At 69.8% G+C, this 57671-nt stretch carries 42 protein-coding genes and 1 pseudogene (1 of these 43 running past the window's edge); 19 read left to right on the forward strand and 24 right to left on the reverse strand.

Features of this window, described 5'->3' with window-relative positions; translation table 11 throughout:
- Positions 1–90: 90 nt before the first annotated feature.
- From ACSNOC_RS03710 to ACSNOC_RS03730, 5 genes are read right to left on the reverse strand one after another with little or no spacing between them, the layout of a single operon-like run.
- Positions 91–534: a VOC family protein gene (locus tag ACSNOC_RS03710; RefSeq protein WP_436745757.1), complete on the reverse strand. Its 444-nt coding sequence runs from the start codon at positions 532–534 to the stop codon at positions 91–93.
- Positions 531–1307, reverse strand: a complete 777-nt coding sequence (locus tag ACSNOC_RS03715; RefSeq protein WP_436745758.1) for a triose-phosphate isomerase — start codon at positions 1305–1307, stop codon at positions 531–533. Before ACSNOC_RS03715 ends, ACSNOC_RS03710 begins: the two co-directional genes overlap by 4 nt.
- Entirely contained in the window at positions 1301–1768 is a 468-nt protein-coding gene (locus tag ACSNOC_RS03720) for a ribose-5-phosphate isomerase (RefSeq protein WP_436745759.1), read from the reverse strand. Before ACSNOC_RS03720 ends, ACSNOC_RS03715 begins: the two co-directional genes overlap by 7 nt.
- Positions 1765–3504 carry a dihydroxyacetone kinase family protein gene (locus tag ACSNOC_RS03725; RefSeq protein ID WP_436745760.1) on the reverse strand — a complete coding sequence of 580 codons (1740 nt, stop codon included), beginning with the start codon at positions 3502–3504 and terminating at the stop codon, positions 1765–1767. The genes ACSNOC_RS03720 and ACSNOC_RS03725 overlap by 4 nt, the downstream gene beginning before the upstream one ends.
- Complete coding sequence (locus ACSNOC_RS03730) at positions 3501–4427, reverse strand: sugar phosphate isomerase/epimerase family protein (RefSeq protein WP_436745761.1); 927 nt, start codon at positions 4425–4427, stop codon at positions 3501–3503. Before ACSNOC_RS03730 ends, ACSNOC_RS03725 begins: the two co-directional genes overlap by 4 nt.
- 123 nt (positions 4428–4550) lie before the next feature.
- On the opposite strand from ACSNOC_RS03730, the gene ACSNOC_RS03735 reads away from it, so the two are divergent.
- The 5 genes from ACSNOC_RS03735 (at position 4551) to ACSNOC_RS03755 (ending at position 9531) form a co-directional block, all read left to right on the forward strand.
- The gene (locus ACSNOC_RS03735; RefSeq protein WP_436745762.1) at positions 4551–5288 is read left to right on the forward strand and encodes a GntR family transcriptional regulator; all 738 of its coding nucleotides are present in this window, start codon (positions 4551–4553) and stop codon (positions 5286–5288) included.
- Between the two features lie 178 nt (positions 5289–5466).
- A complete protein-coding gene (locus ACSNOC_RS03740) occupies positions 5467–6438 on the forward strand; it encodes a tripartite tricarboxylate transporter substrate binding protein (protein WP_436745763.1) in 972 nt (323 codons plus the stop codon).
- A complete protein-coding gene (locus ACSNOC_RS03745; protein WP_436745764.1) occupies positions 6435–6992 on the forward strand; it encodes a tripartite tricarboxylate transporter TctB family protein in 558 nt (185 codons plus the stop codon). The genes ACSNOC_RS03740 and ACSNOC_RS03745 overlap by 4 nt, the downstream gene beginning before the upstream one ends.
- Entirely contained in the window at positions 6989–8539 is a 1551-nt protein-coding gene (locus ACSNOC_RS03750; RefSeq protein ID WP_436745765.1) for a tripartite tricarboxylate transporter permease, read from the forward strand. The genes ACSNOC_RS03745 and ACSNOC_RS03750 overlap by 4 nt, the downstream gene beginning before the upstream one ends.
- Positions 8536–9531 carry a 4-hydroxythreonine-4-phosphate dehydrogenase PdxA gene (locus tag ACSNOC_RS03755; protein WP_436745766.1) on the forward strand — a complete coding sequence of 332 codons (996 nt, stop codon included), beginning with the start codon at positions 8536–8538 and terminating at the stop codon, positions 9529–9531. Before ACSNOC_RS03750 ends, ACSNOC_RS03755 begins: the two co-directional genes overlap by 4 nt.
- Positions 9532–9597: 66 nt before the next feature.
- Here ACSNOC_RS03755 and ACSNOC_RS03760 read toward each other — a convergent pair whose 3' ends face one another.
- From ACSNOC_RS03760 to ACSNOC_RS03800, 9 genes are all read right to left on the reverse strand, one after another.
- Positions 9598–10251 (reverse strand): TetR/AcrR family transcriptional regulator, encoded by a 654-nt coding sequence (locus tag ACSNOC_RS03760; protein ID WP_436745767.1) that lies wholly within the window; start codon positions 10249–10251, stop codon positions 9598–9600.
- Between the two features lie 51 nt (positions 10252–10302).
- On the reverse strand, positions 10303–11097 hold the full coding sequence (locus ACSNOC_RS03765) for an enoyl-CoA hydratase family protein (RefSeq protein ID WP_436745768.1): 795 nt from the start codon (positions 11095–11097) through the stop codon (positions 10303–10305).
- A gap of 14 nt (positions 11098–11111) precedes the next feature.
- Positions 11112–12272, reverse strand: a complete 1161-nt coding sequence (locus ACSNOC_RS03770) for an acyl-CoA dehydrogenase family protein (protein WP_436745769.1) — start codon at positions 12270–12272, stop codon at positions 11112–11114.
- The gene (locus tag ACSNOC_RS03775; RefSeq protein WP_436745770.1) at positions 12269–14263 is read right to left on the reverse strand and encodes an acetyl/propionyl/methylcrotonyl-CoA carboxylase subunit alpha; all 1995 of its coding nucleotides are present in this window, start codon (positions 14261–14263) and stop codon (positions 12269–12271) included. Before ACSNOC_RS03775 ends, ACSNOC_RS03770 begins: the two co-directional genes overlap by 4 nt.
- A complete protein-coding gene (locus ACSNOC_RS03780; RefSeq protein ID WP_436745771.1) occupies positions 14260–15858 on the reverse strand; it encodes an acyl-CoA carboxylase subunit beta in 1599 nt (532 codons plus the stop codon). Before ACSNOC_RS03780 ends, ACSNOC_RS03775 begins: the two co-directional genes overlap by 4 nt.
- On the reverse strand, positions 15855–17006 hold the full coding sequence (locus ACSNOC_RS03785) for an acyl-CoA dehydrogenase family protein (RefSeq protein ID WP_436745772.1): 1152 nt from the start codon (positions 17004–17006) through the stop codon (positions 15855–15857). The genes ACSNOC_RS03780 and ACSNOC_RS03785 overlap by 4 nt, the downstream gene beginning before the upstream one ends.
- Positions 17003–18697 carry an acyclic terpene utilization AtuA family protein gene (locus ACSNOC_RS03790; RefSeq protein WP_436745773.1) on the reverse strand — a complete coding sequence of 565 codons (1695 nt, stop codon included), beginning with the start codon at positions 18695–18697 and terminating at the stop codon, positions 17003–17005. Before ACSNOC_RS03790 ends, ACSNOC_RS03785 begins: the two co-directional genes overlap by 4 nt.
- Positions 18694–19476, reverse strand: a complete 783-nt coding sequence (locus ACSNOC_RS03795; protein ID WP_436745774.1) for a TIGR03084 family metal-binding protein — start codon at positions 19474–19476, stop codon at positions 18694–18696. The genes ACSNOC_RS03790 and ACSNOC_RS03795 overlap by 4 nt, the downstream gene beginning before the upstream one ends.
- A gap of 158 nt (positions 19477–19634) precedes the next feature.
- Complete coding sequence (locus ACSNOC_RS03800; RefSeq protein ID WP_436745775.1) at positions 19635–20171, reverse strand: peptidoglycan-binding domain-containing protein; 537 nt, start codon at positions 20169–20171, stop codon at positions 19635–19637.
- Between the two features lie 158 nt (positions 20172–20329).
- On the opposite strand from ACSNOC_RS03800, the gene ACSNOC_RS03805 reads away from it, so the two are divergent.
- Positions 20330–20770, forward strand: coding sequence for a protein-tyrosine phosphatase family protein (locus ACSNOC_RS03805; RefSeq protein ID WP_436745776.1), 441 nt, complete (start codon positions 20330–20332; stop codon positions 20768–20770).
- A 113-nt stretch (positions 20771–20883) separates the two neighbouring features.
- Here ACSNOC_RS03805 and ACSNOC_RS03810 read toward each other — a convergent pair whose 3' ends face one another.
- The gene (locus ACSNOC_RS03810; RefSeq protein WP_436745777.1) at positions 20884–21333 is read right to left on the reverse strand and encodes a hypothetical protein; all 450 of its coding nucleotides are present in this window, start codon (positions 21331–21333) and stop codon (positions 20884–20886) included.
- 199 nt (positions 21334–21532) lie between these two features.
- On the opposite strand from ACSNOC_RS03810, the pseudogene ACSNOC_RS03815 reads away from it, so the two are divergent.
- Positions 21533–21796 (forward strand): annotated as a pseudogene (locus ACSNOC_RS03815) (LysR family transcriptional regulator); the annotation flags it as partial.
- A 756-nt stretch (positions 21797–22552) separates the two neighbouring features.
- On the opposite strand, the gene ACSNOC_RS03820 reads toward ACSNOC_RS03815, so the two are convergent.
- Both ACSNOC_RS03820 and ACSNOC_RS03825 read right to left on the reverse strand, forming a co-directional pair.
- Positions 22553–22687, reverse strand: a complete 135-nt coding sequence (locus tag ACSNOC_RS03820) for a hypothetical protein (protein ID WP_436745778.1) — start codon at positions 22685–22687, stop codon at positions 22553–22555.
- 43 nt (positions 22688–22730) lie between these two features.
- Positions 22731–22994 carry a hypothetical protein gene (locus tag ACSNOC_RS03825; RefSeq protein WP_436745779.1) on the reverse strand — a complete coding sequence of 88 codons (264 nt, stop codon included), beginning with the start codon at positions 22992–22994 and terminating at the stop codon, positions 22731–22733.
- 421 nt (positions 22995–23415) lie between these two features.
- Between ACSNOC_RS03825 and sbnA the strand changes: the two genes are divergently transcribed.
- The 10 genes from sbnA (at position 23416) to ACSNOC_RS03875 (ending at position 46903) form a co-directional block, all read left to right on the forward strand.
- Positions 23416–24420 carry a 2,3-diaminopropionate biosynthesis protein SbnA gene (sbnA, locus tag ACSNOC_RS03830; RefSeq protein WP_436745780.1) on the forward strand — a complete coding sequence of 335 codons (1005 nt, stop codon included), beginning with the start codon at positions 23416–23418 and terminating at the stop codon, positions 24418–24420.
- A 1-nt stretch (position 24421) separates the two neighbouring features.
- Positions 24422–25432, forward strand: a complete 1011-nt coding sequence (sbnB, locus tag ACSNOC_RS03835) for a 2,3-diaminopropionate biosynthesis protein SbnB (protein WP_436745781.1) — start codon at positions 24422–24424, stop codon at positions 25430–25432.
- A gap of 29 nt (positions 25433–25461) precedes the next feature.
- A complete protein-coding gene (locus ACSNOC_RS03840; RefSeq protein WP_436745782.1) occupies positions 25462–33690 on the forward strand; it encodes an amino acid adenylation domain-containing protein in 8229 nt (2742 codons plus the stop codon).
- On the forward strand, positions 33687–40904 hold the full coding sequence (locus ACSNOC_RS03845) for an amino acid adenylation domain-containing protein (protein ID WP_436745783.1): 7218 nt from the start codon (positions 33687–33689) through the stop codon (positions 40902–40904). Before ACSNOC_RS03840 ends, ACSNOC_RS03845 begins: the two co-directional genes overlap by 4 nt.
- Complete coding sequence (locus ACSNOC_RS03850) at positions 40901–41626, forward strand: aspartate/glutamate racemase family protein (RefSeq protein ID WP_436745784.1); 726 nt, start codon at positions 40901–40903, stop codon at positions 41624–41626. The genes ACSNOC_RS03845 and ACSNOC_RS03850 overlap by 4 nt, the downstream gene beginning before the upstream one ends.
- 100 nt (positions 41627–41726) lie before the next feature.
- On the forward strand, positions 41727–42458 hold the full coding sequence (locus tag ACSNOC_RS03855; RefSeq protein ID WP_436745785.1) for an aspartyl/asparaginyl beta-hydroxylase domain-containing protein: 732 nt from the start codon (positions 41727–41729) through the stop codon (positions 42456–42458).
- A gap of 25 nt (positions 42459–42483) precedes the next feature.
- A complete protein-coding gene (locus tag ACSNOC_RS03860) occupies positions 42484–43647 on the forward strand; it encodes an Ldh family oxidoreductase (RefSeq protein WP_436745786.1) in 1164 nt (387 codons plus the stop codon).
- Positions 43631–44404, forward strand: a complete 774-nt coding sequence (locus ACSNOC_RS03865; protein ID WP_436745787.1) for an aspartyl/asparaginyl beta-hydroxylase domain-containing protein — start codon at positions 43631–43633, stop codon at positions 44402–44404. The genes ACSNOC_RS03860 and ACSNOC_RS03865 overlap by 17 nt, the downstream gene beginning before the upstream one ends.
- Positions 44401–46656 carry a lantibiotic dehydratase gene (locus ACSNOC_RS03870; protein ID WP_436745788.1) on the forward strand — a complete coding sequence of 752 codons (2256 nt, stop codon included), beginning with the start codon at positions 44401–44403 and terminating at the stop codon, positions 46654–46656. The genes ACSNOC_RS03865 and ACSNOC_RS03870 overlap by 4 nt, the downstream gene beginning before the upstream one ends.
- Before the next feature lie 16 nt (positions 46657–46672).
- Positions 46673–46903 (forward strand): MbtH family protein, encoded by a 231-nt coding sequence (locus ACSNOC_RS03875; protein WP_436745802.1) that lies wholly within the window; start codon positions 46673–46675, stop codon positions 46901–46903.
- On the opposite strand, the gene ACSNOC_RS03880 is transcribed toward ACSNOC_RS03875, so the two are convergent.
- Positions 46889–48343, reverse strand: coding sequence for a hypothetical protein (locus tag ACSNOC_RS03880; RefSeq protein WP_436745789.1), 1455 nt, complete (start codon positions 48341–48343; stop codon positions 46889–46891). The genes ACSNOC_RS03875 and ACSNOC_RS03880 overlap by 15 nt on opposite strands.
- 275 nt (positions 48344–48618) lie before the next feature.
- Here ACSNOC_RS03880 and ACSNOC_RS03885 point away from each other — a divergent pair, with 275 nt between their 5' ends.
- Positions 48619–50271, forward strand: coding sequence for a gamma-glutamyltransferase family protein (locus tag ACSNOC_RS03885; protein WP_436745803.1), 1653 nt, complete (start codon positions 48619–48621; stop codon positions 50269–50271).
- 118 nt (positions 50272–50389) lie between these two features.
- Positions 50390–51166, forward strand: a complete 777-nt coding sequence (locus ACSNOC_RS03890) for an AfsR/SARP family transcriptional regulator (RefSeq protein ID WP_436745790.1) — start codon at positions 50390–50392, stop codon at positions 51164–51166.
- Between the two features lie 77 nt (positions 51167–51243).
- Here ACSNOC_RS03890 and ACSNOC_RS03895 read toward each other — a convergent pair whose 3' ends face one another.
- The 6 genes from ACSNOC_RS03895 to ACSNOC_RS03920 form a co-directional block, all read right to left on the reverse strand.
- On the reverse strand, positions 51244–52677 hold the full coding sequence (locus ACSNOC_RS03895) for a serine hydrolase domain-containing protein (RefSeq protein WP_436745791.1): 1434 nt from the start codon (positions 52675–52677) through the stop codon (positions 51244–51246).
- A gap of 59 nt (positions 52678–52736) precedes the next feature.
- On the reverse strand, positions 52737–52997 hold the full coding sequence (locus ACSNOC_RS03900) for an ACP domain-containing protein (RefSeq protein WP_436745792.1): 261 nt from the start codon (positions 52995–52997) through the stop codon (positions 52737–52739).
- On the reverse strand, positions 52994–54481 hold the full coding sequence (locus ACSNOC_RS03905; protein ID WP_436745793.1) for an amino acid adenylation domain-containing protein: 1488 nt from the start codon (positions 54479–54481) through the stop codon (positions 52994–52996). Before ACSNOC_RS03905 ends, ACSNOC_RS03900 begins: the two co-directional genes overlap by 4 nt.
- A complete protein-coding gene (locus ACSNOC_RS03910) occupies positions 54478–55620 on the reverse strand; it encodes an acyl-CoA dehydrogenase family protein (protein ID WP_436745794.1) in 1143 nt (380 codons plus the stop codon). Before ACSNOC_RS03910 ends, ACSNOC_RS03905 begins: the two co-directional genes overlap by 4 nt.
- 157 nt (positions 55621–55777) lie before the next feature.
- Positions 55778–57121, reverse strand: coding sequence for an NAD(P)/FAD-dependent oxidoreductase (locus ACSNOC_RS03915; RefSeq protein ID WP_436745795.1), 1344 nt, complete (start codon positions 57119–57121; stop codon positions 55778–55780).
- Positions 57122–57334: 213 nt separating this feature from the next.
- Positions 57335–57671, reverse strand: partial view of an MFS transporter gene (locus ACSNOC_RS03920; RefSeq protein WP_436745796.1) — the 3' portion only. Its footprint extends 950 nt past the window's final position; 337 of the gene's 1287 nt are visible here — the last part of the coding sequence; its start codon lies beyond the right edge, outside the window — the gene reads right to left on this strand; its stop codon occupies positions 57335–57337.

Raw genomic sequence — 57671 nt, forward strand, 5'->3', positions numbered from 1 at the left:
CGGCCAGGTCACCGGACGTGATCAACGTGCGCGACAGGTCGTCCAGCCAGATCGCGACACCCTCTTGTGAGAGGCGCCCCAGTGCGTCGGTCATGTTCGGCTCCTCGCCGTCGTCGGTTCTTCGATCAGTTCGACGCGCAGGGGCGTCGGCGCGGTGGTGAGGAAGCAGGCCCGGCAGCCGCGCCCGCCGGTGAAGACGTCGGCCGGGTCCCCGAGCCGGTCCAGCACGCCGCGCAGGGACGCGACGCGGAACGCCACGTGGTGCAGGCCCTCGCCGTGGGTGTCGAGAAAGTCCTGGACCGGATTGGCCCGGACGGGCTGGACGAGCTGGACGTACGGGCCGCCGCCGGTGGCGGCGGCCAGGTAGGCCAGGCGCGACCCGGGGGCCTCGGCCACCTCGTCGTGCACCAGGCGCAGCCCCAGCACGTCCGTCCACCACGGCAGCGCCGCGTCCACGTCGCGGACGGCGAACGCCACATGGTCCAGACCGTCCCCGGCCGCCAGCGCGGGAAGGGGCCCGTGGCCGGCGGTCATGACGCGGTCACCCGGGCGGACGCGGCCGTGGCGAGGAGCGCGAGGAAGCCCTCGATCCGCCAGGCCGCCCGGCCGACGAACAGGCCGTCCACGCCGTCCACGCCGAGCAGCGCGGCGGCGTTCCGCTCGGTGACCGAGCCGCCGTAGAGGATGCCGCCGACCCGGCTGCCGTGGGCGTCCCGCAGGGCGGCGACCACGTCCGCGATCTCCCCGGGGTGCGGCTCGCGCCCCCGCTCCCCGATCGCCCAGACGGGCTCGTAGGCGATCAGCACCCGCGTGGCGTCCTCGACGCCGTCCAGCGCCGCCGCGACCTGGGCGAGCACATGGGCGGCCGAATCCCCCCGGGCGTGGACGCCCGCCTCCTCGCCGCAGCACACCAGCGGGATCAGCCCGTGCCGCAGCGCCGACGCCACCTTCAGACGCACGGTGGCGTCCGTCTCACCGAAGTGCGCCCGGCGTTCGGAGTGGCCGATCTCCACGATCCGGGCGCCCGCGTCGGCGGCCTGCGGCACGGAGATCTCTCCCGTCCAGGGGCCCGCGTCCTCCCAGTGCGCGTTCTGGGCGCCGGCCAGTACCGGCGAGCCGGGCCCGAGCGCGGCGGCGACCTCGGCAAGCGCGGTGGCGGGCGGCAGCACGAACGGCCGCACGCCCGGCACCCCGTCCGGCCCCAGCGCCTCGCGCAGCGTCCGGGCGAAGGCGACCGCCTCGGCGCGCGTCTTGGTCATCTTGAAGCTGGTGCCGATCCACCGCGCGGGCGCCCGGCCGCTCAGCATCCGCCGGGCCCCGACTCGTAGGACGCGATGGCGTCCACCTTGGCGGCGGACGCGGACCGGGGGTCGAACGTGTAGGTCAGCCACTCGGCGGCCAGGCGCCTGGCCAGTTCCAGGCCGATGACCCGCTGGCCGAGGCAGAGCACCTGCGCGTTGTTGGACAGCACGGCCCGCTCCACGGAGAACGAGTCGTGCGCGGTGACGGCCCGGATCCCGGGCACCTTGTTGGCGGCGATCGCGACGCCCAGGCCGGTGCCGCACACCAGCAGGGCACGGTCGGCCGTGCCGTCCGCGACGAGGCGGGCGGCGTCCACGGCCACGTGCGGGTAGTCGACGTCCTGGCCGGAGGTGACGCCGACGTCGATGACCTCGCCCACGAGGGCGCTGCGTTCGAGATCGGCCCGGAGGGCTTCCTTGTAGCCGAATCCGACGAGGTCGGAGCCGACGGCGATACGGAGGGTCACGATTCCTGCCTTTCGGTGGCGGTACGGGCCGCCGCGCCGAGCGCGGTGACGATGAGGGCGAAGGAGACAGCGCCCGCGTCGGGGGTGCCGACGCTGCTGTCGCCGTGCACGCGGGCGCGGCCCAGGCGGGCGGGGATGAGGGCGGTCGCCTCGGCCGCCCGGGTGGCCGCCTCGGCGGCGGCCTCCCAGGCGTGGACGAGGCCGCTGCCGGCGGCCAGGGCCTCCTGGAGGCGCTCGGCGAACGGGGTGGCGGCGTCCACCAGCGTCTTGTCGCCGGGCTTGGCACCACCCAGGCGGATCACGGCGTCGACGGCTGACCGGACGCCGCGCAGGACGTGGTCCGGGGTGGGTGCCCGCTCGTCCCCGAGTGCGGTGCCGAACGCGGTGAGCATCGTTCCCCACAGGGCGCCCGACGTGCCGCCGGCGCGTTCGGACCACGCCTCGCCGGCGTGGGTGAGGAGGGACCTGGCGCCCGCTCCCCGCTCGTGGGCGCGGGCGGCGGCGCGGGCCGCGGCCTCGGCACCCCGGCGCATGCCGATGCCGTGGTCGCCGTCGCCGGCGACGGCGTCCATGGCGCCGAGCGCGTCCTCGTGCCGGATCACCGTCTCGCCGATCGTGTCCAGCGCGGTGACGAGGCGGGCCGCGACGGCCCGCGAGGCGGCGGAGCCGGGGACGACGGCCGGGGTCCGGTGCGCGGCGACATCGTCGGTCCGGGGCGGGCGGGGGGCGACGGCTCCCCGGCGGAAGGCGGGGGTGTCGGCGGGGGCGGTCCACAGCTCCGCGAGGTCGTCGTCCAGGAAGGTGAGGGTCAGCGAGAGGCCGGCCATGTCGAGGCTCGTCACCAGCTCCCCGACCTCGGGTTCGACGACCCGGAGCCCGAGGGCGTCCAGCCGCTCCGCGACCCGCCGGTAGACGACGAACAGCTCGTCGTGCTGGGTGCCGCCGAGTCCGTTGAGCAGCACGGCCACCCGGTCGTGGCCGCCGTCCGCGTGCCAGGCGGGGCGCTCGGTGAGGAGCCGGTCGAGGAGGAGATCGGCCACGGCGTCCGCCGGGACGAGGTCGCTCTCCTCGATGCCGGGCTCTCCGTGGATGCCGAGGCCGAGCGCCATCCGGCCGGCCGGCACCGTGAACAGCGGGCCGGCGGCGCCGGGCAGGGTGCAGCCGCGGAAGGCGAGGCCGAGCGAGCGGGTCGCGGCCACGGCCCGGCGGCCGAGGTGCTCCACCTCGTTCAGGTGCAGGCCCTGCTCGGCGGCGGCGCCGAGGATCTTGATCACGGGCAGGTCGCCGGCGATGCCCCGGCGCAGCCAGTGCTGCCCGGCCGGGGCGGAGGCGATGTCGTCGGTGACGGTCAGCACCCGGGCGTCGATGCCCTCGGCCTGGAGCTGGACGGCGGCCTGGCCGAAGTGGAGGACGTCGCCCGCGTAATTGCCGAACGCGAGGATCACCCCGCCACCGGCCTCGCAGGCCCGGGCGACGGCGGCCACCCGGGCGGCGGAGGGGGAGGCGAAGAGATCGCCGCAGGCCGCGCCATGGGCCATCCCGGGGCCGACCCAGCCGGCGAAGGCGGGATAGTGCCCGGTGCCACCGCCGGTGACCACGGCGGCGTGGCCGGGCGGGGTGGCGCTGGCCCGGACGACGCCGCCGCGCAGGGACCGCACCCGGGCGGCGTGGGCGTGGACGAATCCGGCGAGCGCCTCGTCGGCGAAGGCGGCGGGATCGTTGTGGAGCAGGGTCATCGGGGGTCTCCCAGCGTGGTGGCGAGGATCCGCCGGAGGTAGTCCCGGTTGCGGGCGGAGACGCTCAGCCCGTCGCCGCCGTAGTGCTCGACGCAGACCGGTCCGGAGAAGCCGGCGGCCAGGGCGAGGGTCAGGGCCCGTCGGTAGTCGATGAAGCCGGACTCGGCGGGGGCCGGCACCGTGAAGTAGGCGCCGGTGGCGGGGTCGTGGTCGCGGTAGTAGTTCTTGATGTGCCAGTAGTTGGCCAGGGGCGCGGTGATCTCCAGCATCCGCTCCCAGTCCTCGACCGGGCGGTGGAGGCGGACCAGGTTGCCCAGGTCCGGGTTGAGGCCGACGTTGGGCAGGCCGATGTCACGGCAGAGCCGGGCGGCGCTCTCGGCGGTGCCGAGGTAGGTGTCCTCGTACATCTCCAGGGAGACCTGCACCCCGTGCCGGGCGGCGTGGGCCCCGATGGCGCCCAGCCGCTCCACCGCCAGCGCCCAGGTCTTCTCGTCGCCCACCGGGTCGGTGGCGCCGGGCTCGGTCCAGAACCAGACCGCGGTGTGCTGGGCGGCGGTGAGCGGGCGGTGGAGACCGACGCCGACGACCGGCACGGCCAGGTCCGCCGCCGCCTCCACGGTCCGCAGCAGATAGGCCAGGTTGTCCGCGGCCGTCTCCTCGTCGGGGTCGATGACACTGCGCCGCACCGTGGAGACGGCCGTGACGCCGAGCCCGGCCTCCTTCAGGGCCAGCGCGAGGTCGCGGCGCCGCCCGGCGGTGAGGTCGCCCGGGCGCACCCACGTGTCGGTCAGGTCGACGTGGGTGAAGCCCTCGGCGGCGACCTCGCGGAAGACGCGGGCCCACTGGCCCGGGGACGCCTCCTGGGCCGGGCGGAATTGCAGGAGGGCGGCCCCGATGGGCCAGTCCTCGGCTGTGCATGGCATGGGCCGCTCCCTGTTGTCGGGGCCGAAACAGATCCAGCGCCGTGGATCGTATAGGATATTTGAGAACCCGAACAGTCCCGCGCCGGTTCCCGCCGGGCGGGCCGCCGATACCATCGATCCGACATGAGCGCCGCACAGTCCTCAGACGAGAAGAGCCAGCCCGCCGGGAAGTACGCCCTGGTCCCCCGCCGCGCCCTTCGCGACGGCGTGTACGACGCGATCCTCCAGAAGCTGCTCGACGGCTCGACCCCGCCCGGCAGCTCGCTCAACATCGACCTGCTCTCCCGGGAGCTGGGCGTTTCCCAGACACCCGTGCGCGAGGCGCTGGTCCAGATGGAGCACACCGGGCTGGTGACCCGGGCGGCGCTCAAGGGCTACCGGGTGGCCCAGCCGCTGTCCCCCGAGCAGATGGCCGAGCTGATGGCGGCCCGGGGCGTGGTGGAGATCGCCGCCGTCCAGTGGGCCGCCGGCCGCACCGCCGACCTGCTCCCCGACCTGCGGGCGGCCCACGCGCGGCACGAGCTGGCCGCGCGCGAGGCCGCCCGGCTCCGCGACGGCGGCCCGCCGACCGGCTACGCGGACCTGCGCGCGTATTTCGCGGCGGACTGGGACTTCCACATGGTGATCATCCGCACCGCGGGAAACCGCTTCCTCGTCCAGATGGCCGAGTCGGTCAACGCCCACGCCCACCGGCTGCGGCAGTCCGTCGACCACGGCACGTTCGACTTCGAGCAGGCCGTCGCCGAACACGCCGCGATCCTCGCCGCGTTCGAGTCCGGGGACCCGGAGGCACCGGTCGCGGCCATGCGCGCGCACCTCGCGGCCATCGCCACCCGGGCCCGGACGGGCGCCGGCGGCTGAGCCGCCCGCGGTCCCGCCTCCGCCCTTTTTCCCGTTTCGGCCGGGGTTGCGCCCGAACCGATGTGTGCATGAGTCTTGCTCGCTGACGGGATGCACCCTAGCGTCTCCCCATATCCCATAGGATCTCGGATTAGCGGGATACGCCACTCACCCCCGCACGGGGGAGGAAGGGCTGACGATGACGTCACCCAGACGCAGACGACCGGTCGCCTTGGGCGTCCCCCTCGTCTTCTTGCTCTCGTCGTGCTCCCTGCTCGACACCACACCGCCGGTCCCGGACGACTGGACGCCCCGGGGCTCGGTGCCGATGGTGGTGGCCTTCGCCCCCGGCGGCGGCAGCGACCGCTCGGCCCGCGTCCTGGCCCAGGGCCTCAACGAACTCGACGCCGGCTTCGACGTGAACGTGCAGAACAAGGAGGGCGGCTCCGGCGCGGTCGGCTGGGCCACCTTCCTGGCCGAGGAGGGCAACGGGAGCACCCTCCTCGTCGCCGAGACGGCGCTCAACACCCTGCCCCTGGTCTACGACGTGCCGTTCACCTATGAGGACTTCACGCCGCTGGTGATGTTCGCCCAGGACTCCCGCATCGTGGTGGCGCCACCCGACTCGCCCTACCGGGACTGCACCGACGTGGTCGAGGCCGGACGCGACGGCCGCGTCGTCGTCGGGTCCAGCGGCAGGACCGGCGCCGACTCCCTGGTGATCGCCGAGTTCGAGGAGGAGGGCGGAGCGTTCGACACCGTGCCCTACGGCTCCACCGGCGAGGTGCTCACCGGGCTGCTCGGCGGCCAGGTCGACTTCGCCCCGGCGAGTGCCGCCTCGGCCAAGCCGTATCTGGAGAGCGGCGACCTGGTCGCGCTGTGCACGCTGACCGCCGAACGCTACGACGACCCGGTCCTCGGCTCGGTGCCCACCGCCCTGGAGCAGGGCCTCGACGCCCAGGTGACCGTCTGGCGCGGGGTCTTCGGGGCCGGCGACATCGCGGAGGTGCAGCGCGACTACTGGATAGAGGAGATCAGGAAGGCCATGGATTCCGAGACGTACCGCGACTACATCGCGACCGACCTGCTCATCCCGGCGGACATCGGCGGCGACGAGTTCGCCGCCTACCTGGACGAGTACGACACACGGATGAAGGAGATCTTCAGATGACCGCCGCCGCCCCCGTCACCGACGGGACCGACGCGCGGCGGACGGTCCGGCGCCCCGTCCTGGCCGCGTACGGCGTGCTGTCCGCCGTGGGCACCGCCTTCTTCCTCCTCTCCTTCCCCTACCACTGGTCCAGCCCGGAGGACGGCGCCATCGGCCCCGGCGCGGTGCCCCGGGTGGCGGGACTGGCGCTGGCCCTGCTCGGCCTGGTCCTGATCCGGCAGGAGATACGGGTCGGTTCGACGCTGGAGGGTGACGGCCTCGTCGCCGAGGACTCCGGCCACACCCCCGAGGAGACCCGCCGCATCCGCCGCAAGCTGGTCGTGGTCGTCGCCACCATGGTGATCACCACCCTCCTCATCCCCGTCCTGGGGCTGCTGCCCGCCCTGTCGCTGATGGCGCTGTTCCTGGCGGCCGTGGTGGAGCGGCAGCCGTGGCCGCGCTCGGCGGCGATGGCCGCGGCGACCCTGGCCGGCACCTATCTGCTCTTCGAAGTGCTCCTGCGGATCCCCCTGCCGCTCGGGATCTTCGACCCCGCCCTGTGGAGCGCCTCGTGATCACCAACCTCGTCACCGGCTTCGAAGCCGCCCTGACCCCGGAAAACCTGCTGTGGTGCTTCGTCGGTGTGCTGCTCGGCACGATCATCGGCATCCTGCCCGGCCTCGGCTCGGCCACCGGCGTGGCGATCCTCATCCCGGTCACCCTCACCTTCCCGCCGCTGACCGCGCTGATCATGCTGGCCGGCATCTACCACGGCGCCCAGTTCGGCGCCACGATCACCGCCATCCTCATCGCGACACCGGGCGAGGCGTCCTCGGTGATCAGCACCCTCGACGGCTATCAGATGGCGCGCAAGGGCCGCGCCGGGCCCGCGCTGGCGATGTCCGCCATCGGCGCGTTCGTCGCCGCGATGGTGTCCCTGTTCGCGCTGATGGCGCTGGCTCCGTTCTTCGCGGAGCTGGCGCTGGACTTCGGGCCGCCCGAGATGCTCGCCATCATGATCCTGGGCCTGGCCACGATCGTCGTGTTCTCCAGCAGGAACCTGGCGCTCGGTCTGGCGATGGGCCTGGTCGGCGTCCTCATCGGCTGCGTCGGCGTGGATGTCGGCAGCGGCACGGCCCGCTACACGCTCGGCGTGATCGACCTGTACGGCGGCCTGCCCTTCGTGGAGGTGATGATCGGCCTGTTCGCCATCGGCGAGCTGCTGAACCAGCTCCACATCGGCATGGCCCCGCCGATCCGGGCACGCTTCCGGGAACTGCTGCTCACCCGCGAGGACATCAAGCGCTCCTCGGCCCCCGTCGCGCGCGGCACCGTCGTCGGCTTCCTGCTGGGCTGCCTGCCCGGCGCCGGCACGACCCTGGCGTCCTTCATGGCCTACGGTGCGGAGAAACGGTTCTCCCGGCATCGCAAGCAGCTCGGCAAGGGCGCCATCGAAGGGGTCGTCGCGCCGGACGCCGCCACCAACGCCGCGTCGAACGCCAACTTCATCCCCACGCTCGTCCTGGGCGTGCCGGGCGGTGCGACCACCGCGGTGCTGCTGGGCGCCTTCCTGGTGTACGGGATCCAGCCCGGTCCGCAGCTCTTCGAGACCCAGCACGAGCTGGTCTGGGGCCTGCTGGTGTCGTTCTTCCTCGGCAACCTGATGCTGCTCCTGCTCAACCTGCCGCTCGCCCCGGTCTTCGCCCAGCTCCTGCGGCTGCGGTACGCGTTCCTCTACCCGCTGATCATCGTGACCAGCATCCTCGGCGCGTACTCGGTGAAGCACAGCATGTTCAGCGTCTGGATCGTGCTGTTCTTCGGGCTCGTCGGCTACGCGATGAAGCGCCTGAACTTCCCGGTGGCGCCGCTCGTCCTCGGGCTGGTCATCGGCCCGCTGTTCGAGAAGGCGCTGGTGCAGACCTCGGCGCTGGCCGGCGGCGACAGCCTGTTCGTGCTGCGCAGCCCGGTCGCCGTCACCGTCCTGGCCCTGGCCCTCGCCCTGGTGGCGGGCCCGGCCCTCCGCCGCGCGCTGCGCCGCGACGGCGGCGCCGGGACGCCGGCCGCGGCCCCCTCCCCCGCTCCCGCTCCCACTTCCGCTCCCACGAAGGAAACGCAGTCATGAACCACCCCACCCCGCCGCGTATCGCCGTCACCATGGGCGACCCGGGCGGCATCGGTCCCGAGCTGGTCGCCCGGCTGCTCGCCGATCCGGCCGTCACCGCCGCGGCCGACGTGCTGCTCCTGTCCGACCCGGCCGAGGTGGAGCTGGCCGGAGCCGACGCCGGTGTGGCGCTCGACTGCGCGACCACGCCCACGGCGGGCAAGCCGCTGCTGATCGACGCCGGCGCCCGGCGCCCGGGCTCGTTCGCCCGCCGGGAGGCCACCGAGGCCGGTGGCCGGTGGGCGCTGGACAATCTGCGCGCGGCCCTGGAGCTGGCGAAGGCCGGCGAGGTCGACGCGATCCTCTTCGCGCCGCTGAACAAGTCCTCGCTCCACCTCGCGGGGATGCACGAGAACGACGAGCTGCGCTGGTTCGAACTCGTCCTGGGCGTCGAGGACTTCACCTGCGAGCTGAACGTGCTGCCCGGCCTGTGGACCTCCCGCGTCACCTCGCACGTCTCGATCGCGGAGGTGCACGCGGGCATCACGCGGGACCGGGTGGCCGACTCCGGCCGCCTGCTGGACCGGGTGCTGCGGGAGGCGGGCGTGGACGCGCCGCGCATCGGGGTGTGTGCCCTCAATCCGCACGCCGGGGAGAGCGGCCGGTTCGGCCGGCACGAGATCGACGTCATCGCACCCGCCGTGGCGGATCTGCGGGGCGAAGGCGTGGACGCGACGGGCCCGTTCCCGTCGGACACGATCTTCCTCCGGGCCCGGGCCGGTGAGTTCGACGGGGTGCTGACGATGTATCACGATCAGGGCCAGATCGCGATGAAGCTGATGGGCTTCAGCGGCGGCGTCACCGTCGCCGGTGGCCTGCCGATCCCCATCTGCACCCCGGCCCACGGCACCGCGTTCGACCTCGTCGGCCGGGGCAAGGCCGATCCGGCGTCGATGCGGAACGCGTTCGATCTCGCCGCCCGCATCGGTGCCCGCCGCCGGGACGCGGCCTGACGCGGCGACGCACCCACCGCCCGGCCCCGGGAGGGGCCGGGCGGGGCCGTGCGGTGACGGTGCCCGTCAGGTGCTGGACACCACCCGGGCCGGGGCCAGGGCCGTGTCCAGCACCCGGGCCCACTGCCGGACGATCCGGCGACGGCGGCGGCTGTCGTCGGTCAGCAGGTTCGCCAGGCCGAGGCCGCGGGCCATGTCGAGCGTGGCCTGGATCATCTCCCGGACGCCGGGCACCGATTCGTCGACGCCCAGCAGCTCGACGGCGGCCCGGTGCACCATCCGGCCGGTGCGGGCCTCCAACGGCACGACCAGCTCGCGGAGTTGCGGGTCGGCCGAGGCGGCGACCCACAGTTCGAGGGCGGCGCGGAACGGCACGCCGATGAACCAGCTCACGATCAGCTCGACCACGGCCTCGGTGGGCAGCGTGCCGATCTCCAGCCGCTCCAGCTCGCGTTCGATCTCCGCCGCCCGCACCCGCGTGACGTGCTCGACGGCGGCGGTGATCAGCGACTCGCGGGTGGGGAAGTGGTGCTGCGCGGCGCCCCGGGAGACCCCGGCGCGCTCGGCGACGACCGTGACCGTGCTGCCCGTCCAGCCCATCTCCACCAGGCACTCGACCGCCGCGTCCAGCAGCTTGCGGCGGGTGGCTCGGCTGCGGTCCTGCTGCGGCGCGCGACGGGACGCCGCCGGTCTCAGGCCGGTGGGTGGGGTGTTCGGCATGATCCCATTGTGACCTTTCCGCCGCGCCGTAACGGAACGGCCTTTCCCCGCTCAGTCCCCGCCGGTGCCGCGGCCCGCGCCGGCGGCCCACCGCGGCGGGCGCTTCTCCAGCCACGCGAGGACGCCCTCGCGGGCCTCCTCGGAGTCGAACAGGCGGGCCGAGACCTCCTGCACGGCCTCGCCGTGCTCGTCGAAGGCGCGCAGCACCCCCCGGGTGGTGAGCTTCTTGGTCTCCGCCAGGCCCTGCGGGGAGCAGGCCCGCAGCTGGTCGAGCAGGGCGGCCAGCGCGGCGTCCACGTCCCCGGCCGCCTCGGTGATCAGCCCGATCCGCTCGGCGGTGGCCGCGTCGAACGTCGCGCCGGTCAAGTACCAGCGGGCGGCGGCCCGTTCCGGCATCCGGGGCAGCGTGGTGAGCGAGATGATGGCCGGCGCGAGCCCGAGGCGCGCCTCGGTGAACGCGAACGTGGCCGCCGGGCCGGCCACGGCCAGGTCGCACGCCCCGAGCAGGCCGAGGCCCCCGGCGCGGACGTGGCCGTCGACGCGGGCGACGACGGGCTTGGGCAGCTCCAGGATCTGCCGCAGCAGCGCCAGCAGCCGCGCGGTGCCGCGCGCCGGGCCCTCCTCCCTGGCCGCCTCCGACAGGTCGGCGCCGGCGCAGAACGTCGTGCCGGTGTGGGCCAGGACGACGGCCCGCACGCCGGGGTCGGCGGCGGCCGTGGTGAGGTGGCCGGCCAGCTCCCCGACGAGCCGGGCGGACAGGGCGTTGCGGTTGGCGGGCGAGTCGAGGGTGAGCGTGGCGACGCCCCGGTCGAGGGCGTGGGTCACGACGGCGGTGTCAGGAGTCATGTCGGTGCGGCTTCTCAGTACGACTTCGGCAGGTTGAGGCTGAACTGGGCGACGAAGTTCAGGATCATCTCACGGCTGACGGGCGCGACGCGCGCTATCCGGGCGGCGGCCAGCAGCGATGCGAGGCCGTACTCGGCGGCCAGCCCGTTCCCGCCGTGCGTCTGGACGGCCTGGTCGACGGCGCGGATGCTGGCCTCGGCGGCGGCGTACTTGGCCATGTTGGCGGCCTCGGCGGCGCCCATCTCGTCGCCCGCGTCGTAGAGCGCGCCGGCCTTCTGCATCATCAGGCGGGCGAGTTCGAGCTCGATCTTGATCTGGGCGAGCGGGTGGGAGATGCCCTGGTGGGAGCCGATGGGCGCGCCCTTGAAGACGGTGCGCTCGTTGGCGTAGGCGGTGGCCTTGTCCAGGGCGTAGCGGCCGATGCCGGTGGCGAGGGCGGAGGCGAGGACCCGTTCGGGGTTGAGACCGGCGAAGAGCTGGGCGAGCGCCGCGTCCTCCTCGCCGATCAAGGCGTCGGCGGGCAGCCGCACATCGTCCAGGAAGAGCGTGAACTGCCGCTCGGGCATGACGATGTCCATGTCGATCGGCCGGTACTCGAAGCCGGGGGCGTCGGTGGGGACGGCGAACAGGACGGGCTTGAGCTTGCCGGTCGCGGCGTCCTCGGTGCGGCTGACGACGAGCACGTGACCGGCCTGGTCGACGCCGGAGATGAAGACCTTGCGCCCGCTGAGCAGCCAGTCGCCGCCGTCGCGGCGCGCGGTGGTGGTGATCTTGTGGGAGTTGGAGCCGGCGTCGGGCTCGGTGATGCCGAACGCCATGATGCCGGAGCCGTCCGCGATGCCGGGCAGCCAGCGCCGCTTCTGCTCCTCGGTGCCGAAGCGGGAGATGACGGTGCCGCAGATGGCCGGGGAGACCACCAGCATCAGCAGGCCGCAGCCCGCCGCGCTCAGTTCCTCCTGCACGATGGCGAGTTCGTAGATACCGGCGCCGCCTCCGCCGTACTCCTCGGGCAGGTTGACCCCGAGGTAGCCCAGCTTGCCCGCCTCCTGCCACAGTTCGCGCAGCGGCTCGTGCGCGCGGGCGCGGGCGGTGGCGTAGGGGAAGCCGTAGCGGCGGCCGAGCTGGGCGACCGCCTCGCGCAGGGCGCGCTGCTCGTCGGTCTCGGTGAAGTTCACGCGGACTCCTCGGAGTTCTTCTCGGCGACGATGCCGAGCACCGTGCCCACGTCGACCTGCCGGCCGACGGTGACGGCGAGTTCGGTCAGCACGCCGTCGGCGGGGGCGTCGATCCGGTGCTGCATCTTCATGGCCTCCAGCCACAACAGCGGCTGTCCGGCCGTGACATGGTCGCCGGGCGCGGCGTCCACGCGGACCACCGTGCCGGGCATGGGGGCCAGCAGGGAGCCGGGCCGGACCTGGGCGACGGGGTCGGGGAAGCGGTCGACGGCGGTCAGGGCGACCGGCCCGAGCGGCGAGTCGACGTACGTCTCGCGGCCGTGCCGGGCCACGGTGAACGTGCGCCGCACGCCCGCCGATTCCAGGACGACGCGGCCGGGCGCGGCGTCGACGAGCGTCACGTCGTCGAAGCCCTCGGCGACGAGTCCGGCGCGGGTGAGGCGGTAGGCGACGGTGATCTCGCCGTCGCGGGTGGCGTAGGTGGTGCGCTGCGGCTGGGAGGGCACGTTGCGCCAGCCGGAGGGCAGGGTGGCCAGCGCGCGGGCGGTGGCGCGCCGGTGGGCGGCGTCCGCGAGGGCGGCGGCCAGGGCGGACAGCCGCCGGGCCGGGGCGTCGGCCAGGGGCGCGGCGAGGGTCGCCAGGTCGTGGCGGTCCAGGAACGCGGTGTCGGTGTCGCCCGCGAGGAACGCGGGGTGCCGCAGCACGTTCACCAGCAGGTCGCGGTTGGTGGTCAGGCCGTGCACCTCGGCGCGGGCCAGCGCGGCGGCCAGCGCGCGGGCGGCCTCGGCGCGGGTCGGGGCCCAGCTGATGACCTTGGCGAGCATGGGGTCGTAGTGGACGGAGACGGCGGAGCCGTCCACGAGGCCGGAGTCCAGGCGCAGCCCGGGTCCGGCGGGGTTGGCGAACTCCGCGACCACGCCCGGGACATGGAGGCGGTGCACGGTCCCGCTCTGCGGCTGCCAGCCGGCCGCCGGGTCTTCGGCGTACAGGCGGACCTCGATGGCGTGGCCGTCGCGGGCGGGCGGGTCCGGCGGCAGCGGCGCGCCCTCCGCGACGCGCACCTGCCAGCGCACGAGGTCGAGTCCGGTGACGCACTCGGTGACCGGGTGCTCGACCTGGAGGCGGGTGTTCATCTCCAGGAAGAAGAAGCGGTCGGAGCCGTCGGTGAGGAACTCGACGGTGCCCGCGCCCACGTAGTCGATGGCGCCCGCGGCCTTGCGGGCCGCCTCGTAGAGCCGTTCCCGCATGCCGGGTGCCCACTCGACCAGCGGCGAGGGGGCCTCCTCGACGACCTTCTGGTGGCGGCGCTGGATGGAGCACTCCCGCTCGCCCACCGCCCAGACCGTGCCGTGGGCGTCGGCGAGGATCTGCACCTCGATGTGGCGGCCGGTGGCGAGGTACGGCTCGCAGAAGACGGTCGGGTCGCCGAACGCGGACGCCGCCTCGGCGCGGGCGGCCTCCAGTTCGCCGGGCAGGTCGGCCAGGTCGTGGACGATCCGCATGCCGCGCCCGCCGCCACCGGCGGACGCCTTGACGATGACGGGCAGGTCGGCCTCGGTGAGGGCGGCCGGGTCGGTCTCGGTGAGGACGGGGACACCGGCCGCCGCCATCAGCCGCTTGGCCTCGGTCTTGCTGCCCATGGCGGCGATGGCGCGCGGCGACGGGCCGATCCAGACGAGCCCGGCGTCGATGACGGCCTGGGCGAACCCGGCGTTCTCGGAGAGGAATCCGTAGCCGGGGTGGACGGCGTCGGCGCCGGCCCGCAGCGCGGCGGCGACGATCAGGTCGGACCGCAGGTAGGTGTCGGCGGGCGCGCTGCCGGGGAGGCGGACGGCGGCGTCGGCCTCGGCCACGTGCGGCGCGCCGGCGTCGGGGTCGGAGTGGACGGCGACGGTCGCCAGGCCCATGGCGCGGGCGGTGCGGAAGATCCGGCGGGCGATCTCGCCCCGGTTGGCCACCAGGACGGACGTGAGGGTCGTGTGGTCGGTCATGTGCGGAACACCCCGTATCCGGTGGCGCCCTTGACGGGCGCGGAGTGGACGGCGGACAGGGCCAGCCCGAGCACCGTGCGGGTGTCGCGCGGGTCGATGACGCCGTCGTCGTAGAGGCGCCCGGACATGAACGCGGCCAGGGACTCGCTCTCGATCTGGTTCTCGACGTAGGCGCGCATCTGCCCGTCCGCGACCTCGTCGTAGACCTCGCCGCGCGCCTCGGCGGCCTGGCGGGCGACGATGGAGATGACGCCGGCCAGCTGGGCGGGGCCCATCACGGCGGACTTGGCGCCGGGCCAGGTGAAGAGGAAGCGCGGCCCGAACGCCCGCCCGCACATGCCGTAGTTGCCCGCGCCGTAGGAGGCGCCCATGACCACGGTGAGGTGCGGGACGGTGGAGTTGGACACCGCGTTGATCATCATCGCGCCGTGCTTGATGATGCCGCCCTGCTCGAACTCCTTGCCCACCATGTAGCCGGTGGTGTTCTGCAGGAAGATCAGCGGGGTGTTCGCCTGGTTGGCCAACTGGATGAACTGGGTGGCCTTCTGGGCCTCCTGGCTGAACAGCACGCCGCGCGCGTTGGCGAGGATGCCGACGGGATAGCCGTGCAGGCGGGCCCAGCCGGTGACCAGGCTGCTGCCGTACAGCGGCTTGAACTCGTCGAAGTCGGAGTCGTCCACGATGCGGGCGATCACCTCCCGCGGGTCGAACGGCACCTTGAGGTCGGTCGGGACGATCCCGGCCAGCTCCTCCTCGTCGTACCGCGGCGGCAGCACCTCGGGATACGGCGCCGGGCCGGCCTTGTGCCAGTTGAGGCGGGAGACGATGTCGCGGCCGACGCGCAGCGCGTCCAGCTCGTCGGCGGCCATGTAGTCGGCCAGGCCGGAGGTGCGGGCGTGCATCTCGGCGCCGCCGAGGGATTCGTCGTCGGCCTCCTCGCCGGTGGCCATCTTCACCAGCGGCGGGCCGGCGAGGAAGACCTTGGCGCGCTCCTTCACCATCACGACGTGGTCGGACATGCCCGGGATGTAGGCGCCGCCCGCCGTCGAGTTGCCGAAGACCAGGGCGATGGTGGGGAGTCCGGCGGCGGAGGCGCGGGTCAGGTCGCGGAAGGTGCGCCCCCCGGGAATGAAGATCTCCTTCTGGCTGGGCAGGTCGGCGCCGCCGGACTCGACCAGATTGATCGACGGCATGCGGTTCTCGGCGGCGATCTCGGCGGCGCGGAACGCCTTGCGCAGCGTCCACGGGTTGCTTGCGCCGCCGCGCACCGACGGGTCGTTGGCGGTGATGACGCACTCGACGCCCTCGATGACGCCGATCCCGGTGACCAGGCTGGCGCCGACGGGGAAGTCGGTGCCCCAGGCGGCGAGGGGGGACAGTTCGAGGAACGGCGAGTCGGGGTCGAGCAGCAGCTCGATGCGCTCGCGGGGCAGCAGCTTGCCCCGCTTGTGGTGCCGTTCGGTGTACTTGGGGCCGCCGCCGGCGATGGCCTTGGCGTGTTCGGCGTCGAGGTCGGCCAGTTGGGCCAGGGTCGCGGCCCGGTTCTCCTGGTAGTCCGCCCCTCCGGTGTCGAGGGCGGAGCGCAGCACGGTCATGCGGTGAGCCCCAGTCGTTTGCCGGCCAGGCCGGTGAGGATTTCGGTGGTGCCGCCGCCGATGCCGAGGATCCGCATGTCGCGGTACTGCCGTTCGACCTCGGTGCCGCGCATGTAGCCGAGGCCGCCGTGGAGTTGGACGGCCTGGTCGGCCACCCAGGCACCGGCCTCGACGGCGGTGTTCTTCGCGAAGCAGACCTCCGCGATCTGGTCGCCGTCGCCGGCCGCGACGCGGCGGGCGACCTCGCGGGTGTAGACGCGGGCGACATCGACGCGCATGGCCATCTCGGTGAGGGTGTGGCGCACGCTCTGCCGGCTGATCAGGGGGCGGCCGAACGTCTCGCGGGCGCGGCACCACGCGACGGTGAGGTCGAGGCAGCGCTGCGCCGAGGCGTGGGCCTGGACGGCGAGGAGGAGGCGTTCGCTGACGAAGTTCAGCGCGATCTGGGCAAATCCGCTGCCCTCGGTGCCGACGAGGTTGGCCGCCGGGACGCGGACGTCGGTGAAGGACAGCTCGGCGGTGTCGGAGCAGTGCCAGCCCATCTTCTCCAGCGGGCGGGAGACCGTGAAGCCGGGCGTGCCCTTCTCGACGACCAGCAGCGACACACCGCCCGCGCCCGGCCCGCCGGTGCGCACGGCGGTGGTCACGAAGTCGGCGCGGACCCCGGACGTGATGTACGTCTTGGCGCCGTTGACGATGTAGTGGTCGCCGTCGCGCCGGGCGGTGGTGCGCAGGCCCGCGACGTCGGAGCCGCCGTCCGGCTCGGTCACGGCGAGGGAGCCGATCAGCTCGCCGGCCAGGGTGGGGCGCACCCACCGGTCGATCTGGCCGGGGTCACCGGCCGCGACGAGGTGCGGCAGGGCGATGCCGGCGGTGAACAGGGCGGGGAAGACCCCGCCGGCGGCGCCCGCCTGGTGCAGTTCCTCGCACAGCGTCACCGCGTCCAGCACGTCGCCGCCCCCGCCGCCGACGCCCTCGGGGAACGCCAGGCCGATGAGGCCGAGTCCGGCGGCGCGGCGGTGCAGGGCGCGCGGCAGCTCCCCGGCCCGCTCCCACGCGTCCTGGTGGGGCAGGATCTCGTCGGTGACGAAGCGCCGCACGGTCGCGCGCAGTGCCCGCCGTTCCGGTGTGGCGAAGGGATCACTCATAGCAGGGTCTCCGGAATGTCGACATGGCGGGAGCGCAGCCACTCCCCGACGGCCTTGGCCTGCGGGTCGAAGCGGGCCTGCGAGGCGACGCCCTGGCCGAGCAGGCCGTCCACCACGAAGTTGAGCGCCCGCAGGTTGGGCAGGACGTGCCGGGTGACGGGCAGATCGGCGGTCTCGGGCAGCAGCCGGCGGAACTCCTCGACGGTGAGGGTGTGCGCGAGCCAGCGCCACGCGTCGTCGGTGCGGACCCAGACGCCGACGTTGGCCGAGCCGCCCTTGTCGCCGCTGCGGGCACCGGCGACGGTGCCGAGCGGCGCCCGGCGGCGGGGGCCGGGCGGCAGCGGCGGCGGCAGCGGCGGCTGTCCGGTCTCGGTCACCTCCCGCGTGGCGAGGGGCGGTTCGATGACGCGGCGGCGCCCATCGGGCAGCACGGCGATGTGCTCCACCTCGCGCGCGTCCACGGAGGCGGCCTCGAACACGCCGTAGGGCGACGCCTCGCCGGGCGGCGCGGTCACGTGGAAGCCGGGGTATCCGGCCAGCGCCAGCTCGATGGCGGCGCCGCTGAACGCGCGGCCGATCGCCTTGGGGTCGGCGGAGCGGACCACGCACCGCAGCACGGCGCTCGCCTCCTCCTGCACGGCGGCGTCGGCGCGGTCGGTGCGGGCGAGCGTCCACTCGGCGTCGAAGCCGCCGAGCTGGGCCCGGACCAGCTCGGCCTTGGCCTCGATGTCCAGTCCGGTGAGGACGAACTCGACCTGGTTGCGGAAGCCGCCGAGGCTGTTGCAGCCGACCTTCAGGGTGGGCGGCGGCGCCTCGCCGCGCACGCCGCCGATCCGCACCCGGTCCGGCCCGTCGCCGGTGAGCCGGACGGTGTCGAAGCGGGCGGTGACGTCGGGCCCGGCGTAGCGGGCGCCGGCGATCTCGTACAGGAGCTGGGCGGTGACGGTGCCGGTGGTGACGGCGCCGCCGGTGCCCGGGTGCTTGGTGATGACGCTGCCGCCGTCCGCCTCGACCACGGCGATGGGGAAGCCGGGGCGGCGCAGGTCGGGGATCTCGGTGAAGAACGCGTAGTTGCCGCCGGTCGCCTGCGGGCCGCACTCGATGACGTGCCCGGCGACGACGGCGCCGGCCAGCGCGTCGTAGTCCTCGCGGCCCCAGCCGAAGTGGGCGGCGGCCGGGCCGACGACGAGCGAGGCGTCGGTGACGCGGCCGGTGACCACGATGTCGGCGCCCGCGTCCAGACAGGCGGCGATGCCCCAGGCGCCGAGGTAGGCGTTGGCGGTCAGGACGCCGTCCAGGCCGAGCCCGGCCGCGCGGGCGGTGAGGTCGTCGCCCTCGACGTGGGCGACGCGCGCGGCCAGGCCGAGGCGTCCGGCCAGGTCGCGGATGGCGGCGGCCAGCCCGGCCGGGTTGAGGCCGCCCGCGTTGGTGACGATCCGCACGCCCCGGTCGAGGGCGGGTCCGAGGGTGGTCTCCAGCTGGCGCAGGAACGTCTTGGCGTAGCCGGCGTCGGGGTTCTTCAGCCGGTCGCGGCCGAGGATGAGCATGGTCAGCTCGGCCAGGTAGTCGCCGGTGAGGACGTCGAGTTCGCCGCCGGTGAGCATCTCGTGGAGGGCGGAGAACCGGTCGCCGTAGAAGCCGGAGGCATTGCCGACGCGCAGCGGCGCGGGGGCCGGGGCGGCGGCGGTCACGCGAACTCCCCCGCCGCGCGGCCGGATCCGGGCGGCCCGGCGAACGCCTGGGCGATGCCCAGCCAGGCGTCGGCGTCGGCGCCCTCGGCGGTGACGGCGAGGTCGTCCCGGTGGCGCCGCCGGGTGACCAGGAGGCAGAAGTCGAGGGCGGGTCCGGTGACGCGCTGCGCGGCGTCGGCCGGACCCCAGGTCCACACCTCGCCGCCGGGGCCGGTGAGTTCGACGCGGAACGGCTGAGCGGGCGGGGTGCGGCCGTTGACCCGGTAGGCGAAGTCGCGGGCGCGGACGCCGATATGGGCGACGTTCCGCAGCCGGGCGGTGGGCTCGCGGCGGACGCCGAGGGCGTCGGCGACGTCCTGCCCGTGCGCCCAGGTCTCCATCAGCCGGGCGGTCGCCATCGACGTGGCGCTCATCGGCGGCCCGAACCACGGCAGTCGGGTGCCGTCGGGCACGGCGGCCAGCGCCCCGGCGAGGGCGGCACGGCGCTCGCGCCAGTGGGCGAGCAGATCGGGCCGGGCGGCCCCGCGTTCGGCGGCGCGGTCGACGTAGCCGTCGGCCTCGGTCGCGGCCCGGTCCAGCTCGGCCCGGAACCCGGCCTCGTCGGTGGCCGCCAGCAGCGCCATGCCGTCGGTCCAGGCCAGGTGCGCGATCTGGTGGGCGATGGTCCAGCCGGGGGCCGGGGTGGGCATCCGCCAGACGTCGGGCGGCAGGTCGCGCACGACGCGGTCGAGCACGTCCCCCTCCGCTTCGAGGTCGGCCAGCACAGCGGTATCGGTCACGGCAGGAACGGTGCCACGACGGAAACAAAAAATCAATGATGCTTGCTTGTTTTTACCGGCCGCGTGGACCGGGACGGCGCGCGCGTCGTGGCCGGTGCCTGTCCCGCGGGTGGAGGACAGGCACCGGGCACCGCTCCGGCCGGCGGCCGGGGCGGACGTCAGCCGCAGGTCCGGTAGTCGTAACCGGCCGCCCGGTGGGTACCACCGGCGTCGTAGAACCCGTACCGGCCCTGCGAGTCACGGGTGATGGTGATGTCGTACGCATAGCCGTCGTACCTCAGCACCAGCGAGGAGCCGGGGCTCTCGCTGCCGGACACATACGTCAGGTAGTTGTCCGCCCTGCCGAAGGTGCCCTGGCCGACCACGCCGTCGGCCGTCAGCCCTTCGAGAGCCTGCCAGTCCTCGGTGGCCTCCCTGGTGTTGGCGCCGAAGACGCCGTCGATGCCCGAGGAGGACAGGAAGCCGTCCGCCCACAGGATTTTCTGCCACAGGCAGGTGGCGTTGGAGTAGGCGTGCGTACTGGTCGACAGAATCCCCTCGTTGCCCCAGTCGCCGACGAAACTGTCCGCGCCGTACACGTACGCGTGGCCGCTGTAGGTGCCGCTCGCGGAAGCCGGCGCGGTGCTCACGGCCAGCGTGGCGGCCGTCAGCACGCCGATCGCGCAGGCGGCCAGCCTGGCCCGGGTCACGTTCATGGATGTCCCCCCATGGTTGTGGATGCGAAGCCCTTCGCCACACATCGTCTCCGCACTGCCCACACCTGTCGTTGACATGGAGCGCCAGGGCGTTGGCACGGAGCGCCGGTGCGCGCCGCGGGGGATCCGGGAGCGTCGCCGCGTCCTAGGCTGGGACCGTGACCGAGACCTGGAATCCCGAGGGCCCCGGTGTGCTGCGGCTGCCCTCCGGCCGTCTGGTGCGGGGGCGCGGGCTGCGGCGGCCGGTGCCGGTGGGGGTGGAGCCCACCTTCGGGCTGTATCTGCTGGGGAAGCGGCCCCCCGAGGTCGCGTGGGAGTCCCGCTGGCTGCCGTGGCCCGACTTCCGGCTGCCGGCCGACCACACCGAGGCCCGGGAGCTGCTCACGGAAGCATGGTCGCGGGCCGCGACCGAGCGGGTGGAGCTGGCCTGCGGCGGCGGGCGGGGCCGCACCGGAACGGGCCTGGCCTGCCTCGCCGTTCTGGACGGCGTGCCGCCGGAGGACGCGGTGGCCTACGTGCGCCGCCACTACGATCCCCACGCGGTGGAGACGCCGTGGCAACGCCGCTACGTGCGCGCCTTCGACCAGGGCCCCACGTAAAGCGGGGCTCCGCCCACGGGAGGCGGGCGGAGCCCCCGGTAACGGCCAGGAGAGACCGTTACGTTCGGGAGGCGACCGGAGAAGTGGCCACCGGGGCCGTCACGTCCGGGCGCTCAGGAGGTGCAGTACGGCGTCAGGGCGGTGTCGCCGACCCACACCTGTCCGTGGTAGTTGATGTTGGTGTTCGTCCCGCCCGTGCCCGCCGTGCCGCTGGACCACACCGGGCGGTAGTCGCCGTTGTACATGACCAGGTTCCCGTCGTGCTGGTACTCGACGAACACGCCGCCGCTGCCCTGGGTGTTGGACGCCCAGCACACCCTGTTCCCCACCGGACCCATGGAGTAGAGCACCAGGTTCCCGTCGCTCTGCATGACGAACACGGCGTTGTTGTAGCCGGCCACTTCGCGCCAGATGTGCTCGTTCTGGTACAGCCGCTCGCCCTTGTTCAGGTAGTCCGAGCCGAGGCCCGCCTCGGCGGGCGTCCCGGCGGCCACGGTCAGGCCGAGAGCCAGGGTGAGCGCGGCCAACAGGCCCAGAGGTGTGGTCAGATACCGGGCGATCACGAGTTGTGCTTCCTCTCTGGTGGTCCGGGGTGCCGATCAGGGCCGCGCCGTCGGTGTCTTCGAACGACTCCCCCGCGGCACCGCCCCCGTGCGTGGCGCCTGATCGGCGCACCCCCTGCGCCGATCCTGCACCGATTCCGCACCCGGCCGGAAGCCGGAAGGCCATGGCCTTCCCGAACGGATCGATAACCTGAACGGTATGACCGACGACGCCGGGGCGAAGTCGGGCCATACGGACCTGGACACCCGACGCGAGCCCAGCCCCCACCAGTTGAGGCTGTTCCTCGCGCTCGCCGAGGAACTGCACTTCGGCCGCGCCGCCGCCCGGATGTACGTGACGCAGCCCGCGCTCAGCCAGCAGATCCGCGCCCTGGAGACCCGGCTCGGCGTGGCCCTGGTCGACCGCACCAGCCGCACGGTCACCCTCACCCCAGCCGGCCTGGCCCTCCTCCCCGAGGCCCGGACCGAGCCCATCCCGGCGCTGCACACCTTCGCCACCGGGCTGGAACAGGACATCGACACCGTCATCGCCGGCCCGAGCCTGCGCTACAGCTCCAGCGCGGTCGAGGGCCACAACAATAAGATCAAAATGCTGAAGGCCAGATGTTCGGCCGAGTCGGCTTCGATCTCCCGCGCAAACGCGTCCTCCACTCAGCATGAACTGGCCGGTGGTGGCGACGGGATGGTCTCGTGCTGACGGTGGATGGTGATGGTGTCGAGCGCGACGTTGTCCGTGTGGTGGAACCAGGGATCTTGCAGGAGATCGCCTGCCACGACCGTTCGTGATCGCCGTTCCGGTAACACTCCGTGGTCCCAGGACCGCGCACAAATGAGCGGCATTCACCCACGCCACTGGACCTCCTACCTCGCCGTCCGCGACCTCACCATCGACACAGAGGAATAACGCCGCGAGGAATAACAGCACTCCACCAGTTGAACAGCGGCTCCAGCGCTCCCTGACCCAGGACGACTTCGTACGGGCAGCCCGTGAGGAATGAGACCAGACCCCGTCGGACCACCATCCCCGAAGGAACGCAGAAAGGGGCGGGGGCCTCGGCACTCCGGTGCGCCCCGGCCCGGCAATCCGGGTCAGCTGACTTCGATACTTCTCCGGACGAGGCCGCCAGCTTTCGACAGATCCTCCTGTGACCGGATCCGCAGCCCCAGACGGCCGGCCCCCAGGCAGCCGATCCTGCGTACGCCACGAGTGCAGCCTCGATCAGATCGGCCGCAGGCCGGACCGTGAGGGGGTGGCTACGCGACTGGAGGCGGACGATCGCGGCTCCTTGATCCGCCGGTAGGCGATGTAGTGCAGCTGGAACTCCTTCCGCACGTCGGCATGGGAGATCAGCATCGCGTCGAGGTCGGCGTAGTCCGGGACGGCGCTGCGGAGCCGGTCAGGGAGGCGAACAGCTGCAGAGCCGGCGGGCACCGCCGAAGCCCTGGTAGTCCACGCGATCGATCCGGCGGCCGATCGCCTTGAGCGCGTTCGTGTCGTGCGACGTGCCAACCCTTGTCGTACTCGGACGCCAGGAACGTATGCCGAGCATCGTCTCCATGTTCCGCTCGATCAACGTCTGCGGGTGACTCCAACGCCACCGCCGCCCCCGGGATTTCGGCCGCCGGCCGTCAGCGACCCGGAACAGCTTCAGATCGTTCACCGGCTCCAGCCCTCCCCTTCGCAGTCGGTGTCCTGAACAAGCCAATCGATCAACTCCCGGCATGCGTTCCGGAGCAGTTGTCAGCAGTCGCGGCTACGAGCGGGGGCGGCAGCCGGGAAGGTCGGGAGCCTCGGGAAAGCTCGGACAGCCTTGTGAACAAAGCCGGCAGCAAGATCCCTTCAATAGGCCACTGGCATAGGCCCTCAACCGGCCGCTGCCCCAGCCTACCTGTACATCGCCGACATCGCCGAGCTGCACAGCAGGTCGACATCCGAACCATCTTTGGGGTCCGATACTCACGCGATACCGGGCCGGGGATGCCGCGATACCACCTGTGTCCATGATCGAGGGGGCCAGCAACGGCACCGCACGTGACGCTGGAGCTCCGCGAGTACGCCGGAGGGGGATGGGGAGTGGTTCGGTGATATACGCGCACGCCTATGAAGTGATCACAGGTGATGTTTTTCTTTCGCTCGACGGGCTGCTCCCCGCAGGGAATGCGTATCTAAAACTGGAGGGCCTGAATCCGGCCGGTTCCATAAAGCTGAAGACCGCTCTGGGCATGATTGCAGACCTGGAATCCGGCGGCCACCTGAAACCCGGATCCCATCTCATAGAGTCATCCTCGGGAAATCTTGGCGTTTCTCTGAGCATGATATGCGCGGCCAAAGGGTACAGGTTCACCTGCGTGACCGACCCTCTGGCATCCGAACATAACGTCATTCTCATGAGAGCGGCCGGCGCCCGTGTCATCCAGGTTGATGAGCGCGATGAGAGCGGCGGCTATCTGGGCACCCGAATCCGCTGCATCGAGGATCACCTCAAAGCGGACCCGGAGCTCGTCTGGACAAATCAGTACGCGAACGCCGCAGCGCCGAGAGTACACGCAGACCGCACGGCGAAGGAAATTTTGCGTGAATTCGATTCGGTCGACTATCTGTTTGTCGGCACCGGAACGACCGGGACACTCATGGGGTGCCTCGACCGGTTCCGGAAACAGTCGCCGCACACCCGAGTCATCGCGGTCGATGCCCATGGTTCGGTCACCTTCGGCTTTCCGCCGGCCCGGCGGCACCTCCCCGGCCTGGGCACCAGCCGACGTCCCGAACTGCGTGACCTCGACGGGAACCAGCCGGACGAGGTGATCCGGGTGAAGGAGGCGGACGCCATCCGAGCCTGCCGCCACCTGGCCATCGACCGAGGGGTCTTCGTCGGCGCGTCCACCGGTGCCGTGGTCGCGGCGATGCTCCAACGTGAGCGGGACTTCCCGCCCGATGCGACGCTGGTCGCTGTCTCCCCCGATATGGGGGACAGGTACGCCCGAACCGTGTATGACGAAGACTGGGTGCTGCAAAATTACGGGGCAGATGTCGCTACTGGGGTAAGCCTGCCCGACGCAGAAGTGATCCGCGACGGAAAGGGCTGACATGCTGCCATTTCACATAGTCGACGGCCGCAGTGTCGAGGCCGTGATATCCAGCTCACGAAACCGAGTGGTGGACTGGGTCGAGGAAGCCTACCTCCTGCACGCCGAGGGAGCTTCGGTGAACCCGGACAGCCATTTTCTCAAATTTCCGCAGAAACCTGATACCCGCATCATCGCCCTCCCCGCATTTCTCGGCGGAGCCTACGGGGCAGCGGGCATAAAATGGGTGAGCAGCTTCCCTTCCAACATCGAACGAAACATTGCCAGAGCCTCCGCCGCCCTTATTCTGAACGACTATGAAACCGGCTACCCATTCGCCTTGCTGGAGGCATCGCGCATCAGCGCGGCACGCACCGCAGCCTCAGCAGTGCTCGGCGCCGAAGAACTGGCAGGAAGCCGGAATGCTGGAACTGTCGCCGTGATAGGAGCCGGGGTAATAGCCCGCACCGTAGTGGACTTCTTCGAGTCTCGCGGGTGGTCCGTGGATCAATTCGTCATACATGATCGAAAAGCACAGCACATGGCGTCTCTCGCACGCTATATATACTCCTCGACCCCGTACCGTTCAGATACGAGGAGTTCGGTGGAGTCCGCGATATCCGGCTCCGACATGGTGGTCCTGACGACCACGGCCGGGACCCCGTACATCACGCAGCCCGGTGCCTTCTCGAACGGGCAGGTTGTTCTCAACATCTCGCTGCGCGATATCGGTCCCGAGGTTGTGGCCGCCTCTCACAACATCCTGGACGACGTCGATCACTGCCTCAAGGCAAACACCTCCCCACACCTGGCCGAGCAGCTTCTTGGGCACCGGGACTTCGTCGACGGCTCCCTGCCCGAGCTCATGACAGGCAAGATCCAGGTGGGTGGGGACAAGCCCAAGATCTTCTCACCCTTCGGTCTGGGTGTGCTCGACCTCGCGGTCGGACTGAACGTCTACCGGGCTGCCGTCGAGCGAGGTCTGACGACCGAGATCCCCGACTTCTTCGGGGACATGACGAGGTGGCCGTAACCAGCAGGCAGACAGACGGAGGGCTGGGTATGACGAGCAATGTTTTCCTGCACCGGATGATCGAGAAACAGGCGCAGCGAACGCCGAACGGCATCGCCGTATGCGCGGCCGGCGAGGAACTCTCCTATAGGCACCTCAACGCTCGGGCGAACCAGCTGGCACGGCAAATAATGGCTCACGGTGTTGGTCCGGAACGGAGGGTGGCAATCGCCCTGCCGCGTTCCGTGGACTACGTGGTGACGATACTCGCCGTGCTCAAGGCGGGCGGCGCGTACGTACCGGTGGATCCCGGGCATCCGGCCGAGCGTCTGCGGTTCATGCTGAAGGATGCCGCACCCACGCTCGTCGTGAGTACCACTTCGGTGGCCCCCAGTCTGCCATCGTCGGACGCCGCATACCTGCTGCTCGACGATCCACGCAGGGCCGAGGACCTTGCCGGGTTCCCCCTGGCCGACGTCGCTGACGCCGAACGGCGCTTACCACTGTCCCTGCAGAATACCGCCTACGTCATGTACACCTCCGGCTCCACCGGCCGCCCGAAGGGCGTCATGATCGAGCACTCCTCGCTGGCCCGCTATGCGGCACGCGCACGCGACGAGTACGGAGGCGACGCGGAACAGTCACTCGTGCTCTCGCCGATGACGTTCGATCTGACCCTCACGGCACTGTGCGCGTCTCTGCTCAGCGGTGGCTGTGTACACCTCATGGAACCGCAGGACCCCGCCTCACCCACTCGGCGACCGACCTTCCTCAAGGTGACGCCCAGTCAATTCATCTACCTGACCAGCCTGTCCGAGGACACAGCCCCCTCCCGCAGGCTTATTCTCGCCGGGGAGCCGCTGACGGGCAGCGCCATCGACGCATGGCGCGCCGATCACCCGGACGTCACGGTCGTCAACGCCTATGGTCCGACTGAGGTCACGGTCAACTGCCTGGAACACGTGCTGCCTCCGGGAACGGCTACCCCCGAGGGCCGGGTCCCGATAGGAACCGCGTTCCGCTACTTCCAAGTCCATGTCCTCGACTCTTCGCTGTCCCCCGTCGCACCGGGCGAGGACGGAGAGCTCTACGTCGCCGGCGAAGCACTCGCTCGCGGCTATCTGGGCCGGTCCGGGCTCACCGCAGAACGATTCGTGGCGAATCCCTTCGGCCCGCCCGGAACACGCATGTACCGCACGGGCGACTATGTGCGGATCACCCCGGACGGCCTGCTTGAGCACTTAGGGCGAGTAGACGACCAGGTCAAGGTACGGGGCTTCCGGGTGGAGCTTGGCGAGATCGAAGCGGCGCTGGCCCGGCACTCCGGCGTTGCCCAGGCAGCCGTGGCACTCAGGGAGGACACGGTCGGCAACCCCCGGCTCGTCGCCTATGCGGTGGCGCGGCCAGGCCATGACCTCGAGCCAGGTGACCTTCGGGCGTTCCTCGCGGCCGACCTGCCGGAGTACATGGTCCCGTCGGCCTGCTTGCTGCTTCCCGACATGCCACTGACAGCGAACGGAAAGATCAGCCGCAGCGCGCTCCCTGCGCCCGGCCCCCTTGCTCCGGGTGCGAGACGTTCCCCGCGCGACGGCCGGGAAGAGCTGCTGTGCAGTCTGGTCGCCCAGGTCCTGGGAACCGAGCGGGTGAGTATCGACGACGACTTCTTCGAACTCGGTGGCAACTCCTTGCTGGTGGTGCGGCTGATCAGTCGCATCCGTGTCGCCCTGGAGGTGGAACTCAGTCCGCGGACGCTCTTCTCGGCACGGACAGTCGCGGAGCTGGCCCGGGTCATCGACGCGGCCGACGGCGCACGCCCGCCACTGGAGAGGAGAGAACGTCCTGCCGTCCTGCCGCTGTCCTTTGGCCAGGAGCGATTCTGGTTCGCGAACACCATCGAGAATCTCCGGCTCTCCCACAGCATCCCGTTCGTTCTCCGGCTGAAAGGCGAACTCGACGTGTCGGCGCTGAGAGCGGCGCTGGAAGACGTGATCCGGCGCCACGAAAGCTTGCGCACCGTGTTTCCCGAGGTGGATGGGGCACCCTGTCAGATCGTGCTCGACCCGGCGCAGTCGATCGGCGAACTGACGGTGGAGACTGTCGCTCCTGGTCGCCTGCAGGAGGAGATCAGCGCGGTCGTGGAGCACTGCTTCGATCTGGGAACTGAGCCACCTGTCGCCGTCAAGCTCTTCGGAGTCGAGCCGGACCACCATGTGCTGGTGCTCGTACTGCATCACATAGCCACTGACGAGTGGTCTCGTGGCCCGCTGTTCAGGGATCTGAGCTCGGCCTATACGGCCCGCTGCGTGGGGCGACCGCCGACGTGGTCCGAGTTGCCGGCGCAATACGCCGACTTCACGCTGTGGCAACGCGATCTGCTGGGATCATCCGCCGATCCGTCCAGCATGTTGTCCCGTCAGCTGGAGTACTGGGCGAAGACCTTGACCGGCCTCCCAACGGAGCTCACTCTCCCGGTGGATCGCCCTCGCCCCTCGGTGCCGAGCCGGAACGGAGGTGTCGTACATCTTCGCCTGGACACCGAGCTCCATCGGAAGATGGTGCGACTCGCCCAGTCCTCCGGAACCACAGTATTCATGGTGCTGCATTCGGCCCTGGCGGCACTGCTTCACCGACTGGGCGCCGGAACGGATATCCCGATCGGTACGGCGGTTGCGGGGCGCGCGGACCAGGCCCTCGACGACCTTGTCGGCTTCTTCGTGAACACGCTCGTGCTGCGCACGGATGTCTCCCAGGATCCCACCTTCCGCGAGCTGCTGGCCCGCGTGCGCGGAGTGGATCTCGAGGCATACGCGAACCAGGATGCGCCATTCGAACAGCTGGTTGAGCACATGCGTCCAGAGCGCTCCCTCGCCCGGCACCCGCTCTTCCAGGTCATGCTCATCCTGCAGAATCTCGACGGAAGCGAACTCAGACTGCCGGGCCTGGACGTCAGCGAGACACCGCCGAACCCCGCGCGCGGTGCGTTCGACCTCACCTTCGAGTTCACCGAGCATCGGGGATCCGGCGGAGAAGCGGCTGGGCTGAGCGCCGTCATCGAGTTCAGCCGCGATCTGTTCGACGATGCCACTGTCCAGGGATTCGCCCAGTACTTCCTGCGGCTCCTCGGACACTCCGTAGAGGCTCCGGACGAGCACGTCTCGGGACTCGACCTGCTAGCACCCGACGAGCGGCGCGCGATGCTGAGCCGGTGGAACGACACGACGGTACCGGTACCGTCGTACACGCTGCCGGTGCTCTTCGAACGAAGCGTTGCGGATCACGCCGACGCGGTGGCCTTGGTGTCCCAGAACACGACCTTGACCTATGCGGAGGTCAACGACCGTGCCAATCGTCTGGCCAGGGTTCTGATCGAACGTGGTGTGCGCGCGGAGGACAGAGTCGCACTGGTACTGCCTCGTTCCGCGGAATTCGTGACGTCGGTTCTCGCGGTACTGAAGGCGGGAGCCGCGTACGTTCCCGTGGACCCCAGTTACCCAGCCGACCGGCGGTCCTTCATGCTCACGGACGCGAGACCCAAGTGCGCGATCACAGTGACCGACTTGACGGGGACAGTGCCCGCCACGCTGCCCGCCCTAGTGGTCGACACGCCGGAATTCATGGCGATGACGGGGTCCAAGTCTGGTGCTGACGTCACGGATTCCGAGCGCGATATGCCCTTGTTGGTCTCCCACCCCGCCTATGTGATCTACACGTCGGGGTCCACCGGCCGGCCCAAAGGCGTTGTGATTGAGCACGGTGCGTTGGCCAACTATCTGCTGTGGAGCCTGGCTGCCTACCCGTCTCTCGCCGGACAGGCCCTGTTGCACACGTCTCCGGCGTTCGACCTTGCGGTGACGTCGCTCTACGGGCCGCTGTGTGCGGGCGGACGCATTGTCATTGCATCGCTGGACGAGGGGGTTGACGCGGCTGGTGGGGTGACCTTCCTCAAGGGCACGCCCAGTCATATCCCACTGCTGCGCGGGTTGCCGCACTATCTCTCCCGGGGGGGTGAGTTGGTCGTCGGCGGTGAACAGCTCACCGGACAGACCCTTGCTCCCTGGCTGGCGGCTCATCCCGGCACGACAGTGGTCAACGAGTACGGTCCGACGGAGGCCACCGTAGGGTGTATCCAGTTCCGTATTGCGAGCGGTGAGGGTGCTCCTGCCGGAGTCGTGCCGATTGGCCAGCCATTGTGGAATACCCGGGTGTACGTGCTGGATGCGGGTCTACAGCCGGTGCCGGTGGGCGTGCCGGGTGAGATGTATATCGCCGGTGTTCAGCTGGCGCGGGGGTATCTGGATCGTCCGGGTCTGACGGCGGAGCGCTTCGTGGCGTGTCCGTTCGGGGTTGCGGGTGAGCGGATGTACCGCACGGGTGATCTGGGTTGTTGGCGTGCGGACGGCAAACTGGTGTTTCTGGGGCGCGTCGACAACCAAGTGAAGATACGCGGCTTCCGTGTCGAACTGGGTGAAATCGAAATGGTGCTGGCGGATCACCCGGATGTGGAGCACGTGACCGTAGTTGCGCACGAGTTCCAGCCGGGTGACCAGCGTCTTGTGGCCTACGTCGTGCCTGCGGCGGGACGGCGTGAGGAAGCCGTACTGCGTGACCACACCCGTATCACTCTCCCCGACTACATGGTTCCGGGCCTGGTGGTCTACCTCGATCAGCTGCCGCTGACCGCAAACGGGAAGTTGGACTACAGGGCGCTACCGACTCCCGACCTCTCGCCGCGCTCTTCGGGACGGCCGCCGCGCACCACCCTGGAAAGGGAACTCTGCCTGCTGTTCTCCGAAGTTCTCGGCGTAAAGCAGGTGACCATCGATGACAGCTTCTTCGACCTGGGCGGACATTCGCTGCTGGCCACCAGGCTGATCAGCCGTATTCGGTCGTCATTCCAGGCGGAGATCGGCGTGCAGGCTCTGTTCGCCACCCCCACGGTTGCCGGTTTGGGCAGGGTACTGCACCAAGGGCGGCAGGCACGGCCGGCGTTGGAGGCGCGATCGCGTCCCGAGGTACTGCCGCTGTCCTTTGCCCAGCAGCGGCTGTGGTTCTTGAACAGGCTGGAGACGCAGCGGGCCACGTACAACGCACCCTTCGTCTGGCGCCTGTCGGGGCCGCTGGACGCCGAGGTGCTGGGCCAGGCTCTGAGGGACGTCGTCGGCCGGCACGAGAGTCTGCGCACGGTGTTTCCCGAACGCGACGGCGAACCGCATCAGGTCGTACTCCCGCCGCCGACGAGCCTGCTCGCGGTCACCACCGTCGCTGCCGACGCCGTGGAAGCGACGGTGGCCAAGTTGACCGATCAGGGATTCGACCTGACCGTCGACATCCCCTTCCGGGCCCACCTGCTTTCCAGCGGCGCGGCTACGCACACGCTGGTCCTCGTCATCCATCACATCGCGGGCGATGGGTGGTCCCGGAGCCCACTGTACCGGGACCTGCGCACCGCGTACGAAGCCCGCCGATCCGGCCGGCCTCCGCAGTGGTCCAACCTCTCGGTGCAGTACGCCGACTTCGCCCTGTGGCAGCGTGAGCTGCTGGGCTCGGCGGCCGATCCGGAGAGTCTGCTGTCCCTTCAGCGGACGTATTGGACGACGGCGCTCGAAGGCATCCCCGAGGAGCTCAACCTCCCGCTGGACCGCCCACGTCCCGCCCTGGCGAGCTACACCGGCGGCGTGGTGCACTTCCGCCTCACCGGCGAACTCCACCGGGGTGTCCACGACCTGGCCCGCGCATCCAACACCACGGTGTTCATGGTGCTGCAGGCAGCGTTGGCCACCCTGCTGCACCGGCTGGGCGCAGGCACCGACATTCCCCTGGGTTCGGCCGTCGCGGGGCGCATGGACGATGCTCTCGACGACCTCGTCGGGTTCTTCGTCAACACCGTCGTGCTGCGCACGGATGTGTCCGGCGACCCCAGCTTCCGGGAACTGCTCAGCCGTGTTCGATCGGTCGACCTGGAGGCGTACGACCACCAGGAGCTCCCCTTCGAACGTCTGGTGGAAGAACTGAACCCCTCGCGCTCGCTCGCGCGGCATCCGCTGTTCCAGACCATGCTGATCCTGCACAACACCGAGGACGCCCGACTGGAGCTGCCGGAACTGACGGTCACCGATGTCCCCACCGACCGTACCTATGCCAAGTTCGACCTGACTTTCGAGTTCACCGAGGCTCGTGGTGAGGACGGCAGACCGGCCGGCGTGTCCGGTCTGATCGAGTACAGCTGCGATCTCTTCGGCCAGGTCACCGTTCAGCGTTTCGCTGACTACTTCGTGCGACTGCTCGGCCACGCCGTTGTCGAGCCGGACGCCGCAGTCTCCGGGCTCCGGCTCCTCACTGCCGAGGAACGGCACGAGCAGCTCCATCGCTGGAACGACACCGCCGTCAAGGAGGATACCGACGGCTCCTGTCTGCATCACATGTTCGAGGAGCAGGCGCGGCGCACCCCCGGGGCTACCGCCGTGACCGACGGCCCGCGTTCCCTGACGTATGCCGAGCTGGACAGCCTGGCCAACCGGCTTGCTCACCGGCTGCGCGACCACGGGGTGGGCCCCGATGTGCCGGTGGGCCTGTGGGCGGACCGCTCGGTCGAACTTGTGGTGGGACTTCTCGCCGTGCTCAAGGCCGGCGGTGCCTACCTCCCGCTGGATCCCGATGTGCCCAGCGCACGCGCCACCCAGATCCTCGCGGATGCCGCAGCGCCGGTGTGCCTGACCACGGCTGCCCTTGGCGAGCGGCTTCCCGGGACGTGCCCGGCCACGCCGGTGCCCCTCGACATCGGTGCCGTCATGTCCCACACACAGACACCGCCCAGCGTTCCGGTTTTGCCGGAGCACCTGGTGTCCCTCTACTACACGTCCGGCTCCACCGGTACTCCCAAGGGAGTCGCCAGCACGCACGCCGGCTGGGTCAGCCGGATGCGATGGATGCAGCGGCAGCACCAGCTCAAGCCGGGTGAGTCAGTACTGCACAAGACCGTGCTCAGCTTCGACGACTCCGCGGTGGAGATCTTCTGGCCGCTGATGGTCGGCGGCACTGTCGCACTGCTCGGACCCGGACTTCACCGCGACCCGCAGGCAATCGCGCGGGCGATCGTCGAGCACCAGGTCGCCGTGGTGCAGTTCGTCCCGAGCATCCTCGCCCTTTTCCTGGAGGACCTACCACCCCACGCGGCTGACGCGATGGGAGCTCTGCGGCACGTGATATCCAGCGGGGAGGCACTTCCCCCTGACCTCGTCGCGCTGTTCTACGAACGCATGAGGAACACAGGCTGCACCCTGCACAACCAGTGGGGGGTCACGGAGGTCTCCATCGACTCCACCCTCCACACCTGCACCGTCGAGGACGCCGACCGGCCCGAGATCCCCGTCGGACTGCCGATCGACAACCATCAGGTCTATGTACTGGACGACCGGCTGGAACCGGCACCCGTGGGCACACCGGGGGAGCTCTACCTCGCCGGCCGAGGTCTGGCACGGTGCTACTGGGACGCCCCGCGGAAGACCGCCGAGGCATTTGTCGCCAGCCCCTTCTCCCCCGGAGAACGTCTCTACCGCACCGGCGACCGAGGGTTGCGCCGCCCCGACGGCACCCTCCTGTTCCTGGGACGCAACGACCACCAGATGAAGATCCGCGGCATTCGGATCGAGCCGCAAGAGATCGAGCAGACGCTCCGACTGCATCCACTGGTGTCGCGCGCGGTCGTGGTGAAGTGGGCCCCTTCCCCGGACGATCAGCGTCTGGCGGCATACGTGGTGACGGCCGGGACCGATCAGCCGCCGTCCGCACGGGAATTGTGGGAGTTCGCATCCGAACGGCTGCCATCGGCCATGACGCCCGGCTCCTTCACCCTCCTCGACGACATTCCCATGACAGCCAGCGGCAAGGTGGACAGGAAGGCCCTGCCCGACCCGGGCGACAGTGGGCTGCCCGCGGACAGCACTCCGCCGAGCAGCGAGTCCGAGCACCTGATCACGGACATCTGGTCGGCAGTGCTCGGCATACCCCGGCGTCTCGGCGTGTTCGAGGACTTCTTCGCCCTGGGCGGCCATTCCTTGCTCGCCATGCGCGTCACCTCACGCCTGCGCAGGGCTTTGGACTTCGAATTCCCCGTGGGCCTGCTCTTCGAGCACCGCACCATCCGCGGTCTGGCGGAAGCCGTAGAGGCCGCGCTGCTGGAGGACTTGGCCGGGTCCGGTGCTGCACAACCCGGCCTGGGTGCCTCGCCGCCCGAGCCCCGGCCGTACCGATCAAGCGACCCGAAAGGGGAACCGGCATGACCGCGGGCACAGGCAGAATCCCCGACGAGCAGCGTGCCCGTATCGCCGAGCGCATCCGCGCTGCCCGGGTCCGGTTGCGCGACGGCGCTTCGGACGCGGTGCCGCGTCGCCCCCTGGCCCAGGGGGAGCTGGTCGCCTCGTCGGCCCAGGAGCGCCTGTGGCTGTTGGACCGCCTGCTGGACGACCGTTCCCTGTACGTCATCCCCGTGATCTTGCGGATTGAGGGAGTTTTCGACGCGGAGCTGTTCCAGCGAGCCGTGACCAAGGTGGTCGAGCGCCACCAGGTACTCCGTACCGTGTTCATAGAGCGCGATGGACTTCCGGTGCCTGTGGTGAGCGAGGTGACCGAGGCGCCCCTGAGAATGACCGACCTCAGCAAGGTGCCGGCCGCCGAACGCGAAGAGCAGGCCAAGGACGCCGTCCGCGCCGCCGCTCAGGAACCATTCGATCTGAGCAGGGCCCCGATGATCCGCATCGATGCGATCCGGAAGTCCGCACAGGAACACCTCGTGGTGCTCAGCATCCACCACATCGCTGCGGACGGCTGGTCGCTGCCGCTCCTGTGGGCCGAGATCGCCCAAGGGTACGAAGCCCTTCGCCTGGGCGAACAGCCCGCCTTCGCCGAGACCGCCGCGCAGTACAGCGACTTCGCGCACTGGCAGCGAGAGCAATTGGTGGGCGACAGCATGGAAGGCCAGATGGGTTACTGGCGCGAACAGCTGGAGAATCTGAGGCCCCTGAACCTCCCCACCGACCGTCGCCGTCCCCGTCGCTGGTCCGGACACGGCGACGCCGTCTCCTTCACCGTCCCGGCCACCACCACCGGCGAACTGACCGAGATCGGTCGCAGCCGGGGAGCCACCCTGTTCGTCACCCTGCTCGCCGCCTTCCAGGCGCTCCTTGCCCGTCACGCGGGACATGAAGACATCACGGTGGGCACCCCGGTCGCCGGGCGGACCCACGCTGAGCTGGAATCCTTGATCGGACTCCTGGCAAACACCCTGGTGCTGCGTACCGACCTGTCGGGAGACCCCACGTTCGAAGAGCTCGTCGAGCGAACACGTAAGACCGTGGTCGCTGCGTACTCCCACCAAGACGTACCCTTCGAGAAGCTGGTGGAGGACCTGCGCCCGGAGCGCAACCTCAGCCAGAACCCGCTCTTCCAGATCATGTTCCAGCTGACCGTCGGGCAACAGGACTACCAGCTCGCGAACGCCACGGTCACCTCGGTGGCACCCAACACCCACTCCGCCAAGTTCGACCTCACCTTCGCCCTGTCCGAACAGGCAGACGGCCTGTCCGGACAGGCGATCTTCGCCACCGACCTGTTCAACCGCGATACGGCGGAGCGCCTGGTCGAGCACTATCAGCGCCTGCTGCTCAGCATCGCGTCCGAACCGAGCCGTCGGCTCTCCGAGCTGGACATGCTCGGGCCTCAGGAAGAGTACGCGGCACTGTCTCAGCGCGGTGAGCGGAAACAGCTTCCGCCCGTGGAACAGTGCCTGCACCACCTCATCCTGGACCAAGCCGAAGCGACGCCGGATGCCCCGGCGGTCCGCTGCGGCAACCGGACGCTGTCCTACAGGGAACTGGCAGATCGCTCGGCACGGCTGGCCGCCTGGCTGCGGCGACGCGGTCTGCGCACCGGCGACCTTGTCGGCGTACACCTGGAGCGCTCAGCCGACCTGGTGGTCTCCCTGCTGGCCGTCATGCGGGCAGGGGGAGCGTACGTCCCCATCGATCCGTCGTTCCCCCGGCAGCGGGTGAATTCCCTGCTGTCAAACCGCGCCATCCGCCAGCTTGTCAGCAGAGGCGCCCTCCTGGGCGGGACTCCCATGCCGACCCATGTCGACGTCGTCGACCTCGACCGCGATGCCGCAGCCATCGCCGAGGCCGTATCCGACACCCCGGCGACGGGCACCCCGGAACAGCTCGCCTACGTGATCCACACCTCTGGCTCCACGGGACACCCCAAGGGAGTCATGGTGCCCCACCGCGGTGTCGTCAACTTCGCCCAGGACATGAAGGAACGGCTGAGGCTGGGCCCCAACGACGTCGTCGGCGCGCTCACCACCGTGTCCTTCGACATCTCCGTCCTGGAACTGCTCGTCCCGCTCACTGCGGGAAGCACGGTGCACGTTCTGGCACGCGAGGTCGCTCAGGACGGGCAACTGCTGACGGAGGTCGTCGACTCGGCCGGCATCACCGTACTGCAGGCCACTCCCACGGGGTGGTCGCTCCTCATCGAGACCGGCTGGCCCGGCGCCGACGTGCGGGTCCTGTGCGGAGGAGAAACGCTGCCCGAGCCACTGGCCGTCAGCCTCCGGCGCCGGGTGAGCGTGCTGTGGAACGTCTACGGACCGACCGAAACAAGCATCTGGTCGACCGCGGAAGAGCTCACCGGTCACAGTGGCGCGTCCATGGCCGGGTCCACCACCGCGGTCTCCATCGGCAGGCCCCTCAGCCGCACCAGTGCCTACGTCCTGGACAGGAGGATGCGGCCGGTCCCGGTCGGGGCGACCGGCGAACTGTACCTTGCCGGCTCCGGTGTCGCCCACGGTTACCTGGGTCAGGCGGCGCTGACGGCCGGACGTTTCGTGCCCGATCCTTTTGGCGAGCCCGGCGCACGCATGTACCGCACCGGAGACCTCGTACGCCGACTCGTGGAAGACCGGCTCGAATTCGTCGGACGCAACGACGAGCAGGTGAAGGTCGGTGGTCACCGGATCGAGCTCGGGGAGATCGAGAGCTGCCTGCGCACCCATCCCGACGTGGCCCAGGCAGCGGTGCGCACCCACGGCTCGGGCACCGGTCGGCGCCTGGTGGGCTATACGGTTCCGCGCAACGGGAGCGATCCCGGCCACCAGGCGCTCCGCGACCACGTCTCCCAGAGCCTTCCCGCCTACATGGTCCCCACCGGCTGGGTGTCGCTCGACCGGCTGCCGCTCACCCCGAACGGCAAGATCGACCGATCCGCGCTCACCCAGCGGCCGGCGCCGGTGGCTCCGGGCGCGGACGGAAACCCCGGGACCGAGCGAGAAGAGCGCATCGCGGCGGTATGGGCGGAAGTGCTCGGACTGGAGCGGATCGGAGTCAACGACAACTTCTTCAGCCTCGGCGGGGATTCCCGGCGCGCCGCTCGGAGTGTGGCGCGCCTGCGCGCCGAGCTCGGCCTGGAGATCACGGTGCGCTCTCTGTTCGAGGCTCCTACGGTCGCCGAGTTCGCGGCGGCGCTGGAGAACGCCGAACGCGCCGCGGTTGTCCCGCGTCGGCCGGGCGGAGCCCCGGCTCCCGCGTCCTACACGCAGCGACGCATGTGGTTCCTCGAACAGCTCCGGTCGGGCGGATCCGCGTACAACGTCGCTCCGGTCCTGAGACTCCGCGGGCGCCTGGACGAAGGGGCACTGCGTGCGGCGCTGGAGGACGTCGTGGCCAGGCACGACATTCTGCGCACCCGCTTCGTGCACGCAGACGGCGCCCTTCAGCAGGTCGTGGACGAGTCGGCCAATCCCTGGCTGGCTACCGTGGACCTCACCGGCTCTGCGGACCCGGTGACGGACTCGGCATCCTGGGCGGCCGAGTTGGCCCGCCGGCCTTTCGATCTCACCGAAGGACCACTCCTGCGCGCACGGCTCCTGCGGCTTCGTCCGCAGGAGCAGATCCTGGCACTCGTGCTGCACCACAGCGTCGTCGACGGTTCGTCGCTGCCTGTCCTGTTCCGTGACCTCAGCGGGTTCTACCGGGCCCGGCTCGGGCACAGCGGCACCGAACGGCCCCGGCTCACCCGGCAGTTCGGCGACTTCGCCCACTGGGAACTGAGCCGCGACGCAGCGCTGGAAGACGATCTCGCCTTCTGGAAGGAGCGGCTCCGTAGCACCTCACCGACCGAACTGCCCACCGATCTCCCCAGACCGGCGGAGTTCACGGGCCGGGGCCTGGCCCTTGAGTTCGCCATCCCCCACGATGTCGCGGCACAAGTGCGGGAGGTGTCCAAGCGGCACGGCACCACGGTGTACGTCACGCTCCTGGCCGCCTTCATGACGGTGGTCTCCCGGCTCTCCGGGCGCCCGGACATCGTGCTCGGCTCCCCCATGGCAGGCCAGGGCCGTCTGTACCCCGAGCTGGAGAACGTCATCGGCCCCTTCGTCAACACCGTGGTGCTGCGGGGCCGTGTCACGGACGGGCTGAGGTTCGTGGATCTGCTGAGCCAGGTACGGCAGGAAGTCGTCGAGGCGGAGGCACATCACAGCGTGCCCTTCGAACGGCTCGTGGAGGAACTGCGGCCCGAGCGGGAGCTGAGCCGGCATCCGCTCTTCCAGATCATGTTCGCCCATGGCTCGGACGAGCTCGCGGACTTGCATCTGCCCGGCGTACGGGCCGAGCCCTTCCCCATCCCGGTGGAGTCCGCGAAGTTCGACCTGAGCGTGGAGGTCGTGGAGTCGGACCAGTACATGACGGGGACAGTCACGTATGCCACAGATCTCTATCGGCGCGAGTCGATGGAGCACCTCGTACGTCTCTTCCTCGGCTCCCTCGCGGCAGCGGTCGCCGATCCTGGGTGCGACGTGGCGCTGCTGCCCGCGCCCGACGCGCACGACGTGGCACGGCTGACCCCCACGCCTGCCACGGACGAGCGTCGTGCGTACGACCTGGTGAGGGGCCAGGCGCGCAGGACCCCCGAGGCGACCGCCGTCACCTGTGGCTCCCGGAGCATCAGCTACGCGGAGCTCGACGCCAGGGTCAACCGCCTGGCCAGGTGGCTGCTCGCCCACGGCGCAGGTCAGCAACGCCCCGTCGGCCTGCTCGCCGATCGTTCGGTGGACACGGTCGTGGCGCTGCTGGCCGTCCTGGCTTCCGGAGCCCCGTGCGTACCGTTGGACAGTGGTGCGCCCGTCGGCCGCAATGCCCTGGTGCTGCGCGAGAGTGCGGCGGAGATCCTGCTCACCGACGGCCGCCATGCCGCATTGCCCGGCCTCCCCACGTTTCGCAGCACGCTGCTGCTCGAGGCGATGGAGGAACAATTACACGACTACCCGGACGACCCCGTGCCAACGACCCACCGGCCGGACGACGCTGCCTACATCACCTACACCTCTGGATCCACCGGGATTCCCAAGGGAGTGGTGACAGCCCACCGGGCAGTGGTCAACTACCTCGAATACCTGCGCACGTCTCACGGGCTCGGGCCCGGCGACACGGTCATGCAGCTGGCGGCCCTGTCCTTCGACGCGTCCGTCCGGGACATCGTCGGTCCGCTGGTATGCGGCTCCCACGTGGTGATGTCCGAGGAGTCCGGTGCCCGGGACCCCCGCTCGATCCGGAAAGAGATGAGCCGCCGGGGCGTGAACGTGCTGCTGTCGGTCGTGCCTTCCCTGCTGACCGCGCTGAGTGCGGTGCAACCGGATGACGAGGCCGGTCAGGCCGGAGATCTGAATGTACGCCTCGTGCTGACCAGTGGTGAGGCACTGACCTCCGATCACGTCAGCCGTGCTCGGACCCTGGGCTCCGATGTCGTCGTCGTCAATCAGTACGGCCCGACCGAGTGCACCATGACGTCCACCTGGTATCGCATCACGGCAGAGGAGCCGGTCGCCGGACCGCTGCCGATCGGCAGGCCGATCCCGGGGACGGCTTGCCTGGTCCTCAATCCGCAACTCCAGCCGCTGCCGACGGGGGCCGTCGGCGAGGTCTATCTGACGGGGGCGGGACTGGCGCGCGGCTACCACGGATCCCCGGCGTTGACCGCCGAACGCTTCGTGGCCAACCCACATGGACCTGCTGGCGGCCTCATGTTCCGTACCGGCGACCTGGCGAGATGGAACGCCCAGGGTCAGCTGGTATTCCACGGCAGAACCGACCGGCAGATCAAGATTCGTGGCGTCCGGGTGGAGCCGGGCGAAGTAGAGGCGGCGCTGTGCGCCGAGCCCGGCGTGAGGAGTGCGGCGGTCGTCGCCAGAAGGGCCCCTGGCGGTGAGGCGGAACTGGTCGCCTATGTGGAGGCAGGCGGCAGACCGGTGGACATCGGGGCGATGCGCGGCCGGCTCGGTGCGACGCTCCCTCCGCAACTGCAGCCGTCGCGATACGTGGTGCTCGACGCGCTCCCCAGGACGCCGCACGGCAAGGTGGATCACGTTGCGCTGCCCGAGCCGCGGCGTGAACCGGAGGGCGAGCACGTGCCCCCGCGAGACCGTCTGGAGTTGCAACTGATGGGCATCTGGGAGGAGTTGCTGGACCGGAGCCCGATCGGTGTGCGGGAGGACTTCTTCCACATCGGTGGCCATTCCCTGAAGGCCGTTGAAATGATCCAGCGGGTCCACGCCCAGACAGGTGTCGACGTGCCGCTCAGCACGGTCTTCATCGCCAGAACCGTGGAACAGTTGGCGGAGGAGTTGGCCCGAAGCGGTGTGCGGTCCGAGCGTCTGCTCTTCGAGATGAACCGCAGCACCGCCTCGTCCCCACCTCTGTTCCTGGTCCATCCCCAGTCAGGAGGAGTGTCCTCGTACGTCACGCTGGTGCGGGAACTCGGCGATGCCCGGCCCGTGTACGGCCTGGAGGCGGTTGGCTACAACAGCGACGCCGCCCCCCTCACCGGAATCCCCGAGATGGCTCGCCGCTACGTCGACGCGATCACCGAGGTCTGGCCGCACGGCCCCTATCTGCTGGCGGGCTGGTCCTTCGGCGGGAATGTGGTGCACGAGATGGCCGCGCTGTTCGAGGCGGCGGGCGAGCGGGTGTCCTTTCTCGGAGTCATCGACGCGCGGGCATTCGGCGAGGACGACATCGATGGCTGGTACGCGGAGATCGGCGAGTTGGACAGGATCGGCATCCTGCACGGCATAGACACCGACGCGCTGCACGGTGAGGGGGGCGTGGAAGAGGCAAAGGAGCGACTGAGCCATCTGCTGCTGTCCGAGCACCGCGTCGCACGGCACGCCGACGCGCGCGCCATCCGGCGCATGGTAGATGTCTTCACCACCAACGGCAGGATCGCGGACAACTATCGGACCACGCGCCGGATCGAGACCGACATCCATCTGTTCCGCACGGCGGACCTGCACCCCACTCTGCCGAACCCTCAGGTGCGCCCACAGAGTTGGGCGCGACGAACCAAAGGTGCGGTGCACACGATCGCTGTACCGGGCAACCACCACGACGTTATGGAAGCGCCGCACGTGCAGGTCTTGGCCCAGCGTCTTCTGGAGGTACTCCCGTGACCGGCGCCATAGGAGTGGTGGGTGGGGTCGGCCCGCTTGCCGCCGCCCACTTCTACCAGAGGCTGTTACAGCTGAGCGGGGCCGACCGGGACGAGGACTATCCCACTGTCATCCTCATCGCGGAACGGGTGCCGAGCAGGATCGCCCACCTGGCCGGAACGGGGCCCAGCCCGCTCCCCGTTCTCGTGGAGGTGGCCCGTCGGCTGGTTGCGGCCGGCGCGGAGAGCATAGTGATCCCGTCCGCGACAACCCACGCCTATCGGGAAGAGATCGCCGCGGCGGCCGGGGGCGTGCCCGTCTTCAACCTGCTCGAAGAGACAGGGCGACGGCTACGCGAGCGGCAGTACCGGCACCCGCTCATCCTGGCCACGGAATCGACCGTCGGACTCGGCCTGTTCAAGCCGCATCTGGAAGATGGCATCCGCGCGCGTTATCCATCTGTCTCGGAGCAACACGAGGTGAACGGATTCATCGAGGCGGTCAAAAGCGGAGCCGATCCCGCGGTCTGTCGACAGAAGTTCGCACAGTGGATCAATGACATCGCGCCGCGTTCCGGCGTGGACTCCGTAGTGCTCGGCTGTACCGAGCTACCTGTGATCAATCCGGGCGGCAGTTTACTCCTGCCAACCGTGGACACCACCGATGTGCTGGCCGAGGCGGTATTGCGGGAGACGGCGGCGCGGAAAGCAACAAGGCAGTCCCGGCATCACCTCCGGACCTAGTAGAGAAATCTTTCTGAAGGCGCCTGTAGGTTCTGATGGTCCGGCTGGGTGCCCACCCAAGTCGACTCGGGCCAGGCCGTGTTACGGGAGGGGAGTTTCGATGAACGAGGAGCAGCGTGCCAAGAGTGTGGACGCGCTCATGCGGTGGTCCGACGACAGCGGTATCGACCGATCCGCACTGGAGCGAATCTTCGATGGCCTGGAGGGCGCCAGTGGCCGCGGTGCTCCCCTGCAGGATCCGGCCTTCCTGTGTCCCGGCCTGGAGGCGCGGCCGTGGCATGACCCCGGCCGCTTTCCGTGGGTGAGGTTGCTGGAGCGGGACTACCCGGATATCCGGCGTGAACTGCTCGAACAGTCCGGAGCCATGTCGGCACACCCGGAATCCGGGACGCTGGCGGCGAGCGGTCAGTGGACGACGTACCACTTCTTCAACCTGGGGCGGCGCTATGAGGAGCACCACGCCCAGTGCCGGGCCACATCGCGGACTCTTCAGCAAGTGCCGGGCATCGCGTCGGCAGGCATGGCGTACTTCTCCCGGATGGCGCCGGGCACCGAGGTCAAGCCGCACTGCGGCTTCACGAACACGCGCATTCGCGCACATCTCGGCCTGGTCATACCGCCGGACTGCGCCATGCGGGTGGGCACAGAAACCCGGAGCTGGGAGGAGGGCAAGGTACTGGTCTTCGACGATTCCTTCGAGCACGCGGTACGCAACGACGCGGACAGCTGGCGCGCCGTACTACTGCTCGACACCTGGCATCCGGAGCTGAGTGCGGATGAATGCCACGCTCTGGGTTTCCTCATGACGCTATGGAAGTCGTACCTCGGGTGAGCAGTGGACTGAGGAGGTCCTATCGATGTACCTGCCCATCGGCAAGCCGGTCGCACCCGACATTCTGCGGGGCTTCAGCATGGCGGTGTGCCGCCATATGGGTGCCGATGCCGACGTGGCTGCGGAGGTGGCGGACCACCTTGTCGACGCCGACCTGGCCGGGCATCCCTCACATGGCGTCATGCGCCTGACACAATACGTCGACGAGTGGGAACGAGGTGACCTCGCACCTGAGGCGCGCCCTCAACTCTTGCGGGACGGACCGGGCGCCGCGCTCTTCGACGCAGCTCGGGGTTTCGGCCACTTCTCCACCATGGTGGCCTGTCAGTGGGCGGCAGCAGGGGCCGAGCGGCAGGGGGTGGCGATCGCCGCCATCCGGCACTCGGGCCACACCGGACGGCTCGGAACCTACGCCGAGTATCTGGCGCAACGCGGTCTGGTGGCGATCGTGCTGGTCGGAGCCGCGGGACACTCCGTGGGGGCCGCGGTGCTCCCCGGGACCTCGACCCGCTTTCTGGCCGCCAACCCCTGGGCCATCGGAATACCGGCCAAACAGAGGGCGCCCGTCGTGGTCGATGTCTCCACCACGATGCTAGCCGAAGGGAAGATCACCGTCGCCAGGGAGAATGGACAGTCCCTGCCTCCGGGATGCATCGTCGACGCGGACGCCCGGGACGGCCAGGATCCGGAGGACTACTTCAATGGTGGCGGACTCCTCCCGCTGGGCGGCCACACCGCGGGGCACAAGGGGTTCGGTCTGGGGTTGGCCGCGGCCCTGATCGGCTCCCTCGCCATGATCGGCGACCCGGATCCCACTCTGGCGGGAAGTCAGCTACCCACCTCGGCCGACCCCCGGGGTCGCGCAGGGGGCGCCGCAGTGATCGCCATCGACCCCGCAGCCCTCGGTGACGGCGCCCTTTACACCCACCAGGTCGCCCAGACCGCCTCTGCGGTGCTCCGCGCCGCGGGCGACGCGAGTTACATCCGGGTACCCGGCGCTCCGGAAGCCGCCGCTAGGCAGAGGCAGACAAAACACGGCGTCCGACTCGCCGACACCACGCGCAACGCACTGGAGGAGCTCGGCAAACGTCTGGAGATCGCCACCGGCTATGACAGGACGCTGCGCCCGCGCAGATGTACCGAGAACTCATCGTCAACGGAGGAGACAGACCATGACCGCTTGGGTTAAGGACAGTCGGCCGTATCTGGAGAGCTGGATCGACCGCACCGGTGCCGACCGGTCACAGCTGACCAGAATATTCGAGGGCATGGACGAGGGAGAGAGCCGCACGCCCTCCATCGAGACCGGCCCGCAACGCCCCGAGATCCTGTGCCCCGGGCTGGAGGCCTCCCCCTGGTGGGACAAGAGCCGCTTCCCGTGGATCCCCGGACTGGAGCAGGCGTACCCGGAAATCAGGGGAGAATTCCTCAGGGCATGGGGAGCAGCCGGCCCGAACGCAGATGGAATCATGCAGCATCCCAACTCGCACAACCTCGCCCGGAGCGGACGATGGAGCGCCTATTACTTCCATCTCCTGGGCCAGGTCAACCAGAAGAACATGGACTCCTGTCCTCGCACCAGCGCGGTGCTGTCCGGTATTCCCGGGGCCGACTCCGCCGGGATGTCCTACTTCTCCGTGATGGACCCGGGTACGCGTGTAGCGCCCCATTGCGGGTTCATCAATGTCCGTGTCCGCTGCCATCTCGGCCTGGTCGTTCCCAAAGACTGCGCCATGCGGGTCCACGAGGAGACCCGGGACTGGGCGGAAGGCGTGGCATTCACCTTCGACGACTCCTTCGACCACGAGGTGTGGAACAAGAGCGAGGGCATCAGGGCAGTCTTGCTCTTCGACGTGTGGCACCCGGATCTCAATGACACGGAGAAGGCCGCGATGACCTACATGATGCAGGTCTGGAAAGATTTCCTGTACCGGGACGTGAAGTGACGGCACCCATCGGCACGGAGACAGCCGAGGCGAAGGCGGCCCGTTCCTGGATCATCGCGAAGGACGTGCTGATCAAGACCACCGGTTTTCCCTTCGAATGCCTGGAACCCCTGCGCGCCCAGGACATCACCGAGAGTGCGCGGGCCTTGCTGGAGGTGTGCCGCGACGACCGCTTCCTCGAGGCGGTGATGCTGTCCAGCCCCGACGCGTTCGAGCAACTCGACCGTTGGCTGGCCAAGAACCCCGATCCGGCGCGCTTCCGCTCCGACGACCGCCGTAAGGCTCTGCTGGCGGCAATGTACTTGCAGCGGTTCTGCGCCAAGAACGAGAGCACCAGCTTTTTCGGCCCCGTCTTCTGGGCCCGTCTCACCGACGACAGCGCCGTCGTCCTGGAACAGGGGGAGGAAGGAGCCGCAGCACGCCGCGCGGTGTTCTGGAGCCACTGGGCCGCAGAGCTTGTTGCCGATCGGATGGCCGCCGACCCAGACGTGATGCCCTTCCTGGCTCCGGTACGCCCCCCCAACCTCGTCGAGCGGGAAGGTCTGCTGCGCGGTGTGCACTTCGTCGATCATCCGATCCAAGTGAGCGACATGCCGCCACCGGCAGCGGGCTCGCCCCAGTCCCTGCTCTTCAAGCTGGTGGATGGCAACCGCACCGTGCAGGAATGTGCCGACACGCTCGGGATCACCGTGGCAGAGGCTACCGAGCTGCTTCGAGATCTGGAGGCCCACGGGCTCGTCCGTTTCGGGCTGGATATTCCCGTCGGGGTGCTGGAACCGATGGACCACGTGCGGGCCTTCGTCGCCACCTTGCCCGGCGAGGCGCGCATGCGGTGGACGCGTAGATGCGACGAACTCGACGGACTTCGTGAGCGGTTCCGGCGCGCGGAAGGGCTGCGTGAACGCCGGGCCGCCCTGGACGCCACCCGCACGCGCTTCGAGGAGATCACCGGTGCCGCCTCGGCCAGGGGAGCGGGCGGCCACTACACGGACCGGGCCATCGTGCTTGAGGACTGCCTGCACCCGTGGAAGCGCTTCGACATCGGTGGCCCCGTCCGGGACTACCTTGAGGACGAGCTACAGATCGCTCTCAACCTCCTGTTCGAACTGCCCCTGGCCCGGCGCCGGGCGCGCGCCGCCGAAGTCGACCGCTGGTTCCTGGATCTTTTCGGTCGCGACCGGTCCGTCCCCCTGGACGAGGTGCTGCTGGCGTGGTCACGGGACGGCCACGCCTTCGGGGCGCAACTGCGCGCCCTGGACGGACGGATTCTGGAGTCAGGACCGTGCGCCATCAGCGACGTACTCCATCAGAACTCGGACCGCAGGAGCGTGAATCTCGATCTAGCCTGGGGGCGGGAGCGAGCTGGGGCCGTCACCTTCGACACCTGGTGTGTGGCGGGTGCCGACATCCTCCTGGGAGCGGCGGACCAGGACGCCCTGAACCGGGGCGACTTCCTGTCGGTAATCGGCGAGGTGCACGGGCTGCACGACCAACTGCTGCAAGGGTTGTGGACCGATCTTCACCCGAACGCGGACGCGTTGACGAGCGAGATCGCCGACATCATTTCAGGGCTGAGCGACACAACCATCTGCGATCCGGTGATGTGGCACTGGCGAAAGACGATCGCGCGGGCTCCGGCTCTGCCTGAGGTGGAGTTCGCCGGCCGCAGCCCACGCCCCCCGGGCCAGTTCGCTCGCGCCCGGGACCTGACTGTGCAGCATACGGGCGACCGTCTGCATCTGCATGCGGAGCCGCTCGGCCGCATCTCGCTGACGAGACCCCCGCTGCGGTCGTGGGGCGACGAGGTCGAGACCCTCTTCACGATCTTCACCGGGGCCCGCAGCCTCGGCCCCGATGACGGTCTACGACGCGTACCGGAGCATGTGAACCACCTGCCACGGCTCACGGTGGGGCGCACGGTGGTGCACCGGGAGACCTGGTGGCTGCCGCCTCCGCCGAGGGCCCGATGGCGGGCTATGACGGCCGAGAATCAGCGCCTGGGCCGCTGGGCACAGCAGGAATTCGGGCTGCCGGACGAGGTGTATGTCAAGTTCGCCGCAGAGCCCAAACCCGTGTTCGTGGATTTTCGCATCCCGGTGCTCGTGGAGCTCTTCACCAGGTTCTGGCAGCGGGCCACAACACCGGCAAAGGTGGTCGAGATGCTGCCCGACTCGAAGAACCTCTGGGTTCGGGACGGAAGCGGCAGGCATACCTGCGAATTACGTATCGGTTGCTATCAGTCAGAAAAATAGGAGCAAAGACATGGACGTGACGAACCCCTTCGAGGACCCGGAAGCACAGTACGTGGTCCTGGTGAACGATGAGAATCAGCATTCGCTCTGGCCGGTGTCAATCCCGGTGCCGGACGGCTGGACCATTGCCCACGGCGAGAGCAGCCGCGAAGACTGCCTCAAGTTCATCGAGGCGAACTGGACGGACATGCGTCCCCGGAGTCTTGTCGAGGCCATGGACGGCGGAGAGGGATCAGCGGCGAGCTGAGCGGCACCTTCGTCCACATGCGAAATCGTTCGGCGAGCCCGCAGTGAACAGGGTGGCCGCTCTTCCCGCGCGGCTCACTGCGGGCGGCGGCCGAGGAGGAAGCGAGGAGGCGAACCCGTGGGCGATGAGTTGCAGGAGGCCTGGCATGAACGGTCCGCGGTTACCGATGCGACAGGTGGACGCGCTGTGAAGACCCTGAGTCAGCCTCTCCGCCGCAGGAGTCACCGGCGAGCCCTGGTTGACCTTGTTGCCGGCGCAGCAGGTGTCGGGGCGGCAGCGGGTTGCCATGTACCAACAGGTACACGTTACCCGCGGCCAGGAGCGCGCGAGGATCAGGGCTGTGTGGGGCTTGCCCCCGCGAATGCCCTTGCAGATGCCTGCGGCCGAGATCCCGGTGTGCTGGCTGTTGGCAGCGTGGCCGACAAGGGCGAGGCGGGGGCGGCCATCCGCCGCCTGCCAGAAGGTCACTGCGCCGCCGTGTTGCCGGGCCACAGGAACCACGCCGGTCTTGGCGAGCCCACCGCTCCAGGAGCGTTTCAGGGCTGGCCCGAGTTCGGCGATGATCCGGCCGAGGTTGACCTTCCCGTTGCTGGGCGGGGCCGCGAACGGCCACGCATAGGGGTACATTGCGGCCACTCCCCCGATGGCCTGGGCAAGGGGCCGGATCGTGGCCCGGGTGCCCTGCACCCGCTCGACCTGCACCCGCTCGACCTGCACGCGGTCGACCTGCACGCGGTCGAGCTGTTCGGTGAGGGCCTCGCTGGGGCACAGGGTCGCCCTCAGCGTGAAGCACAAATGCCTTCCCCGGACATCGCGCGCTCTCCTGCCGGAGTAGCCGTGGTGCCTGCCCCGGGCTTCCCGTCGCCCCGCAGTGACTTTGGAGGCAGGGGCCGGGGAGCGGTAGGGCTCCACGGAGGCCAGGGCGATGTCACTGTCGAGGCCGGCGAGAACGGCTTGCCCATCGAGCCGGCATGCCTCCACGAGCACGGCGGGTTCGCTGGTCGCGGCGACGCGGACCGCAACATGATCGGCTCGCTGCCGGGTGCGGACCTGCGGCTCCAGGGTGACCCGCTCGACGGGGGCCAACCGGGGCCAGAGGTAGCCGTCGGTACGCAGACAGCCGGCGAGCTCGGGCTTGTCCGCGGTATCCGCCTTGGTCTTGCAGGCGGCCCGGCCCGGGCGCATCTCACCGAAGGCGCTGGGGTACTCGAGTATGACCGGGTGTCCGGCGGCCGACGGCCGGTCCGCGACCAGGGCGCGCGTGGCCTCGATGGCCCCCGGCGGATCTGCCGGGGTACTGCCTTCCCTGGCCGGTCCGCCCAGGGTCGGGGCGATGCCCTCCGCAGAGTGTACGAACTCCCGCCGGACCACCGGGGCGCCGGGGGTGTCCGTGACCGTCCCTTCGCGTGTCCCGGTCGCCCGGTCCCATCCGGTGAACACGAGGGGGACACCTCTGTGCCGTGCGCCAGATACCTGCTCGGTGGCGCGGACCTCTACCGGGAACTCATTGACCCCTGCTCTGCTGGGCATGCCTCGGGAGCCGATCGGACGGCCCCGGCCCAGCGAGGCCGGTACAGCTCACCGTGGCCGCCGCGCGGCTTGCGCGGCACGTCGCGCACCCACCGAGCCCGAGAGGTCACAACTCCACCCGTGAGGACAGCCGAAGGGATGGTCTCCTGATGAGCTCGGCGCAGTGCCCTCTTGGGCGACCCGGCATGGGGCTGGCAAGCCCTCATCAACTGGCCACACACGCAGGGAGAAGTGTCGTGGAGCAAGGGGGAAACGCGGTGGACGCCGCGGTGGCCGCCGCGATCACTCTGTCGGTCGTCTATCCCCATCAGTGTGGCGTCGGCGGTGACTTGATGGCACTCGTGGCTGTACCCGACGGGCGGGTTCTGACGGTCAACGCCACTGGAGCGGCGCCCGCGGCGGTCGTCCCCGGCGATTGGGCAACCGTGGGGGCCATGCCAACCAGAGGGCCGGACACGGTGACGGTACCGGGAGCTGCCGCTGGCTGGGCCACCTTGTCCCGGCTCGCGGGCCGTCTCCCCTTCCCGCGCCTGTTCGACTTCGCGGTCGCGTGTGCCACAGAGGGGGTTCCCGTGTCGCCGGGTTTGGCTCGTGCGCTCTCCCACGGACAGGAAGTCCTCGGGCTGGATCCCGGCATGCGGGCGGTGTTCTATCCCGACGGGGTGCCACTGCCAGTCAACTCCGTTCTGGCGCAGCCGGCGCTCGCACGAACGCTTGCCTCCGTCGCGGAGACACATGCCTCCTCCCTGTACAGCGGTGATGTCGGAACGGCTTTCGTCGCCTTCCTGCGCGGGCACGGCGCTGCGTTGAGCACCGGGGATCTGACTCGGCACGAGACAGAGATCACGGCGCCGATCGGGAGGGTCTTCGGTGGGGAGGAGTACCTCACCGCTCCCCCGAATTCCCAGGGGGTGCACTTGTTGCAAATCCTTGGTGCGTTTGACGTCCTCGCTGCGGACCTCGACCCCCTCGGCTCCGCCGCGAAAATGTGTGCACGCGTGTTCCAGGCGACTGCGGATGATCGTGCTACCTACCTTGCGGACCCCCGTGACGCCCCCGTTGACATCGAGTACCTACTGAGCGACGAGCGCATCGCGGAACTTCTCCGTGACGCTTCGCAACTTGGGCCGCGTATCGCTTCGGCTCCCCGCTCCACCGGGGACACTGCGGCAGTGGTCTCGGCGGACGGCGAAGGATATGCCGTCTCTCTGATACAGAGTCTTTTCCAGAGCTTCGGTTCGGGGCTGCTCGATCCTGTGACGGGAATTATTGCGCACAATCGCGGATCCGCCTTTTCCCTCGATCCGACATCACCCAATTACCTGCGAGGAGGAAAACGTCCGGCGCATACGCTCCTGCCGGTCATCACTCGCCGTGACGGCGATATCGCGGGCGCCCACGGAACCATGGGCGGGCCCGCACAGCCCCAGATTCACGCACAGTTCGCCGCGCACCTCAAAGCTGGGATGGGCGCGGCCGATGTCCTTGACCGCCCGCGGTGGGCCGTCACCGGACGGGCCCCAGGATGCCTGACCGGGATGATTGTCGCCGAGCAAGAGGTTCCCGCGGACGCGGTGGACGCCCTTGGCAGTGCGGGCTTTCGAGTTGTACGGCGCAACGACGACGCGGTGGGGCACGGCCAGATTGTGCGGCGTCGGCCCGACGGCTTTTCCGCCGCCGCGGACCCGCGCTCCGACGGGACCGCGATGACCTTACTCCCGCGCCCTGGGCGCGAGTCGCGTGACGACCAGGCTCCGGATCGCAGGATCTCCGGTGGAGATACCGATCGGACTGAATCAACCAAATCGTGTGCGACTTTCCCTGCCGAAGAAATATGACGCCGTCAAGGCCGGCGTCCGCTTATCCTCGGACGGACGACTACGCCTCTACCCTCGTCGAGCGCAACGGCGGTCGAGGAACCCTATTTATCTGTGTTCTCATCAAGGAGCCCGCATCGTGCGATACGAAATACTGGGGACCCTTCGGGTCGTTGACAGAGAATCGTGCAGGACGGCCGCCGGCAAGAAGTTCGAGACGGTTCTCGCCACGCTTCTCATCCGTTCACCCGAGATCGTCACCCCGGAGCAGCTCACGATGGAGATCTGGGGAGTCCGCCCGCCCGGCCGCGCGTCCGCCGGCCTCCATGTGTACATCTCCCGGCTGCGGAAGTTCCTCCTGTCGCAGGATCGGCCCGAGAGCCCGGTGGCCACCAGTCCGTCCGGGTACACCTTGCGAGTGGGGGACGATGAGGTGGACTTCGCCGAGTTCCTGCAGCTCGTCGAACGGGGTCGCGGGCACGTGAGGGACAGCAGATTCGCAGCCGCGGCGCAATGTCTCGACAAGGCGCTCGGCCTGTGGCGCGGCCCGGCACTCGGTGGCCACGGCAGCGGGCCGATCACCAGCGGTTTCATCACCAGGATGGCCGAGGCTCGCCTGGAAGGCCTGGAGCTGATGGCCGATGCCCAGCTGGGGCTGGGTCTGCACCGGGAACTCGTCGGCAGGCTCTACTCGCTCACCTCCGAGCACCCGTTGTGCGAGGCGTTCCACCGCCAGCTGATGATCGCGCTGTACCGCTCGGAGCGCCAGGCGGACGCGCTGAAGGCATATCACGTGGCGCGCACCACACTCAGGGAGGAATTGGGCGTGGAACCGGGGCGGGCACTCAGAGAGCTACAGCAAGCCATTTTGCACGGTGATCATCGCCTGAGCCCCTCTGCCGCCCTCACGTCCTGAGGGCCCATGCCCCCGCACCAGGGCTACTGGCTGCCCGGCCCGGTATGCACCGACCCGGGCGCGGCGGTCGGCAAGCCTCACCCGGCCGGGTCGTCATCCTGGCGGGCATGGGCTCGGCTGTTGTGCAGGTAGCGGGCGGGCTCGCCCGCATCTCCGACGAAGCTCAGCGTGCGATAGGGGCCGTGCCCCTTGCCCTCGGCCACGAAGGTGTCCTCCCGGAGCCACACATACCGCTCCGGCCGTGCCGCACCCGGGGGCCGCCGGGCCTCCCGCGGGCTCGTGACGCGGATGTCGAGACCGAGGCGCTCGGGCGCCGGGGAAACCCTGAAGGTACCGTGCGGGCCCCGGTAGGTCCCGGCGTAGCGCCGTGCCTTCGTGGCCGGCAACCGCGCGGGCGGTTCCGGCGGTTCCGGGGCACGAGGCATCCGTACGCCGCACACCTCCTCGACCAGCCCGGGCACGGTATCCTCGTACATCGCGCGGTCCCGGCCGCCATTGACCGCGAGCACCACTGACAGGCCGTGGTCGGGCAGGTTGCGCACGAAGAGGGATTGCCCGCTGTACTCTCCGTCGTGGCCGAACGCGCGGGTGCTGCCGCAGTCCCACAGTGCCCAGCCGAGACTCCAGTGGTCTGCCATCGTGGACCCCGGCACCGCCACCTCGGGGCGGGTCATCGCCGCCCGTGACTCCGCGCTGAGGAAGCGAGAGGCGGCGTCACCGGGGTCGGGCCGCAGATAGGCCGCGCAGAAGGACAGCACGGCCTGGCAGGACATCCGGATTTTGGCTCCGGTCGGTGAGCACGAGCGCGATGGCTGCTGGACCGGGACCACGACATGGGTTTCGTCCGCCACCACGGTGTGTCCGACGCTGTTGCGGAAGAACACCGCCTCGTCACTCGTCACGGCGACGCCGTCGAGTTTCAGCGGCAGCGTGACGTGGTCCCGTACCTGTTGTTCCCACGTCGTGCCGTCCAGAGTCGCAAGCACGTGACCGAGCAGGTTGAAACCCGCGTTGCAGTACGAGAAGACCTCCCCGGGGGGGTGAAGCTGCGGGACGTGGGAGAGTGAGTCCACGTAGCGGCCCAGCGCGTCGTCACCCGGGCCGAAGTCGGACATGCTCTCGCCGTGGAACCCCCCGCTGTGGTTCAGCAGGTGGCGGATCGTCAGGCGATCGGACGCCTCCGGGTCTGCGAGGGTGAAGCCGGGAAGGTGTCGGCGCACCGGATCGTCCGGGGAGAGCACGCCCTTCTCCACCAACCGCAGGGTGAGGGCGGCGGTCCACACCTTCGCGAAGGACCCGACGCCCACCAGGGTGTCCGGCGTCATCTCCAGCCGGGTGCGCTGGTTGGCGAGCCCGAACGCGGCAGTCCGGCGCTGCCCGTCGTGCGACATGGCAATCACCGCGCCGGGTACACCGTGTCGCACTGCCGTCGTCCGCAACAGGTCCGCCAGGTCCGGGTCGCCGCGTACCTGGGCCGCGTGCGGTGTGGCGTGCTCCGGCGTCATGGTCATGGTGTTTCCTTCCTGTGGCCTGGTGTGGTGCGCCGACGGCTGTGGTCATTCCGGGCAGGTCAGTTCACGATGAGCGTGGCAATCCTGCGTATGTTGAGGAAGTTGGCGCCGCTGATCTGCGTCATGGGGATGTCGGTGGACATCTCTCTGCTGATGAACCTGAGCAGCACGACGATCCGCATCGAGTCGAGCACGCCGTATTCCAGGAGCGGCGTGTCCTCGTCCAGTTCGCGGTCGGGATCTCCGGAGAGGAACGTCTCCCGTATGAACTCGACGAGTTTGTCCTTGACGGCCTGTTCGGACAGATGTGTGGCGGTCATCGGAGTCTCTCCTTGGCAGTGGTGTCCGCCCTGGCCGCAAGGGCCGCGCGGTCGATCTTCCCGTTGACGGTGCGCGGAAGTGCGGTGACGTGGTGGACGACGTCCGGGATCATGTACCGGGGCAGCCGTTCCGCGACGTGCCGCTTGAGGGACAGCACTCCCGGTGCGGCCCCGCTCCTGGCCACCACGAAGACGTCGAGGTGGCGGGAGAGCCCTTCTCCAGCCACGACGGCGGCGACCTCCGATACCTCCGGGTGGTCGGCGATGGTGGCCTCCACCTCGCCCAGCTCCACCCGGTGACCGCGCAGCTTCACCAAGCCGTCCTGTCGACCGAGGTAGTCGAAGGAGCCGTCCGGAAGCACGCGCACGATGTCGCCGGTGCGATGCGGGCCGGAGAGAGGGGGCCGGCCCCAGTAGCCCGGCATCACCGTCGGCCCTGCGACCAGGAGTTCGCCCTCCTCGCCCGGTCCGGCCACCCGGCCGTTTTCGGTCACGGCCCAGACAGTGTTGCCGGAGCTGGCCTTCCCGATCGGCGGGGGCCGGTCCTGTGCGAGCGTGGCGGTGGTCACCTCGTGAAAGGTGCACACATTGGTCTCGGTCGGTCCGTACAGGTTGAGCAGGCGCGCCCCGGTCCATGCAGCCAGCTCGCGCACCATGGGGATGGGAAAGGGCTCGCCGGCGAACAGCACCGCACGCAGGGCAGGCGGAGCATCGTCGTCCAGCAGACCGCCTTCGCGGATCATCAGCGACAGGGCGGAGGGCACCGAGTACCAGATGCTGATCCCGCGTTCGTGCAGGAAGCGGGTCAGGTGCTCCGGGGCGTAGCTGAGTTCCGTGGGCACCAGGTGCACCGAGGCTCCGGCGGCGAAGGCGCCGTAGAGGTCAAGGACCGAGAGGTCGAATCCGAAGGGCGCGTGGTTGGCGAACCGGTCCTCCGGTTGCGCGTCCAGCTCCGTGACCCACCAGTCCACAAAGGCCCGGGCGTTGCCGTGGGTGATCCGCACCCCTTTGGGGCGCCCCGTTGATCCCGACGTGTAGAGGATATAGGCGAGGTCCTCCGCCGCGCTCGGGTGGTCAAAGGGATCCGCCGGGGCAACGAAGTCGCCCCCGAGCACGAGGTGGTGGGGACACCCGTGCTCGGCGGGGGCCAGGCGGGGTGCGTTCTCGGGATCGCTGCACATGGCCGCCGGGAAGCAGTCGCGCAGGAGCGCGGCCACCCGGGCCGGGGGGGTGCTGCCGTCGACGGGTACATAGACGGCGCCAAGACGGAGGACGGCCTGCATCGCCGCCACACACTCGGCGGACTTGCTCGCCCACACCACGACCCGGTCTCCGACGCCGACGTGTTGGGCGGCCAGGCGTGCGGCGAGCGCGTCGGCCCGGCGGCTCAGCTCGCGGTAGGTCACCGTGGCGTCCGGGCCGCTGACCGCGACCCGCTCGGGATGGCGGGCCGCCGCTTCCTGTACCAGTTGGTGCAGGCTCACAGCCCGGCCTCCCGGGCGATCAGCTCGCTCTGGATCTCGGTGGTTCCGGAGAAGATGGTTGCCGGGATGCTGTCGCGCAGCTGCGCCTCTATGCCACTGCCGGACAAGTAGCCCGCTGCACCGAAGATCTGTACGGCATCCAGAGAGTTGGCCACCGCTGCTTCGGACACGGCCGTCTTGGACAGGGCGATGGAGGTGTCATCGTGCCGTTCACGGTCCAGGAGCCAACAGGCGCGGTAGAGCAGCAGTCTGGCGCCCTCCAGCCGCAGGCGCATGCGCGCGACGCGGTGCGAGACCGCCTGGTACTTGCCTATCTCCCTGCCGAACTGGCGCCGGACGCCGGCGTGTTCCGTGCACTGCTGCAACTGCCTTTCCAGCAGGCCGAGATAGAGCGCGGACAGGCAGGCACGCTCCCATCTCATGGAGTGCTGGAACACGGCGCTGCCCTGCCCCTCCTGGCCCAGGCGGTACCGCGCCGGGACCGAGCACGCATCGAACCGCACCTCACCCGCCGGGCATCCCCACAGCCCCATCTTGGGAAGTGAGTCGCCCACCGTGATCCCGGGCAGCTCGCGGGGCACGGCGAAGGCGCTGATACCGAGAAAGCCCGCCCGCCTGTCCGTCGTCGCGTAGCTGACCAGGACATCGGACAGCGGGGCGTTGCTGGCGAAGGTCTTCACGCCGTCCAGTACGTACGCGTCGCCGTCCACCACCGCCGTCGTGTCCAGCCGACCCACGTCCGACCCGGCAGCGGCCTCGGTCATGGCGTTCGCCGCGATCATCGTGCCGTCGGCCAGGCGGGGCAGGAGCTGGTCCCGAGTCTCCGGGACGGCGAAGGCCGCGACTGGCACACCGCAGGCCAGCAGGTGCGCCGCGACTCCGAAGGCGAGCCCGGTGTCCGGACAATGCTCGCCGAACGCCTCCAGGCACAGTGCCGTGTCCAGTGCCCCCAGACCGCCGCCGCCATGGCTGACCGGCAGGCACAGGCCGGTCAGGCCCAGCTCGGCCGTCTTGGCCCAGTCGGCGCGGTCGAAGTGGTCCCCGGGCCCGGTCCGAAGCCGCCCGGGGGAAAGCGTCCGCACGCCCTCGGCGATCGCCTCCCGGCGCTTTCTCTGGGCGACGGTAAGGTCGAAGTCCATGGGCGTCACCGCTCCTTCCGGCTCGTTGTGGTGTCGGCGGAGGCCCCGCCGTACGGGTTCCCGCCGCTGGCGCGTCGCGGATGCGCCTGATGCGCGCCGGCGGGCCCCGGTGGCCGGGTCGGTCACCTGACCGCCCGGGCGCTGCCGTGCACGGGGTTCAGAACGACGGGGCGTTCATGGGTCGGATGGTGCCCAGATACGGGTGCCACAGATGGTCCGGGTTGGACTCCACCTCCCGCAGGATCTCCCGCATCTCGGTCAGTGCCTTTGGCTCGTCCTCGTCGTAGAAGTCGCCCTGGAGCATCTTGAGGACGTCGAGCCGGTAGCGCGGGTCCTGCACGAACGCCGTGAAGAGCACGTTCAGCCGGTAATAGATGGAGATGAACTCGTACCAGTTGCGGACTGCCCGCCGCAGCTTCGTTTCGAACGCGGCGAACCGGGGGTGGGAGAAGTCCCCGGCTTTGCTGGCGGCGATGATGTCCTTGGCCGCCAGGCGCGCGCTGTTCAGCGCGACGCTCACACCGCTGGAGAAGATCGGATCCACGAAACGGGCGGCGTCCCCCACCATGACGAAGCGGTCACCGCAGATCTGCTTCATGGCGTAGCTGTAATCGCCCTCGGGTTTGAACTCCCGCAGGCGCTTCGCCTCCCGGAGACCGTTGCGCAGGTCCGGGCGGCTGGAGACGAAGTCCCAGAAGAACTTCTCCCGGTCGTCCTTGGCCGCCGCGAACCGTTCCTTCTGGGTGACCACGCCCACGCTGGTGATCGTGTCACTGATCGGGATCTGCCAGACCCAGGAGTCCTCAATGGGCAGGAAGTGGATGTGGATGTAGTCCTCGGTCCCCGGGTTGACCGCCATCTTCGTGCGGTCGAGTCCCTCGAACCAGGTGTGAATTGCATACTGGTTGAAGACCGGGTCCTGGACCTTGAGCTTGAGTTGACGGCCGATGACCGTGTGCCGCCCGGAGGCATCGACGACCATCCGGGTGGTGAAGTCGACGCTGCGCGGGCCCAGTCGGCAGCGCAGCGTGACCAGTTCGGGATCGGAGTCGAAATCCGCGCTGAGGACCCGGGCTCCGGAGAAGACGTCGGCACCCAGGCTCTCGGCGTGCTTGAGGAGAATGAGGTCGAACTTGGCCCGGTCGACGTGGTAGGTGTACTCTCGGTCGACCTCTGGTTGATCCAGTTCCATGAACATGATGTCTGCGGCCCAGGTGTGGTCCAGGCCGGTGAATCCGTTCCTCGGGAGGTCCCGGGTCTCGGCTGAGGTCCAAGCCGCGCCGTACTTCTTGGGGAACCCTGCGGCGTCGATGTCATCGATGACACCGATCTCGGTCAGTACCGGAGTGGTGGCGGGCACCAGCGATTCGCCGACGTGTGGTCGCGGGAAGAACTCGCTCTCGAAGACCGCCACGCGCAGGCCGGCGGATGCCAGGTAGGACGCAGTGGTCGACCCCGCCGGTCCGCCACCGATCACCGCGACATCGAAGTCAGCTTCCATGTACTCCCCCTTTTGCGTTGCACGACTGGAGGTCCCGGACCGGAGGAAAGCCTGACGCAGGGCGCTAACACCGAGCTAAGAGTCCGCCAAGGCCAGAGCCGGGCGGGTCCAGCAGGCGCTCGGGGCAGTCCGGGCCGACATGTGATGGGGTGTCACCGGACCAACGCGGTGGCGCACTTCCCACGGGCGGGTTCGTGCGCGGCGGCGCCGCGCTCACGGCGGCGGCGCCGCGCCGCAGGTCGCGGTGTCGCCCCGCGTGTCGTCGCCGCACGGCGGGGCCAACTTCGCGCGTCGGATGGCCGAGGACGTCAGCACGATGCCTGATCCCACCAGGCCGAGCGCGGAGCAGATGAGGAACACCGAGGTAGTACCGATCGTGGCCGCCGTGGTTCCGAACACGGGGATGGTGAAGGGCGCGAGACCGAAGCCCACCAGGGTGCCGAGAGACATGATCCGCCCCAGCATGGCCGGCTCAGTCGCGGTCTGCACGAACGCCAGGGCCAGGGCGCCGTTCAGCCCCAGCAGACCTCCCGTGGCTGTGCTGGCCAGC

The sequence above is a fragment of the Streptomyces sp. URMC 129 genome, from assembly GCF_051386415.1.
In the GTDB taxonomy this organism is placed as follows: Bacteria; Actinomycetota; Actinomycetes; order Streptomycetales; family Streptomycetaceae; genus Streptomyces.

Bases quoted from the DNA above. Each gene is read 5' to 3' on its own strand.
- ACSNOC_RS03785 (WP_436745772.1), bottom strand. From the start codon at position 17,006: ATGAGTGATCCCTTCGCCACACCGGAACGGCGGGCACTGCGCGCGACC.
- ACSNOC_RS03725 (WP_436745760.1), bottom strand. From the start codon at position 3,504: ATGACCCTGCTCCACAACGATCCCGCCGCCTTCGCCGACGAGGCGCTC.
- ACSNOC_RS03780 (WP_436745771.1), bottom strand. From the start codon at position 15,858: ATGACCGTGCTGCGCTCCGCCCTCGACACCGGAGGGGCGGACTACCAG.
- ACSNOC_RS03865 (WP_436745787.1), top strand. From the start codon at position 43,631: ATGACCGCTTGGGTTAAGGACAGTCGGCCGTATCTGGAGAGCTGGATC.
- sbnB (WP_436745781.1), top strand. From the start codon at position 24,422: ATGCTGCCATTTCACATAGTCGACGGCCGCAGTGTCGAGGCCGTGATA.
- ACSNOC_RS03895 (WP_436745791.1), bottom strand. From the start codon at position 52,677: ATGACCATGACGCCGGAGCACGCCACACCGCACGCGGCCCAGGTACGC.
- ACSNOC_RS03745 (WP_436745764.1), top strand. From the start codon at position 6,435: ATGACCGCCGCCGCCCCCGTCACCGACGGGACCGACGCGCGGCGGACG.
- ACSNOC_RS03710 (WP_436745757.1), bottom strand. From the start codon at position 534: ATGACCGCCGGCCACGGGCCCCTTCCCGCGCTGGCGGCCGGGGACGGT.
- ACSNOC_RS03915 (WP_436745795.1), bottom strand. From the start codon at position 57,121: ATGGAAGCTGACTTCGATGTCGCGGTGATCGGTGGCGGACCGGCGGGG.
- ACSNOC_RS03800 (WP_436745775.1), bottom strand. From the start codon at position 20,171: ATGAACGTGACCCGGGCCAGGCTGGCCGCCTGCGCGATCGGCGTGCTG.
- ACSNOC_RS03735 (WP_436745762.1), top strand. From the start codon at position 4,551: ATGAGCGCCGCACAGTCCTCAGACGAGAAGAGCCAGCCCGCCGGGAAG.
- ACSNOC_RS03765 (WP_436745768.1), bottom strand. From the start codon at position 11,097: ATGACTCCTGACACCGCCGTCGTGACCCACGCCCTCGACCGGGGCGTC.
- ACSNOC_RS03885 (WP_436745803.1), top strand. From the start codon at position 48,619: ATGGGGCTGGCAAGCCCTCATCAACTGGCCACACACGCAGGGAGAAGT.
- ACSNOC_RS03840 (WP_436745782.1), top strand. From the start codon at position 25,462: ATGACGAGCAATGTTTTCCTGCACCGGATGATCGAGAAACAGGCGCAG.
- ACSNOC_RS03730 (WP_436745761.1), bottom strand. From the start codon at position 4,427: ATGCCATGCACAGCCGAGGACTGGCCCATCGGGGCCGCCCTCCTGCAA.
- ACSNOC_RS03740 (WP_436745763.1), top strand. From the start codon at position 5,467: ATGACGTCACCCAGACGCAGACGACCGGTCGCCTTGGGCGTCCCCCTC.
- ACSNOC_RS03900 (WP_436745792.1), bottom strand. From the start codon at position 52,997: ATGACCGCCACACATCTGTCCGAACAGGCCGTCAAGGACAAACTCGTC.
- ACSNOC_RS03755 (WP_436745766.1), top strand. From the start codon at position 8,536: ATGAACCACCCCACCCCGCCGCGTATCGCCGTCACCATGGGCGACCCG.
- ACSNOC_RS03760 (WP_436745767.1), bottom strand. From the start codon at position 10,251: ATGCCGAACACCCCACCCACCGGCCTGAGACCGGCGGCGTCCCGTCGC.
- ACSNOC_RS03715 (WP_436745758.1), bottom strand. From the start codon at position 1,307: ATGCTGAGCGGCCGGGCGCCCGCGCGGTGGATCGGCACCAGCTTCAAG.
- ACSNOC_RS03845 (WP_436745783.1), top strand. From the start codon at position 33,687: ATGACCGCGGGCACAGGCAGAATCCCCGACGAGCAGCGTGCCCGTATC.
- ACSNOC_RS03775 (WP_436745770.1), bottom strand. From the start codon at position 14,263: ATGACCGACCACACGACCCTCACGTCCGTCCTGGTGGCCAACCGGGGC.
- ACSNOC_RS03860 (WP_436745786.1), top strand. From the start codon at position 42,484: ATGTACCTGCCCATCGGCAAGCCGGTCGCACCCGACATTCTGCGGGGC.
- ACSNOC_RS03910 (WP_436745794.1), bottom strand. From the start codon at position 55,620: ATGGACTTCGACCTTACCGTCGCCCAGAGAAAGCGCCGGGAGGCGATC.
- ACSNOC_RS03820 (WP_436745778.1), bottom strand. From the start codon at position 22,687: ATGCTGATCTCCCATGCCGACGTGCGGAAGGAGTTCCAGCTGCACTAC.
- ACSNOC_RS03855 (WP_436745785.1), top strand. From the start codon at position 41,727: ATGAACGAGGAGCAGCGTGCCAAGAGTGTGGACGCGCTCATGCGGTGG.